Genomic DNA, 57,671 nt, shown 5'->3' on the forward strand with positions numbered 1-57,671 from the left:
TTTACTGTTGTTCACTCTTCAAGACTTTTTATATCGTTAAGATACGGTCTTGTGAGTGCCCACACAGATTGTCTGATTATATTGTTAAAGAGCAGTGCCACTTCATCGGTGGCGCGGGCTGCATATATTATGCTAATCCGCTTTAAAGTCAAGTCATTACTGACCGCCTTTGTTGAATCTTTTTCCTGTCACCGCAACTGCGTGTCGCTGTTGCCGTGTCAGTGGAGGCGCATTATAGGGACTTCTCCGCCGCTGACAAGCGCTAAATGCAAAATAATTACCGAGTGGGGATTTTTTCAGCAAAGCGCAGTAAAAGACAGCGTTATGCCGGATTTTTAAGCATTTTCTTAGCGAGAAACTTTACCGGACAGACTGGCGTACCATTAATTCGGGCGTCAGCACCAACACATTAGGTTCAGTGTTAGGGTGTTCCAGACGATATAACAGCGTATCAACCGCCAATTCGCCGAGCTCATCCTTCGGTTGATGAACCGTAGTAAGAGGTGGTGACATGTAGCGAGCCAGTTCAATGTCATCGTAACCAATAACTGCCATATCTTGAGGGATTGAAAGTCCAGCCTGATAAAGTGCGTGATAAACGCCGACAGCCATTGCATCGTTACTGGTGAACACAGCTTCGGGTTTATCTTCCAGCGCTAATAGCTGCTGCATAGCGCGATAGCCAGTTTCAAATTCAAAATCACCGAAAATTTCATAGTCAGCAGGAACGGATAGCCCAGCAAGTTGCATCGCCTGTCGATAACCTTCCAGTCGATTGTGGGCTGTCGTCTTATCTTTAGGACCCGCAATGCAGGCTATCTTTTTATAGCCACGAGAGATGAGATAATTGGTGGCGATCTCTCCACCGAGCAAAGAGTTATCTTTAATAACATCGATAACGCCTTCAAAAGGTGCCCAATCCATCATGACCATAGGAATAGAAGGATAGCGGCTCATCATTTCAGGCAAGGGGCGATGGCTTTCGGTGCACATCAGCAATACGCCATCGACCCGCTTTTGTAACAACGTTTCAAGACTATGACTCATTCTGTCGCGATCGCCTTCGGTGTTGCACAGAATCAGGCTATAGCCCCTCTCATAACAGCAGCGTTCAACGCCACGCACCACTTCGGCATAAAACGGGTTATTACTGGCAGTGAGCAACATACCGATGGTACGGGTCTGGTTTATCTTCAGACTTCTGGCTAGCGCAGACGGCGCATAGTTGAGATCATCAACGGCCTTCATAACCTTTTCGCGAATGGCATCGCTGACAAAACGATTGTTATTAATGACGTGAGATACAGTGGAAGTAGAAACGCCCGCCAACCGGGCGACATCTTTCATGGTGGCCAAAGATCACTCCTGAGCTTGCAAAAATGCGTCGATCTCTTCACGCCATGGGACAGAAGGTTGAGCGCCCCGGCGAGTTACCGCAATCGCTGCCGCCGCATGAGCGAATTTCACAGCAGAAGACATTGGTCGGTTTTCCAGTAAGGCGGTAACCAACGCACCATTAAAGGTGTCTCCGGCAGCGATCGTATCCACAGCTTTTACGCGATATCCCGGAATTCTCTGCCCCTGACCATCTTCACTCAACCATACACCGCGGCTACCCAATGTAATCAGAACCGTTTCGATACCTTTACCATGAAGAACCTGTGCTGCGCGAGCCGCATCGTCTTCCGTCTCAACAGTAATACCCGTCAGGAACTGCGCTTCAGTTTCATTCGGCGTGATCATATCAACCAGCGATAACAGTTCATCAGGCAGTTCACGAGCGGGGGCGGGGTTAAGAATCACTTTCGTTTGGTGTTCATGCGCCAGTCTGGCTGCGGCGATAACGGTTTCCAACGGCGACTCAAGCTGCATCAGCAACGCGGAAGCATCAATAATGTGTTGCTGATGACGATGAAGATAATCTGGCGTCACAGCCGCATTCGCGCCTGCGTTAATCGCGATCATGTTCTCAGCTTCAGCGTTAACAAAAATCAGAGCAACGCCAGTCGTTTGCCCGGAGATAGCCTCAACGGCGGAAACATCAATATTGTCCTTGGATAGCTGCTGACAAATACGGGAGCCGATATCATCTTCTCCGACGCAGGCAATAAAGGCGATATCTGCACCACTTCGACCAGCGGCAACGGCCTGATTAGCGCCTTTACCACCGAAAGCGACACTATATTGCTCACCGATCACCGTTTCGCCCGGACGGGGAAATTGCTCAAGATTGAGAATATGGTCAGCATTAATACTGCCCAGCACCACCAGCTTACCCGTTTTCATTATGTTGAATCCCGCTACGTTGATAATGCGCCACCACAAACGGGTGGCGCGAGCCCTGCTTTATACCCGTCATACTTCAAGCTGCTTGTGCGTTGGCTGCCCTTACTCACCCCAGTCACTTACTTGTGTAAGCTCCTGGGGATTCGTGCGGTTACCGCGTTACAAGGCCATAAATGGGCCTTGCCCTAAAGGGTCAACGCAGAGCGTTGTTCAAAACGCTTAACGTTTTGTCATGCAACTCGAATTATTTAGGGTATATTTTTAATTATTTTGCTACCAGCTTCAGGTCAACCGGAATGATGGCCTGCGTTTTTTCACCTTTCAGCACTTTCGCAGCGGTTTCGATACCAATCACGCCGATCTGGTCTGGACGCTGAGCCACTGTTGCTGCCAGTTTGCCTGACTCAACGGCCTTCACGCCATCCTGAGTACCGTCAAAGCCGACAACCAGCACATCCGTTTTGCCTGCGGTTTGCAGTGCGCGCAGTGCGCCTAACGCCATTTCATCGTTCTGAGCAAATACCGCCTGAACGTCAGGGTGTGCGGTCAGCAGGTTCTGCATCACGTTCAGTCCTTTAGTACGGTCGAAGTCAGCAGGCTGGCTGGCCAGCATAGCGAATTTATTTTTCTCAGCAGATTTCATGAAACCCGCCCCACGTTCGCGCGCGGCAGAGGTTCCGGCAATCCCTTCCAACTGAATGACTTTGGCGCCTTCACCCAATTTCTTGGCAATGAAGTCACCGGCAACTTTACCGCCGAAGGCGTTATCAGAAGCAACATGGCTCACCACTTCACCGCTAGTGGCGACGCGATCGAGCGTAATGACCGGGATTTTGGCCTGATTGGCCATTTTGATCGCATTGCCTACTGCATCTGAATCAGTCGGATTGATCAGCAACACTTTGGTGCCACGTACCGTCAAATCCTGAACGTTAGCCAGTTCTTTCGCAGGGTTATTCTGGGAATCCAGCACAATCAGCTCGTAACCCAGCTTGTCGGCTTCTTTCTGTGCACCCTCTTTCATTGAAACAAAGAACGGGTTATTCAGCGTAGATACCACCAGAGCAACCGTATCTTTGGCCAAGGCATTAGCACTGACAGTCGCGCTCAGCGCAACAGCAGAAACCAGAGTAGCCAGCTTTTTCATATTCATAACTCAATTCCTGTGTGAATGAAGGTTATTTACTGCTTTTGTTATCTACCAGAACCGCCAGCAAAATGACGACTGCTTTAACGATCATTTGGTAGTAAGAAGAAACACCTAATAAATTCAGTCCGTTGTTGAGGAAACCAAGGATAAGTGCACCGATCAACGTACCAACGATACGCCCTTTGCCCCCAGCCAGACTGGTGCCGCCCAATACTACAGCCGCGATAGCATCCAGCTCATACCCTGTACCCGCCGTAGGCTGTGCAGAGGACAAACGTGCGACTTCAATAATTCCCGCCAGGGCAGACAGCAGCCCACACAGGGAATAGACAATAATCTTGATTTTATCAACGCTGATACCGGACAAACGGGTTGCGGATTCGTTACCACCCAACGCATAGATATAGCGACCCAGGCGCGTGTGGTGCAGCATGTACCAGGTCGCAGCGAATACGATAGCCATGATCCAGATTGGCGTCGGAATACCCAGCGGGCGACCGATACCGAACCAGCCAAACGCATCTGCCACGTCGGAAAAGCCAGTATTCACCGGGCTACCGTTGGTATAGACCATCGTCACACCACGCAGCAGCAGCATCATGACCAGCGTGGCAATAAACGCCTGCACTTTACCTTTAGAAACGATGATACCCGTGCCTGCACCAATCAGCGCACCCAACGCCAGTGCGCCAAACACAGCCACCAGCGCATTCACTTCAAGCCCAACGATGGAAGCCGCTACGGCACCCGTCAACGCCAGTAGTGAACCCACCGACAAATCAATTCCTGAGGTCAGTATCACCAGCGTCATACCAACGGCCATAATGGCATTCACCGACGTCTGCTGGAGAATATTGAACAAGTTATTCAGCGTGAAAAAATTAGGGCTCATGGCGGAAACAACCGCAATCAGAATCAGGAGCGCGATCAGCGATTTCTGCTCCAGTAACCACGCTTTGCTGAACCAGCGTTTTGCCGCGATAGATTGAGAACTCATGTCTGACTTACTCCTGCTTTGCGCCGTATTGCTTACCAACGGCCGCAGCCATCAGTGCTTCCTGGGTTGCTTGCTCAATCGGGAAATCACCGCTTAAGCGCCCTTCATGCATCACAATGATGCGATCGCTCATTCCCAATACTTCGGGCATTTCGGATGACACCAATATGATGCTCAGCCCCTCTTCTTTGAATTGATTGATTAACTGATAAATTTCTTTTTTCGCGCCGACGTCAACGCCACGCGTCGGTTCATCGAGGATCAAGACGTTAGGACGCGTCATCAGGCCACGGGCAATCGCCACTTTTTGCTGATTGCCACCGGAAAGCAGGCCGATAGGCTGTTCCATCGAAGGCGTTTTAACGTTGAACAGGCGAATAAAGTCGGCGACCGTCAGTTGCTCCTCGGCGTGATTGAGACGACCACCCGCATGGCTGAAATAACGCAGTGCGGTTAACGACATGTTTTCTTTTACCGACATGCCCAGCACCAGACCATCACGCTTACGGTCTTCAGAAATGTAAACGATGCCGTTCGCCAAGCCATCCTGCGGTTTACGTGTCACCACGTCGCGGCCATCAAGCGTTACATTGCCACCCGTTCGTGGCAGCGCGCCGTAGATAATCTTCATCAGTTCGGTACGGCCAGCGCCCATTAGCCCTGCGACGCCCAGAATCTCACCTTTACGTACGGTAAAGCTGACGCTGTCAACACCCGGCCCAGACAGGTTCTGCACGTTAAGACGAACCTCTCCCGGCACTTTATTCGAACGCGGGTACTGATCTTCCAGCTTGCGGCCCACCATCATTTCAATCAGCGTGTCTTCCTCTAAGTCACTCACCGGACGTTCACCGATAAACTGACCATCGCGGAAAACGGTAATGTCATCGCAGATTTCGAAGATTTCTTTCAGACGGTGGGAAATATAGACAATGCCGCATCCCTGAGATTGCAGCTCTTTGATCACGCTGAATAACGAAGCAGTTTCGGTATCCGTCAGAGCATCGGTGGGTTCATCCATGATGATGACTTTGGATTCAAAGCTCAGCACCTTGGCAATTTCCACCATTTGCTGATCGCCAATCGATAAATCACCCACCATACGGCGGCTGTCATAACGCAGATTAAGGCGTTTCAGCAGTTTATCGGCTTCCGCATACATCCTATTCCAATCGATACGACCGAAGCGGTTGGTAAATTCACGACCGAGGAAGATATTCTCAGCAATCGTGAGTTGGGGAATCAGGTTAAGTTCCTGATGAATAATACCGATACCTGCTTCCTGAGACGCTTTCGGCCCGCTGAAATCTACCTCTTGCCCTAAAAAATGGATGCTGCCGGCATCTTTACGATAGATCCCGGTCAGGACTTTCATCATGGTGGACTTGCCCGCACCGTTCTCACCCACCAGCGCCATCACTTTTCCCGGATAAACATTGAGTGCAGCACCAGAAAGCGCTTTAACGCCGGGAAAAGATTTCGTGATGCCTTGCAGTTGCAGTAAAGGTTGCATTGATGCCTCAGAACGTTACGCCAGCACAAAGGATGACATTGGCATACGGAGAGCACTCTCCGCTGCGAATGATGGCCCGGCTTTTGCCGCTTTGGGTTTTAAATTCTTCATGGCTAACATAGTGCAATGCAATTGAGTTTCCCTGATGCTGTTCAAGTTGCTTCAATTGATCGAGTAATGCGTCATGGACGGCGGGGTTCTTTTCAATGATCTCTTCCGCCAGAATAGCGGCCTCAACCTGCATTTCGCTGGTGACAACACTAACCACCTGCAAAAACGTCGGCACATTGTGCGTCAACGCCAGGTCGATACGGGTTGTCGTTTCAGGAATCGGTAAACCAGCATCACCAATAACAAGGCTATCGGTGTGCCCCAGCCGAGCAATCACAGAAGAAATATCTGAATTCAATAATGCTGCTTTTTTCATCTTCCCACCCCACCAGCGAAACGTTTCGCTAACAACATTCTAGAAAAAGAAGAGGGAAAGGCAACGATGAAATAAAAGAAATGTGATCGCCATAGAAACGTTTCGCTAACCAAAAAAGAAAGGTAACGGGGGGCCGTTATAGAAAGTGGATAAATAGAGAAAGGGCGGGCAATCGCCCGCCACGAGAGAATTGAGAATAGCGTATTAGAGTTTACGGATCTGCTTCACATCCAGCTCGACAGAATTGAAGTCTTTATCCAACTCACCCTGAATTTCTACTTTATCCGTGGGCGAAACCATCTGACCATTCCAGCGCTTGTGATCGATTTCGACTTCTATCGTGCCGGTCGAATCGCGGAACAGATAGTTCTCATCACCGATCCGCTTTTCAATATTACCGCTCAGCGTAACCCAACTATCATCACGCAGATCTTTAGCCTTATCTACCGTGGTGAGGGAATTCTGCGGATCGATGAATCCCCCTTTATGGGTGCCAACCGCAGGCGTTTCTGGGTTGACGAAACCACCGCCGCTTTGTGCGGCAAATACGGGTGCAGAAACCAGAGCGGTAATGGCGAGTAACGCAGCTGCTTTTTTCATAGTATGCCTTCCTTATTTTGCCTGTCGTTTCGCAGTCAATCTGCGGGAGTAATCGGTCTTCGGGAAGGATTAAAACAAACCGTTCTTAACAGAATCTTAAGGAGTCTGATTTTACATTTTTATTTTTTTATATTGCCGAAATCGTCCGATTTCAGCGATTTGTCCTGTACACATCGCCCCTCGATTTCGTATAAAACCGGAAAAGTCGCAAACGCGGCAGCGGCACATCCCTTGCGAGGCAGCCATGAGAGTATTGTTAATCGAAGACGATCGCCTGATTGGTGATGGCCTAAAAGCTGGATTGATCAAACTGGGCTTTAATATTGACTGGTTTACGGAAGGGAAAGCGGGCGCCGCCGCGTTGAAGGCCGCCCCTTATGATGCAGTGGTGCTCGATCTCAGCCTACCGGGTATGGACGGCATGGATATCTTGCGTCAGTGGCGTCAGGCTGGACATGACGAACCGGTACTGATTCTGACCGCCCGTGATGCGCTGGAACAGCGAGTGGACGGGTTGCAGCAGGGTGCCGATGATTATTTATGTAAGCCCTTTGCGCTGACAGAAGTTGCCGCTCGCCTACAGGCACTGATTCGCCGCCGTCACGGCCAACTCCAGCCCGCATTAACGCATGGCGCGGTTTCCCTTGAGCCTGGCTCACGGAGCGTCACGCTTAACGGTGAGCCGTTGATACTAAAATCCCGCGAACTGGCGTTACTGGAACTGTTCTTGCTCAATCCAAACCGCGTGCTCACGCGTGCACAGTTGGAAGAAAAGCTCTACGGCTGGGATGATGACGTCTCCAGTAATGCGGTAGAAGTCCATATCCACCACCTGCGCAAAAAGCTGGGCAGCGGGTTTATCCGTACCGTGCATGGCGTTGGCTATATTCTGGGAGATGCACCATGAGCCGGCTCAGTCTGCGTTTACGCCTGATTGCGGGCTTTGCGCTGCTGACATTAATTTGCTGGGGGGTGGCCAGTCTGCTTTCGTGGTATCAGACACGTCATAACATCAATGAGTTGTTTGATACTCAGCAAATGCTGTTTGCCAAGCGTCTTGCCACCATAAATCCCGATGAATTGCGAATCCCATCAGTTTCTCTGCCTAAAACCAAAAATCTGGTACATAAAAACCGAGGCAAGCAAGATGATGATGCGCTGGCCTTCGCCATTTTTACCCGTGACGGGAAAATGGTGTTGAACGATGGCGATAACGGCAAAGATTTCATTTTTGACTCTACACGCAACGGCTTCACCGACGGCAAACTGCGCGATGATAACGACGCGTGGCGTATCGTCTGGCTGACAACGGCAGATGATCGTTACGTGATTGCTGTGGGTCAGGAATGGGAATACCGTCAGGATATGACGCTGGATATTGTAAAAACCAACCTGATGCCCTGGCTGTTTGCGCTGCCTATCATGCTGGCACTACTGTTCTGGCTAGTGACACGCGAACTCTCACCACTAAAACGTATTGCCGCTGAGCTTCAGTTACGTTCCCCCGACGACAGCACACCGCTGGCGACGCAGCACATCCCACAGGAAGTCCGTCCGCTGCTCAACGCGCTGAATCTCCTGTTTTCCCGCATCAGCGATATGTTGATTCGCGAGCGGCGCTTTACCTCCGATGCCGCTCACGAACTGCGTAGCCCGCTGGCGGCATTGAAAGTTCAAACCGAAGTAGCGCAGCTGGCACATGACGATGAGGCCATGCGTCGCCATGCATTAATGAATCTGGATAAAGGTATCGATCGCGCGACCCGACTGGTGGATCAGCTCCTGACGCTGTCGCGACTGGATGCCGAATCGCATCCCGAGGGGATGCAACCCGTTCAGTTCAATGAATTACTACAACAGGCGGTGATCGCGCATTACCCTACGGCACAAACATCAGGTATTGAGCTGACGCTGGACTTACCGGATACCCCAGTTATCCGGCAGGGTCATCCGCTGCTGCTAGCCCTGTTAATACGCAATCTGCTAGATAACGCCATTCGCTACAGCAATGAGGGAGGAACGGTAAGCCTGACGCTGACAGAGCGGGGCTTTCAGGTTGCGGACAACGGACCGGGCGTCAGCGATGAAGCGTTGGCAAGAATCGGTGAACGCTTTTATCGCCCGCCGGGGCAGGAAAAATCCGGCAGCGGTCTGGGAATTTCCATCGTGAACAACATCGCCACGTTGCATCAGATGCGGGTTACGTTCACCAATCAGCCCGAAGGTGGGCTGATTGTGTCGGTTAGCTGGTAGAGGCTGTTGGACGTTACGTTAAGGTGTTGGGATAAGATCGAGATATACGGTCGACCACGGGGCGAGGTATCCCTGCGGGAACCTCATCCCAGTGTTTCCCTAATAACAAACAACGAGTCGCTGCATACGTGTTAATGATAGCGAATATAGAGGGATCACTTAAATCTCGACCTGAATCCCCAATTCAATCAGCCTGTTCGGCGGTATTTCAAACTGATCCGCCGCCCGCAGCGCATTGCGGCTGAGCATCATGAACAGCTTACCGCGCAAGCGCAGATACCAGGGGCGTTCGCCGATAACCAGCGACTCATTGGACATAAAGAAAGACGTTTCCATCATCTGGCAGGTTAATCCGTCCTGCCAACAGCGCTGAAAGACCTCTTCTACATCCGGCGTCTCACGCCAGCCATAGTTGGCGATCACCCGCCAGAACGTCGGAGAAAGCTGTTCAACCGTCACTCGACGGGCATTAAGCACATAAGGCGCATCCTCCGTTCGCATGGTCAACAGCACCACGCGTTCGTGCAGGATCTTATTGTGTTTGAGGTTATGCAGCAGCGCGAACGGGATCACTCGAGTGGCGCGCGAGAAATACACCGCCGTGCCAGGAACGCGAGTCGGCGGCGATTTCTCCAACGATGCAATCATGGCATCCAGTGAATTGCCATGCTCATGCAACCGACGCAGCAGCCTGAAACGTTCGCTTTTCCACGTCGTCATGATAATAAACATCACCATGCCTAGCGCCAGCGGCAGCCAGCCGCCGGACAGAATCTTGACCACGTTTGCCAAAAACATCGGCACGTCGATAATCAGCAGACCCGTCAGTAAAACCCATGCCAGATAGCGATTCCAGAGCCAGTTCTTCACTGCTACCGTACAGAACAGGATGCTGGTAATCACCATCGTGCCCGTTACCGCAATACCATAAGCCGCAGCAAGATTGCTCGAATGCTCAAAGCTGACAATCACGATGACAACCGCGATATAAAGCATCCAGTTAATGGCAGGAATATAAATCTGACCAGATTCCATATCTGACGTGTGTACGATACGCATCGGCGGTAAATAACCCAGCCGCACTGCTTGACGCGTCAGGGAGAAAACGCCGGAAATCACCGCCTGCGAAGCAATGATTGTCGCCAGCGTCGCCAATATCATCAGTGGGATCAGCGCCCAATCTGGTGCCAGCAGGAAGAACGGGTTTTTGATCGCTTCAGGGGTCTTTAACAGCAGCGCGCCTTGTCCGAAGTAATTTAATACCAGCGACGGCAGCACCACCGTAAACCAGGCCAGACGAATCGGGAATTTACCAAAGTGGCCCATATCGGCATACAGCGCTTCGACCCCAGTAATGGCAAGCACCACCGCTCCCAGTGCGAAGAACGACACCGCTTTGTATTCGATAAAGAAATGAACGGCGTACATTGGATTCAACGCCTGTAACACTTCAGGATTAGCGATAATACTGCGCGCACCCAGTATTCCGAGCGTCAAAAACCAAATCAGCATCACGGGCGCAAACAGCTTGCCGACGCTGCCAGTACCGTGTTTTTGAATGATAAACAGTAAAGTCAGAACGACAATCGATAGCGGAACGATATAGCTATCCATCGACGGCGCGGCGATTTCCAGCCCTTCCATCGCTGACATCACCGAGATGGCTGGCGTAATGACCACTTCTCCATAGAAGAAGCTGCCGCCGATTAATCCCATGATAACCAGCACTGACGTCATGCGATCGGAGGTATTACGCCCAGCCAGCGACATTAATGTGAGAATCCCCCCCTCACCGGCGTTGTCGGCACGCATCACATAGGTCAGGTATTTCAGCGAAACAACGAGGACCAATAGCCAAAAAATCAGTGAAAGAAAGCCAAAGACCGAATCAGGCTCGACCCCAAAACCAAACTGCCCCGATAAACATTCCCTTAACGTATAAAGAGGGCTGGTTCCTATATCCCCATAAACCACCCCGATGGCCGCCAGCGTGACCGCCGGAAGCGAACGTTTATGTTCTGAGCTCATAAACCTATCTTCTGTTATTAATCAGTCCGCGAAGTGCGTCATTCACAGCAACTCGTCCAAAAGCGCACAGTATGCACAAATCAGGATGAAAACCCATTTTTATTGTGCGCTCCACCTTCTACCCCTAAATAATTCGGGTTGCAGGACAAAACGTTAACGTTTTGAACAACGCAACGCGTTGGCCCTTTAGGGCGATGCTCAGCCATGAGCATCGTAACGCGGCAAGCGAGAGACACGTAAGTGTGTCGAGTAACGCAGCCAACACACCTGCAATTTGATGTATGACGGGTGTATACGAAACATCCTGTAAAAGGTGGTTTATTGCTTACCTACCCCGTTAAGGTGTAATAATCCGTAAAAGCATTCTAATAAAAATCTGTGATCTGCCGTTTATTATTACTATTGTCTTTCTGAAAGTAGGGTTTTTCTTAGGTACCACTTTCAGTAAAGCAGTCAGGTTCAAAAATAAACAATTTCAGTACATCACATCATGGGACTAACGGATTAATTATGCGTCAAACTGCGGCATTGGCTGAAAGAATTTCTCGTCTCAGCCATGCGCTAGAACATGGGCTCTACGAAAGACAGCACGCTATTCGCCTTTGTCTGCTGGCAGCACTAAGCGGAGAAAGTGTTTTTCTGCTGGGCCCACCAGGTATAGCTAAAAGTATGATCGCCCGGCGTCTTAAATTCGCTTTTCGTCATGCGAATGCATTTGAGTACCTGATGACCCGCTTCTCCACGCCAGAAGAGGTGTTTGGTCCCCTTTCCATTCAGGCACTAAAAGATGAAGGTCGCTACCAGCGCCTCACAGCCGGTTATCTGCCGGAAGCCGAAATCGTGTTTCTGGATGAAATCTGGAAAGCGGGCCCCGCTATTTTGAACACGCTGCTGACGGCCATTAACGAACGACGTTTCCGTAATGGCAACAGCGAAGATACGATCCCCATGCGCCTACTGGTCGCCGCCTCGAATGAATTGCCGGAAGCGGATGGCGGTCTGGAAGCGCTCTACGACCGAATGCTCATCCGTCTATGGCTCGATCGGGTACAGGAAAAACAGAATTTCCGTGCGCTGCTTGTGAATAACAGCAGCGATCGCGATAACCCTGTCCCGCCCGCTCTCAGCGTCAGCGATGAAGAGTACCAACAGTGGCAGAAAGACATTGAGCACGTCGCATTACCGGAAACGGGTTTCGAGCTGATTTATACGCTGCGCCAGCAGTTAGATGCGCTTGAACAAGCGCCCTATATTTCCGATCGACGCTGGAAAAAAGCCCTGCGCCTGCTTCAGGCTAGCGCGTTTTTCTGCGGCCGAGATTCCATCACGCCGATTGATATTATTCTGCTGAAAGACTGCCTCTGGCATGACCAAAGCACGTTGACGCTCATCGAACGCCAGCTTGAACTGTTGATTACCGAGCACGCCTATCAACAAAAAAGCCTGTTGTTCCGTCTTCAGCAGGTGAATACCAAACGTCAGCAATACCAGCGTGAACAAAGTGAATTGCAGGCATTTTCAGTAGAGAAACAGGGACACTTTCTGGGCCGAAAATTCCATTACGCCTTGCCTGACACTATCGTCGCTGAAACATTGGATCTGGTGCTACAACGCCCATTAATCCTGCATGATATTGAAGTCAACCACCTGATCATTGAGAGGAATGCTCTGCAAGGCTGGCTGCAAAAAGGGGGAGAAATCCGGGGTAAACTTAACGGCATTGGCTTTACCCAACGTCTCGACCTGCTGGTGGACGATAGACAGCATCTGGCCATTCGCGATATCAGTCTGCAATCCTCTGTTCTTTCTCTGCCGGAAAAACGCGACTGTGCACTTCCTGCCGACATTATCGATGAGTATGAAAAGCTAAAGATGCAGCTTCGCGAACAGCGTCGCTTATTCAGCCAGCATCAGCCTTGCCTGTTCGTCCCCAGTGAGTGGCTGGCTAAAATAGAAGCCAGCCTGCAACAGGTCGCCGAGCAGATCCAGCAATCAGAGCAACAGGATTAACGCCGATGATCACGCTGGAATCACTGGAAATGCTGCTATCTATCGATGAAAACGAGCTGCTGGACGATCTTGTCATCACGCTTCTGGCGACACCGCAGCTCGCTTTCTTCTTTGAAAAATATCCCAGCCTGAAATCCGCGTTACTCAGCGATCTCCCTCACTGGAAAGAAACCTTAAAGCAGCGCCTGCGGACCACTCAGGTACCGCCAGAGCTGGAAAAAGAATTTAGCTGCTACCAACGTGCACAATCGATCGACAACCAGGCCTTTCAGACACGCCTGCCTGCGATTATGGATACGCTGAACAACGTGGAATCGCCGTTTCTGACGCAGGCGTCCCAGCTCATTACCTCTCCAGAAAAAACGCCAGGGCAGAAGATAACGAGTGGGCTCCACGCGCTCTTTCTTCAGCGCTGGCGGCTAAGCCTGACACTGCAAACCGTTTCACTGCATCAGCAATTGATGGATCAAGAGCGGGAAATTCTGCTGGATGAACTGCAACAGCGCCTGACCTTGAGTGGCAAACTCGAACCGATTTTGGCCGAAAATGAAAACGCGGCTGGTCGGCTATGGGATCTTAGCGCCGCACAGCGTATTCATACCGATCCCCGCCCGTTACTGGATTTCGGCGCTTTCCTGCAACGCCAGCCGGCATTACAGAAGTTGGCGGAACGTTTGGGACGTAGCCGGGAGACCAAATCCATCCTCACGCAGGAAGCACCACAAGAAGCCTTCCGGGTAAGAGTTCGAGAACCCGCCACCGTACCTGAGCAGGTGAGCGGCGTGCATCAGAGCGACGATATCTTGCGTTTGATGCCGACGGAACTGGTGACTCTGGGCATCAGCGAACTGGAATTCGAATTTTATCGTCGCCTGCTGGAACATCGATTGCTGACCTATCGCTTACAGGGTGAGAGCTGGCGCGAGAAAGTCACCGAGCGCCCCGTTGTCCATCAACAAAACGAACAGCAGCCGCGTGGCCCGTTTATTGTCTGCGTTGATACGTCAGGTTCTATGGGAGGCTTTAATGAACGCTGTGCCAAAGCTTTCTGTCTGGCACTGATGCGCATCGCACTCGCTGACAACCGCCGTTGCTACATCATGCTGTTTTCTACCGGTGTGGTTAAGTATGAGCTGACGTCTGAAGACGGATTAGATCAGGCGATACGTTTTCTCAGCCAGTCCTTTCGCGGCGGCACGGATATGGCTGCCTGTCTGTCAGCGTTGTTGGATAAGATGGACGATGCACTCTGGCATGATGCCGATGCCGTGGTGATTTCGGATTTTATCGCCCAGCGGTTGCCGGATGAGGTGGTGAATAAGGTGAAAAGCCGTCAGAAGCAGCTACAGCACCGTTTTCATGCTGTAGCGATGTCCGATCATGGCAAACCCGGTATCATGCACATCTTTGATCATATCTGGCGCTTTGATACCGGGCTAAAAAGCCGTTTAATGCGCCGCTGGCAGAACGGCAAGGCTTATTAAAGCAGGCCTGAAACCGACTCACGCAACGGCTGTGGCCAGACTCCGCACTGAACCTGACCAATGTGCGGCAATTGTAGCAACAACATGACAAGGCGAGACTGACCGATTCCCCCGCCAATCGTTTGTGGCATCTCACCGCGCAGCAGCGCCTGATGCCATTCCAGCTTCAGACGCTCTTCATCCTGCGTCAGTGCCAACTGGCGTGTTAATGCTTCAGCGTCCACGCGGATACCCATAGATGAAATCTCAAACGCATCGTTAAGAACCGGGTTCCACACAATAATATCGCCGTTCAAACCCGCTAATTCCTGCTCGCCCGGCGTCGTCCAATCATCATAATCCGGCGCGCGTACATCGTGAGAGTGTCCGCTGGACAGCTTACCGCCAATTCCAATCAGGAAGACGGCACCCAGTTCTTTAGCGATAGCTCGCTCACGCCCTTTGGCGTCCAGATCGGGATAGCGATTCAGTAGCGTTTCGGTATGCACAAAATGAATCTGCTCTGGTAAGAAAGGCTGAATGCCAAACGCCTGATGTACCGCTGCCTCAGTCGCTTTAATGCCCTGATAAATACGCGTGACTGTCGATTTCAGATACTCGGCATTGCGCTCACCATCTCCCATTACGCGCTCCCAATCCCACTGATCGACATAAACCGAGTGGATCGGGCTCAGACGATCTTCGTCCGGACGTAGTGCCTTCATGTGGGTATAAATGCCTTCGCCGAAGCTAAAATCATACGCGCCCAGCGTTTTACGTTTCCATTTAGCCAGCGAGTGCACCACTTCAAATGTAGCATCCGGTAAGGCTTTAACCTTAACCTGCACCGCTTTTTCTGTACCAGACAAGTTATCCTGCGTGCCATCGCCGATACGGCTGAGAATCGGTGCCTGAACCTCAATCAATCCCAGAAGCTGCTCCAGTTGGCTGGAGAAGAAAGATTTAACGAAGCTGATTTGCTGCTGCTTTTCGATGTACTGCTTTTTCATTGCCGCGTCTCTTATTCATCGTATTTAGTTATTCATTAAGCAATAAAAATCGCCAGTTATTCAATAATCTTATGGATAAATTGCACTTGTGCTTTTAATCCGTCATTTTATAGCGGTATAAAATCATTATTCGCTAAAATAGGAGGCTCAAAGTGGCAGAAATTTATCAGATCGATAATCTCGATCGCGGCATTCTTTCCGCCTTAATGGAAAATGCGCGCACCCCTTATGCCGAACTGGCAAAACAGTTTTCCGTCAGTCCAGGAACAATCCACGTTCGGGTGGAAAAAATGAAACAGGCGGGCATCATTATCGGCACGCGTCTGGACGTTAATCCAAAACAGTTGGGCTATGACGTGTGCTGCTTTATCGGCATCATTCTGAAAAGCGCTAAAGATTATCCCTCAGCGCTGGAAAAGCTAAACAACCTGGAAGAAGTGGTTGAGGCCTACTACACCACTGGGCATTACAGTATCTTTATTAAGGTCATGTGTCGTTCGATCGAGGCGCTGCAACATGTACTTATCAACAAGATCCAAACAATTGATGAAATTCAGTCCACCGAAACACTGATCTCTCTGCAAAACCCCATTATGCGGACGATCGCGCCATAATGCTTTTTTCCTATACCCATATTATCCACAGGTAGATCCCAGCCAGATCACAGCGTACAATGTCCCGTCTTTTATCGGATGGGATCACTATGGCAGACATCACCTTAATCAGTGGCAGTACCCTTGGCAGCGCCGAATATGTGGCAGAGCATTTGGCTGAACTGCTGGAAAAGGATGATTTCTCCACTGAAATTCTGCACGGTCCTACGCTCGATGCACTTCCCGAAAGTGGTATATGGCTAGTGGTGACCTCTACACACGGTGCAGGGGAGTTCCCTGACAACCTGAAAGCGCTGTTTGAACAGTTGGAACAGCAAAAGCCCGGTCTTTCTCAGGTGAATTTTGGTGCGATAGGGATCGGCAGTAAAGAGTACGACACATTCTGTGGCGCGATCCAAACAGCGGATCGAGTACTCACGCAATTAGGGGCTAAACGGATCGGTGAAGTCCTAGAGATCGACATCACGCAGCATCAAATTCCAGAAGATCCAGCAGAAGAATGGTTAGGATCGTGGGTTAATTTACTCAAATAAGATGAAATATTCAGCAGTTGAATGTGGATAACTATGCTTATTTCAGGTGTAAAAGCAGTAGTTATCCCAATAACAACCCAAGTATGTTTTTTGCCCTGTGCATAACTCCGCATTATGATCCCAGCTTATACTGGCTAGGATCACCGATCATTCACAGGTAAGGATCAACGGCATTCTCTTGATCTTTAATATGAATAATCACTTATCCACACAACATGACGATCCTAATAAGAGATCTAATAAAGAGATCTTTAAATAAAAAGATCTTTCTTTAATTAACGAGGATCCAACGGACTTGGTCGTTGGCTCAAAGTTGAGTAGAATCCCCATCCCAAGGCAAATAACGATCGTTCGCCACTCATCATTCGCAATAATGCGAGGAGCAGTTCCATGTTTTATCCAGATCCATTTGACGTCATCGTAATCGGTGGCGGTCATGCCGGAACAGAAGCAGCAATGGCTTCTGCCCGAATGGGCCAACAGACGCTTTTACTTACGCACAATATTGATACGCTGGGACAAATGTCTTGTAACCCGGCGATCGGCGGTATTGGAAAAGGCCATCTGGTTAAAGAGATCGATGCCATGGGAGGGTTGATGGCGCACGCCGTCGATCAGGCAGGTATACAGTTTAGGATACTAAACAGCAGTAAAGGCCCAGCGGTCAGAGCAACTCGTGCACAAGCGGATCGCGTGCTCTATCGTCAGGCTGTTCGCACCGCATTGGAGAATCAGCCAAACCTGACGATCTTCCAGCAAGCTGTTGACGATCTGATTGTGGAAAACGATCGTGTCGTCGGTGCTGTTACCCAGATGGGACTAAAATTTCGTGCGAAAGCCGTGGTATTAACGGTAGGCACTTTCCTTGATGGCAAGATTCACATCGGACTGGATAACTACAGTGGTGGGCGTGCGGGCGATCCGCCTTCCATTCCGCTAGCGCGTCGTCTGCGTGAACTGCCTCTGCGCGTCAACCGCCTGAAAACGGGTACACCACCACGTATTGATGGCAGAACCATTGATTTTAGCGTGCTAGCACAACAGCACGGTGATAATCCAATGCCAGTTTTCTCATTTCTGGGGAACGCGAGCCAGCATCCGGCACAAATGCCGTGCTACATCACGCATACCAATGAGAAAACGCATGATGTGATCCGTAATAATCTGGATCGTAGCCCGATGTATGCCGGGATCATCGAAGGGATCGGGCCACGTTACTGTCCATCGATCGAAGACAAAGTCATGCGTTTTGCCGATCGAAATACGCATCAGATCTTTCTCGAACCTGAAGGGCTGACCAGTAACGAAATTTACCCTAACGGGATCTCGACAAGTTTGCCGTTTGATGTCCAGTGGCAAATTGTTCGCTCAATGGCTGGGATGGAAAATGCACGTATCGTTCGTCCTGGGTATGCGATTGAGTACGATTTCTTCGATCCTCGCGATTTGAAACCTACGCTGGAAAACAAATTTGTTCATGGCCTGTTCTTTGCCGGGCAAATCAACGGGACAACAGGGTATGAGGAAGCGGCGGCACAAGGGATGCTCGCTGGCCTGAATGCGGCTCGCCTGTCTGCCGATAAGGAAGGCTGGTCACCACGTCGCGATCAAGCCTATCTCGGCGTGCTGGTTGACGATCTTTGTACGCTGGGTACGAAAGAACCCTACCGCATGTTTACGTCACGTGCTGAATACCGTCTGATGCTACGAGAAGATAACGCCGATCTACGTTTGACTGAAATGGGCCGTGAGCTGGGGATGGTTGACGATCATCGCTGGGCACGTTTCAACGAGAAGCTCGAGAACATTGAGAAAGAGCGCCAGCGTCTGCGTGACATTCACGTTCACCCGCAATCTGAACAACTGGATCAGGTTAATTCACTGCTGAAAACGCCTTTGTCGCGTGAAGCGAACGGTGAAGAGTTGCTACGTCGCCCAGAAGTGGATTACGTTCAGCTTACTGCGCTACCGCTGTTTGCTCCGGGACTAACCGATGAGCAGGCTGCTGAACAGGTTGAAATTCAGGTTAAATACGAAGGGTATATTGCTCGTCAACAGGATGAGATTGAGAAACAGCTGCGCAATGAAAATGCGCTGCTGCCTGCCGACTTGGATTACAAGCAGGTGAATGGGTTGTCCAACGAGGTTATTGCCAAGCTGAACGATCACAAACCTTCGTCTATCGGTCAGGCCTCGCGTATTTCTGGCATTACGCCTGCGGCGATCTCAATTCTACTGATCTGGCTTAAAAAACAGGGTCTGCTGCGCCGCAGCGCCTGATTTAAGGTAAACTTATTGCCCTAAATAGCCGGTTATCCGGCTATTTTTATTATTAACCTCATATTTTCATCGGGATTTTATTGTGCGCAACACACTCGATAATCTGCTAAACGCGGCTGATATTGTAATTTCAGATAAGCAAAAAAATCTTCTGATACAGTACGTTGAAATGCTTAACAAATGGAACAAAGCTTATAACCTGACGTCTGTACGCGATCCGCAGCAAATGCTTGTCCGTCATATTATGGACAGTATCGTAGTTGAGCCGCATTTACACGGGCAGCGTTTTATCGATGTAGGAACAGGACCTGGATTGCCAGGAATTCCCTTGGCGATTGTCCGTCCTGAGTCGCATTTCACCTTGTTGGATAGTCTGGGTAAACGTGTGCGTTTCCTGCGTCAGGTACAGCATGAACTACAGCTTGAGAACATCACGCCAGTGCAGAGTCGTGTTGAAGCATTTCCGGCAGAGCCGCCTTTTGATGGGGTGATCAGCCGGGCATTTGCCTCGTTGCAGGATATGATTAGCTGGTGCAATCATCTTCCAGCCAGACCAGCAGGGCGCTTTTATGCCCTAAAAGGCGTACTTCCAGACGATGAGTTGTCATCTTTGCCGCAAGGTGTCTTATTAGATCAGGTTGTCCGTTTATCTGTTCCCAATCTGGAAGGTGAACGCCATTTGGTCGTGCTTAAACCAAACTAATTTTGTTTTTTATCAAAAAAATCATAACTAAATATTGCATATCAAGCGGTCGCCTCGTTTATAGATAGCATCGTTCGAGAACAAATCGCGATCACTGAAATTTTACATCTTAGTTTTTTCTGTGCCGTTCTTTTACTTTCGTACTGAATAATAACGAGCGAAAATAAATCATCGTCATCAAAAATTAGTTATTTTTGTGTTAATTGAGTAAAAAAAAGATATCAATAATGTCAATAGGTAGTTGAAACGTTGTTTGTTGCATTTTCCGAATGCGATTTTTATTAACTTGTTGAAGTTAATAAAAATAAATAGCTTATTTTGCTAAAGACAAAAAAAAACACGTTCTGCTATAAATATCGCTAAAGTCTTTTATGTGAGTCGCATCACAGATTAGAGGGCTTTAGAAATTAATTACACCAGACATGAACAGAGATGATTGTTAGCAAAAAGGGGGCTTCAGAAAGAAATTTAAATAATTGTTCACCTTTTCGCTACTTATCGATTGAATTCGCAGGTATGACCCGTATAATTTGCTCGTTTTTTGCTGCTTGACTCAGTGGTGTAAAGGCAGTTTTATACGTCATTCGGTATACCTCTGAAAAGGTATGGAGAGAGCAAACGTCATGCCTGTATCCCTTTACAGCGGAAAAGTGGCTTTAAGGCTGCTGTTGTTACAGTTAGTGACTTTTGCTTTGTTGAGTGCTGTTTTCAGCCTCAATAGCGTCAACGCTGCTGCTTCTGCATTAGGTGGAGGATTAGCAGCCTGGTTACCGAATGTCTTGTTTGTGCTGTTTGCCTTGCGTCATCAGTCACACAAACCTGCTGATGGGCGTGTGGCCTGGTCATTCGCGATTGGCGAGGCGCTTAAGGTATTTATCACCATTGCACTGTTAGTGGTGGCGTTGGGCGTGTTTAAAGCGGCATTCTTTCCGCTTGGCCTGACTTATTTATCGGTGCTGGTTATGCAGATCGTGGCACCGACCGTAATTAATCGTTACCGTAATTAACAACAAAAGGGTAAGAGACATCATGGCTGCTGGAGAAATCTCTACTCCGCAAGAGTATATCAGTCACCACTTGCACCATTTGCAAGTAGGGACGGGTTTTTGGTCGATCAATGTCGATTCGATGTTTTTCTCCATCGCTCTTGGGATCCTCTTTCTGGTTATCTTTCACCGCGTAGCGAAACGTGCGACCAGCGGTGTGCCAGGTAAATTGCAAACGGCTGTCGAACTGGTTATCGGTTTTGTTGATGGCACCGTATGCGATATGTTCCACGGCAAAAGTAAACTGATTGCTCCTCTGGCGCTGACCATTTTCGTCTGGGTTTTCCTGATGAATATGATGGACTTGCTGCCTATCGATCTGTTGCCGCAAGTTTGGGCGGGCGTTTACAGCCTGCTAGGATACGATCCGGCGCATGCTTATTTGCGTGCTGTGCCGACGGCTGACGTGAACATCACGTTGTCGATGGCGTTGGGCGTGTTTATCCTGGTTCTGTTCTACAGCATCAAAATGAAAGGTCTCGGTGGTTTTGTTAAAGAACTGACCATGCAGCCGTTCAACCATCCAGTATTTATTCCTATCAACCTGATTCTTGAAGGTGTCAGCCTGCTGTCCAAACCTATTTCCTTAGGCTTGCGACTGTTTGGCAATATGTATGCGGGTGAGTTGATCTTCATCCTGATTGCCGGTCTGTTGCCGTGGTGGTCACAATGGCTGTTAAATGTGCCTTGGGCTATTTTCCACATTTTGATTATTACGCTTCAGGCTTTTATTTTCATGGTTCTGACGGTTGTTTATCTCTCGATGGCATCTGAAGAGCATTGATTTTCTTTCAACAAATAACGTTTTTAACTGAAACAAACTGGAGACTGTCATGGAAAACCTGAGTGTGGATCTGCTGTACATGGCTGCCGCGTTAATGATGGGTTTGGCGGCGATCGGTGCTGCGATCGGTATCGGCATTCTGGGTGGTAAATTCTTGGAAGGTGCTGCTCGTCAGCCTGACCTGATTCCTTTACTGCGTACACAGTTCTTTATCGTCATGGGTCTGGTTGACGCCATCCCGATGATCGCTGTTGGTCTGGGGCTGTATGTGATGTTTGCGGTGGCCTAAGCAGAATGTTTTCTGCTGAGGTTAAAACATCAACTTATTTAACTTTGAAAGAGGCATTGTGCTGTGAATATTAATGCAACAATCCTCGGCCAGGCCATTGCGTTCGTCCTGTTTGTCTGGTTCTGCATGAAGTATGTATGGCCGCCGATGATGGCAGCCATCGAGAAACGTCAGAAAGAAATTGCTGACGGTCTGGCTTCTGCTGAACGTGCCAAAAAAGATTTGAACTTGGCTCAGGCCAATGCGACAGATCAACTGAAGAAAGCCAAAGCAGATGCTCAGGTTATCATCGAGCAGGCGAACAAACGCCGTGCTCAGATCCTGGATGAGGCGAAAGCTGAAGCGGAAGCTGAACGTAACAAGATTGTGGCGCAGGCGCAGGCTGAAATCGAAGCCGAACGTAAACGTGCTCGTGAAGAGCTGCGTAAGCAAGTTGCCGTATTGGCAATTGCCGGTGCCGAGAAGATTATTGAACGTTCCGTGGATGAAGCTGCTAACAGCGACATCGTTGATAAACTGGTCGCTGAACTGTAAGGAGGGAGGGGCTGATGTCTGAATTTGTCACGGTAGCTCGCCCCTACGCCAAAGCAGCTTTTGACTTTGCGGTTGAGAATCAGGCCTTGGATCGCTGGCAGAATATGCTGGCGTTTTCGGCCGAAGTCGCGCGCAATGAACAAATTGCCGAATTGCTTTCTGGTGCGGTAGCGCCGATTGAGTTGGCGAAAACGTTTATTGCCGTTTGTGGTGATCAACTTGATGAAGCCGGTCAAAACCTGATTAAGGTGATGGCCGAGAACGGACGTTTACCGGTGCTTAGTGAAGTACTGGAACAATTTATTCAACTGCGGGCAGCACTGGAATCGACGGTTGACGTCGATGTGATTTCTGCCAACACGTTGAATGAGCAGCAGCTGTCGAAGATCGCTGCTGCTATGGAAAAACGTCTGTCACGCAAAGTGAAGCTGAATTGCAAAATTGATAAGTCTGTCATGGCCGGTGTGGTTATTCGCGCGGGCGATATGGTGATAGATGGCAGCATTCGCGGTCGTCTGGAACGTCTGGCAGACGTCTTGCAGTCTTAAGGGGACTGGAGCATGCAACTGAATTCCACCGAAATCAGCGAACTGATCAAGCAGCGCATTGCTCAGTTCAATGTGGTGAGCGAAGCTCACAATGAAGGTACTATTGTTTCCGTCAGTGACGGAATCATCCGCGTCCACGGTCTGGCAGACGTGATGCAGGGGGAGATGATCTCTCTGCCGGGTAACCGTTATGCAATCGCACTGAACCTGGAGCGCGACTCCGTTGGTGCGGTAGTAATGGGGCCGTATGCGGATCTGGCTGAAGGCATGAAAGTAAAATGCACCGGTCGTATTCTTGAAGTTCCAGTTGGCCGTGGTTTGCTGGGTCGTGTGGTTAACACGCTGGGCGCACCGATTGACGGTAAAGGCGCACTGGATCACGACGGTTTCTCTGCGGTTGAAGCGATTGCGCCTGGCGTTATCGAACGTCAGTCCGTTGATGAGCCGGTACAGACGGGCTATAAGTCCGTTGATGCCATGATTCCAATCGGTCGTGGTCAGCGTGAGCTGATTATCGGTGACCGTCAGACGGGTAAAACCGCGCTGGCCATCGATGCCATCATCAACCAGCGTGATTCTGGTATCAAATGTGTGTACGTTGCTATTGGCCAGAAAGCCTCCACGATTTCTAACGTGGTGCGTAAACTGGAAGAGCATGGTGCACTGGAAAATACCATTGTCGTCGTCGCTACTGCGTCTGAGTCTGCCGCTCTGCAATATCTGGCACCGTATGCCGGTTGTGCGATGGGTGAGTATTTCCGTGACCGTGGTGAAGATGCACTGATTATTTATGATGACCTGTCCAAACAGGCCGTTGCTTATCGTCAGATTTCTCTGTTGCTTCGTCGTCCGCCAGGTCGTGAAGCCTACCCTGGTGACGTTTTCTATCTTCACTCCCGTTTGCTGGAGCGTGCATCGCGTGTTAACGCCGATTACGTTGAAGCATTCACCAAGGGTGAAGTGAAAGGGAAAACCGGTTCGTTGACGGCTCTGCCAATCATCGAAACGCAAGCAGGTGACGTTTCTGCGTTCGTTCCGACCAACGTAATTTCGATTACCGATGGTCAGATCTTCCTGGAGTCAAACCTGTTTAACGCCGGTATTCGTCCTGCGGTTAACCCAGGGATCTCCGTATCCCGTGTGGGTGGTGCAGCACAGACCAAGATCATGAAGAAACTGTCCGGTGGTATTCGTACCGCTCTGGCGCAGTATCGTGAGTTGGCGGCATTCTCTCAGTTCGCTTCCGATCTTGATGATGCAACCCGTAAGCAGTTGAGCCACGGTCAGAAAGTGACCGAGCTGTTGAAACAGAAACAGTATGCGCCGATGTCTGTCGCACAGCAGTCTCTGGTTCTGTTTGCGGCGGAACGTGGTTATCTGGAAGATGTTGAGCTGTCGAAAGTCGGTAGCTTTGAAGCGGCTCTGCTGGCCTACGCTGACCGTGAGCATGGCGAACTTCTGCAACAAATCGACCAGACTGGCGCTTATAACGATGAGATCGAGGGCAAGTTTAAAAGCATCCTCGATACTTTTAAAGCAACCCAGTCCTGGTAACGCCCGGTGGCCTGCTGTAAAGCAGGCCGCAAGGCTTTGAGGAGAAGCAAAGATGGCCGGCGCAAAAGAGATACGTAGTAAGATCGCAAGCGTCCAAAATACGCAGAAGATCACCAAAGCAATGGAAATGGTCGCCGCTTCCAAAATGCGTAAATCGCAGGATCGTATGGCGGCCAGCCGTCCTTATGCGGAAACCATACGCAATGTGATTGGTCACCTTGCGTTAGGAAATCTGGAATATAAACACCCGTACCTGGAAGAACGCGACGTTAAGCGCGTTGGGTATTTGGTGGTGTCTACTGACCGTGGCCTGTGTGGTGGTTTGAACATTAACTTGTTCAAAAAACTGCTGGCTGATATGAAATCCTGGAGCGACAAAGGCGTTGAAACTGATTTAGCGCTGATTGGTTCCAAAGCGGCTTCTTTCTTCGGTTCGGTAGGCGGAAACATTGTTGCTCAGGTTACCGGTATGGGGGATAACCCTTCCGTATCAGAATTGATCGGCCCGGTTAAAGTTATGCTGCAAGCCTATGACGAAGGTCGTCTGGACAAGCTGTATATCGTAAGCAACAAGTTTATCAATACCATGTCTCAGGAACCGCTTGTTGTTCAAGTGTTACCGTTACCGCCTTCAGATGACAGTGAGTTGAAGAAGAAAGCCTGGGATTACCTGTATGAACCCGATCCTAAGTCGCTGCTGGATACCCTGCTGCGCCGTTATGTAGAATCTCAGGTTTATCAGGGCGTCGTAGAAAATCTGGCTAGTGAACAGGCCGCGCGAATGGTTGCGATGAAAGCCGCGACCGATAACGGCGGTAGCCTGATCAAAGAGCTTCAGTTGGTATACAACAAGGCTCGTCAGGCCAGCATTACCCAGGAACTCACCGAAATCGTCGGGGGAGCCTCCGCGGTTTAAAGCAGGTTTACGAATTACGTATTGTCGAATTACGTAGAGGATTCAAGATGGCTACTGGAAAGATTATCCAGGTAATCGGCGCCGTGGTGGACGTCGAGTTCCCGCAAGATGCCGTACCGAAGGTGTACGATGCGCTTGAGGTAGAGAACGGCGCTGAGAAGCTGGTGCTGGAAGTACAGCAGCAGTTGGGCGGCGGCATTGTTCGTTGTATCGCAATGGGTTCTTCTGACGGCCTGCGTCGCGGGTTGAACGTGAATAACCTGGGCCACCCGATCGAAGTACCGGTAGGTAAAGCAACGCTGGGTCGTATCATGAACGTGTTGGGTGATCCCATCGACATGAAAGGCGACATCGGCGAAGAAGAGCGTTGGGCTATTCACCGTTCAGCTCCGAGCTATGAAGAGCTGTCAAACTCACAGGAACTGCTGGAAACCGGCATCAAGGTTATCGACCTGATGTGTCCGTTTGCCAAGGGCGGTAAAGTGGGTCTGTTCGGTGGTGCGGGCGTAGGTAAAACCGTAAACATGATGGAGCTGATCCGTAACATCGCGATCGAGCACTCCGGTTACTCTGTGTTTGCAGGTGTGGGTGAGCGTACCCGTGAAGGTAACGACTTCTACCACGAAATGACCGATTCCAACGTAATCGATAAAGTATCACTGGTTTATGGCCAGATGAATGAGCCACCAGGTAACCGTCTGCGCGTAGCATTGACCGGTCTGACCATGGCGGAAAAATTCCGTGATGAAGGCCGTGACGTACTGCTGTTCGTCGATAACATCTACCGTTATACCTTGGCCGGTACGGAAGTATCCGCACTGCTGGGTCGTATGCCTTCTGCGGTAGGTTATCAGCCAACGCTGGCGGAAGAGATGGGCGTTCTGCAAGAACGTATCACCTCAACCAAAACCGGTTCTATCACCTCTGTTCAGGCCGTTTACGTTCCTGCGGATGACTTGACTGACCCATCACCAGCCACCACCTTTGCTCACTTGGATGCAACTGTGGTACTGAGCCGTCAGATCGCTTCTCTGGGGATCTACCCGGCCGTTGACCCGCTGGATTCCACCAGCCGTCAGTTGGATCCGCTGGTTGTTGGTCAGGAACACTATGATGTTGCCCGTGGCGTGCAGTCTATTCTGCAACGTTATCAGGAACTGAAAGACATCATCGCGATTCTGGGTATGGACGAGCTGTCTGAAGAAGACAAGCTGGTGGTATCCCGTGCGCGTAAGATTCAGCGCTTCCTGTCACAGCCGTTCTTCGTAGCAGAAGTATTTACCGGTTCTCCAGGCAAATACGTCTCCCTGAAAGACACCATTCGTGGCTTTAAAGGGATTATGGAAGGCGAATACGACCACCTGCCAGAGCAGGCGTTCTACATGGTTGGTTCCATCGACGAAGTCGTGGAAAAAGCCAAGAAACTGTAACGCCTTGTAGGAGGGTGACATGGCTATGACTTACCATCTGGATGTCGTGAGTGCAGAACAGCAAATGTTCTCCGGTCTGGTGCAGAAGATCCAGGTAACGGGGAGCGAAGGCGAACTGGGTATTTATCCGGGACATGCCCCTCTGCTCACTGCCATTAAACCGGGTATGATTCGTATCGTTAAGCAGCACGGTGAAGAAGAGTATATCTACCTTTCTGGTGGCGTCCTTGAGGTGCAGCCAAATATGGTTACCGTACTGTCCGATACTGCTATTCGTGGACAGGACTTGGACGAAGCACGTGCGCTGGAAGCGAAACGCAAAGCCGAAGATCATATCCGCAATTCGCATGGCGATGTGGATTATGCTCAGGCTTCCGCAGAGCTGACTAAAGCGATTGCGAAGCTGCGTGTTATCGAGCTGACCAGAAAAGCGATGTAACAGATAAGCTTGCAATAATTAAAGGCCAGTCAGTTCACACTGACTGGCCTTTTTCATTGCTAACTGAAAACCACGTCCTGTGGGCGTGGTTATAAACAGGTTTTGGCTCTGCCTTATTGTCTAAAGCCGCCTTCTATGAAGGCGGATTTTTACTTGAGCTGATGTTATACGCCGAGATAAAAAATGCTGCGAGAGCAGGCATTTTGGATATGACAACGTGCGTCGAGCGGTAGTAACGGATAGATCGTCGCTGTGAATACGCCCCTATAAGCTCGGATTGCGCAGATAGGAATCTCATCCTTGAGATTCACTCTTTCAGGATCGTCGCAAGCGACGTTCAAAAACGTTCCTGACGTTTTTGTCCATGGCGCAAACGCTTTACTCTTCTATTTCGTTACTACCGTTTCCGTTCGGTAAATAGGTTTCCCACCACCTTAATTGGGATACTTGAAGCCCTTATTTTTTCTTCAGGAAGTCGCCAAGTACCAGATTGCCTTTGGCATCACGCGTAAACGTCTCAGGAATGGCTACTGACACGAAATTATTTACGGTGATTTCCTTACCTTGCGCGTTAACCGAACGATCGCCCTTGATGAAATAGTTGGTGTTATCGATATTGCCGATCACCGCATCATCATATTTGCCCGCTTTGGTTTTCAGCGAAACGTTGTTCTTGAAGATGCCTTGTTTTTCCGGGCCAGAGTAAGGGCTTGGACGGAAAATGAAGTTAAAGCGCTCGTTATCTAACGCGATGTTGTCTTCAACGACCAGTGCACCTGGGTTGAAGTTGTCAGTGAAACCATCAAGTTTGTTGCCCACAGCAATGCTGTTTTTAACCTGATGCGCCACTGGCTGGCCTTCACCACCCATTTTGAAGCCGTTGCTGGTGTTGTTCATGGCAATTGAATTCTCGATCACCACAACGCCGTTTGCGCCGTCTTCAATTTTGTTAAACAGGTCGAAGCCGTCATCAATGTTGTTGTGCGAGAACGCACCACGAATCACGTTGCCTTCACCCACGCGCATTTTCACCGCGAAACCGTCGGCGTTAATTTTGCCAGGGTCCTGATTGCTGTGAGACTCTGAATTCAGAATCAGGTTGTGGCTGGCCCACAGCGGTCTGCCCACATCGGCCGTCGAAGTCACCTGAATACCGGTATCGTCAGCGTGGTGCGCCAGAACGCGTTCGATGGTGTTGTAGCTCCCTTCGATACGGAATGGTTTCTCGGTGATTTCAATACCTTTTACATGCCAATGGCTCGCTTTCAGCTGTAGGCCATGAATCACGGCTTTATTGCCGACAGCAAACAGGTTCTTGGCGGTTTTTTGCTGGCCGCTGGCGCTGACAGGGATTTCAGTTGCGCTGTAATCACCATCGTTGAGCCAGATTGTGCCACCAGTTGGCAGAGCGGCGACGGCGCTGGCTAAATCGATCGGTGCATTTTTACTGCCGTCATTGCTGGCTGAACCTTGTGGCGAGACATACAGATTTTTAGCATCTGCGTAAGCCACTCTTTCAACCTTGAACGAGCTCTCTTTTACTGCTTTATCATCGCCTTCCGTAGGCTGGTAGGCTATCTTGAACTCAGCACCGTTACCGGTAATTTTTGCTGGCAGAGATAACGTTTCTCCCGCTTTTACCTGCTTCGCTTCACCCAGAGGCTGACCGTTTTGCGACACCGCGATCGTGCCAGCATAGTTGGCTCTGGCCTGAACCAGATAGTGTTCGCTGGTGGTTTTAGGTGATGACATCACCTGGAGCAAAGGATCATAGGCCTTAGCCTTGAACTGCGGTGACGCTTTGGTTTGCGCTGGCGTAGTGGTCAACTGTGCATTGCTGACGGTGATCTTGGCGTTACGGGAAGCAAAGAAACCGACGTAGTAGTGGTCTTTATCCAGCTTGGTGATGATGTCCGCGCCTTTGACTTCTTTTGATACCCAGTTATCCGTGCCTTTCGGCGCATAAGAGGTAATAAAGCCGTCGTTGGTGCGTTCTAATTTCAGGCGGAACGTAGGAGTCTGCTCCAGATTGACGTTTTCCTGATAGCTGGTTTTGGTAATTTTCGCGCCCGCGTTGCCCCACGGCTGCGTGACGCCGTTACGCAAAATCGCCTGTAGTTTGATTTCGGTATGTGACTTTTTATCCTGCGTCATGATGGCGTTCATCACCATGTTGGATGCCGCAGGGAATTCTTCATATCCTTCTTTCAATGGTTCCTGACGCGGTATGCCAATAATATCGCGCACCAGAATCCCGGCTCCTTCCTGAGCCGCAGGTTTGGCGCCGTTTTCCGGTCCAAACTGTTCCACGGTAATATCAGACTGAAGCGTAAAATTTACATTGGCAGGCAACTGGGTATAGAAGAACGTTAGCCCGTCGTGGGTGTTAGCGATCTTTCCGCCACGACTCTCAATCGTAATAGGTGCGGACAAATCAGCGTTATCTCCCGGCACTAATTTTTTGCCGTTAATAGTGACGTCGTTAACGCCAATTTTTTCCGGCAGGACATTGGATGAGAAGTTTACGTCGGTTGACTGACCAAAAGCGATACCGTGCCAGACGGGGGTTGATTCTGTCGTGGCGTGTGCGCTGAAGCTGAAAAGTAATGCATTCGTCAACGCGACGGCTGCGAGGCGTGAAGAAAGGTGTTTCTGTAAAGAATCACATTTTTGTGAAGAACAACGTTTCATTGTATCTCCTTCGTTATTGAATTATTTGCCCGCGTATATTGCTATAAATGAAACGCCGTTTCTTTTGTGTGTATCACAAATGGAAATACTTAAAATCAAAGTCTATTTTTTGTGAAATAAAGTGTCATTTCTGTTTTTGGGGATGACATCGCGTTCACCTCCTCTCCTTACAAACATTTGTGATTTTGTGCGAGATTTTCAGAAAAAACTCACCAAAAAATATCAGCGTTATGCATGAGTTTCGGTAAACTCTGGTTATTCATGCCGTAACAGGCTACCCATTTTTATTCTTGCGGGGCTGTGGCTTCGTACTGTCAGGATGCTTATGTCAAATAGTGCTATGAGTGTGGTGATCCTTGCTGCGGGTAAAGGAACCCGTATGTATTCCGACCTTCCCAAGGTGTTACACAAACTGGCGGGTAAGCCAATGGTTCAACACGTCATTGACGCGGCAATGACGACAGGGGCACAACATGTTCATCTGGTATACGGCCACGGCGGTGATTTGCTAAAGCATGAATTGACCGACCCCGCGTTGAATTGGGTGTTACAGGCGGAGCAGTTAGGAACCGGACATGCGATGCAGCAAGCCGCACCTCATTTTGCTGATGAGGAAGATATCTTGATGTTGTATGGCGATGTGCCGCTGATTTCATCGCAAACGCTAATGCGTTTACGTGAGGCTAAGCCGCAGGGTGGTATCGGCCTGTTAACGGTAAAGCTGGACGATCCGACGGGCTATGGACGCATTGTGCGTGAGAAGGGGGCCGTAGTTGGGATTGTCGAACATAAAGATGCCAGCGAAGAACAGCGTCAGATTAACGAGATCAATACCGGTATTTTGATTGCCAACGGCAAGGATTTGAAACGTTGGCTGAGCCAGTTGAACAACAACAACGCACAGGGTGAGTTTTACATCACCGATATTATTGCGATGGCGGCGGAAGAAGGTCGGCGTGTTGAAGCGGTCCATCCTGAACGACTGAGTGAAGTTGAGGGCGTCAATAATCGCCTGCAACTGTCGGCGCTGGAGCGGGTTTATCAACGTGAACAGGCAGATAAGCTGCTGCTGGCTGGCGTGATGCTGCTTGACCCGGCACGATTTGATCTGCGTGGCGAGCTAACTCATGGTCGCGATGTAGTGATTGATGTCAATGTGGTCGTGGAAGGGAATGTTAAGCTAGGTAACCGAGTGAAAATCGGGGCTGGCTGTGTGATCAAAAACAGCATCATTGGTGATGACTGTGAAATCAGCCCTTACTCTGTGTTGGAAGACGCGGTGTTAGAAGCAGAGTGTACCGTTGGCCCATTTGCCCGCCTGCGTCCTGGCTCGGAACTGGCTGAGGGCGCGCATGTCGGCAACTTTGTCGAACTGAAAAAGGCGCGTCTGGGTAAAGGATCAAAAGCGGGTCACCTTAGCTATTTGGGGGATGCGGATATCGGTTCCGGTGTTAATATTGGCGCGGGAACGATCACCTGTAACTATGACGGTGCGAATAAACACAAAACGGTTATTGGTGACGATGTGTTTGTCGGTTCGGATACGCAACTTGTGGCACCTGTTAACATTGCCAGAGGCGTGACTATTGGCGCTGGCACGACGGTCACAAGCGATGTGGCAGAGAATGAGCTGGTGATCAGCCGCGTGAAACAACGGCACATTTCCGGCTGGCAGCGTCCGGTGAAGAAGAAATAGCATTCTATGCCTCCGCACACAGCGGAGGCGGTTTTGTCCTGTGCTTTGACCGATCTCAGAGCACAAAACAAAACATAATAATCCCCAACTCTCTACAAGGCTCGGGGAACCCGGAAAAACCGGAACAATCAGGTCTAAGACATCCCAGGTGACACAATATGTCACTTTTATAGGAATACCATCGATGTGTGGAATTGTAGGCGCAGTTGCGCAACGTGATGTTGCTGAAATTTTGTTGGAAGGTTTACGCCGTCTTGAGTACCGCGGTTATGACTCTGCGGGTCTGGCGGTTGTTGACAGCGAAGGACATGTCGCTCGTTTACGCCGTTTGGGGAAAGTGCAGATGCTGTCTCAGGCCGCTGATGAGCATGAACTGCACGGCGGTACTGGCATCGCCCATACCCGTTGGGCAACGCACGGTGAACCTTCTGAAGAGAACGCACACCCGCATATTTCTGAACATATCACTATCGTCCATAACGGCATTATCGAAAACCACGAACCGCTGCGCGAACTGATGATCGGTCGTGGCTATCGTTTTGTTTCTGAAACCGATACGGAAGTGGTCGCTCATCTGGTTCATTTTGAACAGCAGCAGAATGGCGGAACGCTGGTTGAAGTTGTTAAGCGCGTGATCCCACAACTGCGCGGTGCCTATGGTATGGTCGTGCTGGATAACCGCGACCCAAGCGTACTGGTTGCTGCACGCTCCGGTAGTCCACTGGTGATTGGTCGCGGTGTGGGTGAGAACTTCATTGCCTCCGATCAGTTGGCGTTACTGCCTGTGACTCGTCGCTTCATGTTCCTCGAAGAAGGCGACGTGGCGGAAATCACCCGTCGTGACGTGCGCGTGTTTGATAAATCAGGCCAGCTTGCCACACGCGAAGAAATTGAATCAAAAGTGAATTACGATGCAGGTGACAAAGGCGCGTATCGTCACTACATGCAGAAAGAGATCTACGAACAGCCGATGGCGATCAAGAACACCCTTGAAGGGCGTTTCAGCCACGGCGAGATCAATCTTTCTGAGCTTGGCTCGAAAGCGGATGAGCTGCTAGCGAAGGTTGAGCACGTTCAGATTATCGCCTGCGGTACGTCCTATAACTCCGGTATGGTTTCCCGCTACTGGTTTGAAGCACTGGCTGGTATTCCGTGCGACGTGGAAATCGCTTCTGAATTCCGCTATCGCAAGCCTGCCGTGCGTAAAAATAGCCTGATGATTACCCTGTCTCAGTCCGGTGAAACGGCGGATACGCTGGCGGCGCTGCGTTTGTCCAAAGAGCTGGGCTATCTGGGTTCTCTGGCTATCTGTAACGTTGCGGGCTCTTCGCTGGTGCGTGAATCCGATATGGCGCTGATGACCAAAGCGGGCGTAGAGATTGGTGTGGCGTCGACCAAAGCTTTCACCACTCAGCTCACCGTTTTGCTGATGCTGGTGGCGCGTGTTGGTCGCCTGCGCGGTATGGATGCGCAGATTGAGCATGACATCGTTCATGGTTTGCAGGCACTGCCTGCACGTATTGAGCAGATGCTATCTCAGGACAAGCTCATCGAATCTCTGGCAGAAGGTTTCTCTGACAAGCATCATGCGCTGTTCCTCGGCCGTGGCGATCAGTACCCGATCGCGATGGAAGGCGCGCTGAAGCTGAAAGAGATCTCTTATATTCACGCTGAAGCCTATGCAGCGGGCGAGCTGAAACATGGTCCGCTGGCACTGATCGATGCAGATATGCCAGTTGTCGTGGTGGCACCGAACAACGAACTGTTGGAGAAGCTTAAATCCAACATCGAAGAAGTTCGGGCGCGCGGCGGTGAGCTGTATGTCTTCGCTGACGAAGATGCCGGTTTCACTAGCAGTGAAAATATGAAGATTATTCCGCTGCCGCATATCGAAGAAGTGATTGCGCCAATCTTCTATACGGTGCCGTTGCAACTGCTGTCTTATCACGTTGCACTGATTAAAGGCACGGATGTTGACCAACCGCGTAATCTGGCGAAATCCGTTACCGTAGAGTAACTCTCCGGTATTTTATTCGTGATGATTGTCCGCCTTATGTCGATAAACATAAGGCGGATTTTTTATGTGTTTGATTTATTGGTTTTTTTTAAGCTGAATTCTTTTCTTCAAAAAACGTATTTTGTGTAATAAGTCACAATTCCTTGGTTTATGGTTTTTTTGTTAAGTTATATCTATTTTGTGTAAAATAGTTTTAATGGTGCATTAGTTTTACATCTTGCATTAGAAACGAATTCTTTTTAGCTGTGATGTTTTTGTTTGATAGGGTTTTTATGAAAAAACAGATTATTTTCGCCGCTTTAGTCTCTGTTCTTATACTGACTGGTTGTGCTGAGCGTACGGTTCCGGTAGCGAATGTGACACAGTCCATTACTGGGCAACACACCACCGAACAGGTAAAAAATGCCATTATTGAAGCAGGGCAAAAAAGTAAGTGGGCCATGTCTCAGGCCTATGCGGGGGCGATCGATGGTCGTTTAGTTCAGCGCAGCCATGTGGCAAATGTTCGCATTACCTATTCGCAAACCCGTTATTCTATCAATTATGTTGGGAGTGAGAATTTGTTGGCGGGAGGTGGGAAGATTCACCGAAATTATAATAATTGGATAAAAAAACTGGATCATGAAATTCAATTAACACTCGCGGGCCAGCAGATTAAATAATTTATTAGGCCCGGTTACCCCAGGTAATTCGGTCATTTTTATCTTTGTTCGTTTTAAGGGAAAACACCGTGTGCTCATCTTTTAAAAGCAATAATGAATGCTCGAAATATCCATTATCGCTTTGATATCACAGCGCTATACTCCAAATAATTCGAGTTTCAGGACAAAAACGACAAGGCGTTTTTGAACAGCGCTTGCGCTGATCCCGAAGGGATGAGGCCTAAGGCCGAATAACGCGGCAAGAGAGGGCGTTCCGATGAGCTTACTCAGGTAAGTGATTCGGGTGACTGACAAATCTGCCTCTGGCAGATTTGAACGCTGCTTGCAGCGACCCCGCGGGGCGAGAGACACGTAAGTGTGTCGAGTAACGTAGCCAACGCACATGCAACTTGAAGTATTACAAGTATATACGGCACCGGGAAGAAGTCAGTATGAGATTAGCATTTTCAATCCTTGATTGGCAGGCCAGCGCGCCGGGCCTCAGCAGCGCGGACGACTGGTTAACCTGGTCGCGGATGCCTGCTGCTATCAATGCCGGGCAACCTTTGGATAAATGTCGACATTTACCCATGATGGTGGCTCGTCGCCTCAATCAAGGGAGCCGTTTGGCGGTCGATAGTGGATTAGCGTTACTGCATCGCCAATCGGTTGATGCCATTGTCTTCACCTCTCGCCACGGCGAACTGGAACGCAACCTGAGTATCCTGAAAGCGCTTTCAGAAAATGAGAATGTTTCTCCTACTGATTTTGCGATGTCAGTACACAACGCGGCAGTAGGAAGCCTGACTATTACGGCGAAAGCGCCGCTGGTTTCCACATCAATTGCCGCAGGGATGGACTCTTTCCAGCAAGGCCTTATCGAAGCGAAGGCATTACAGGCTGCGGGATACAGTAATATTCTCTTAGTTGATTTTGATGGTGCGATCCCTGATTTCTACCACCCACATGTCCCGGCAGACATGCCTCGTTATCCCTACGCCGTTGCCCTATTGCTAGGGGATGGCGATGAAATGGTTTGTGAGTCTCGACCTCCGGTGGCATCTCACCGCGTTGGTTCACCACAAAGTCTGTTGTTTTTGCATGCTTTTCTTGCCAGAAAATCGAATTTTTCCGTATCAGGCGAGCGCCTTGACTGGATATGGGAGAGAGGTGATGTCTGAGTCATCGCTGGCTCTTCGTCCTTCTACCCGTCTGAATCGTTTATGGCGATTGACGATGACTGGCGTGTGTTTTGCTATGTTTGGCGTTGGCGGTTTACTGCTTTCTCTGGTGTGGTTCAATCTGTTGCTGATTCAGCGGGATACTGCTCGCCGCCGTCAGTTGGCTCGTCGCAGCATTTCCGCCAGCTTCCGATTTTTTTTATGCAGTGCCCGCAGACTCGGGGTGCTGGATTACCGTATTGATGGTATCGAAACCTTACAGCGCGATCGCGGCTGTTTGATTGTTGCCAATCACCCGACGCTAATTGACTATGTTTTGCTGGCATCCGTCATGCCAGATGCCGACTGTCTGGTTAAGGCTGATTTACAGAAAAACCTCTTTTTCCGCGGCGTTATTCGTGCCGCAGATTATCTGCTCAACAGCCAGTCTGATGCGCTATTACCGGACTGTCAGCAACGGATCGATAACGGTGATGCGATCATTATCTTCCCCGAAGGCACACGCACGCGTTATGGAGAACCTCTTGTTCTGCAACGCGGTGCTGCAAATATTGCGGTGCGTTGCGGCTGTGATTTACGGGTTGTGCATATTCGCTGTAGCCAGAAAACATTGGGAAAACAAAGTCGTTGGTATCACATTCCGTCTGAAAAACCGTATTTTACGGTGAGCGTGCGCGAACGTATCAGCAGCGACATTTTTATGGCGCCTGGAGAGGCGCGATCCTTGGCGGCTCGCCGTTTGAATCGCCTTTTGCAGCAATCTTTAACACCAGAAAGCTAAACACCATTTGGAAATGCATATGGAAAGTCTATTTATTGAAATCAAAGAGATGATTATTGATTCTCTTAATCTTGAAGATATCAGTGTTGATGAAATAGAAACGGACGCTCCGCTTTTTGGCGAGGGTCTTGGTCTGGATTCTATCGATGCACTTGAACTGGGATTAGCGGTTAAAAACCGTTACGGCGTCGTACTTTCTGCTGAAAGTGAAGAGGTGCGTCAACACTTCTTTTCTGTTGCCACCCTTGCTGCTTTTATTAACACTCAGCGCGCTGTGAGTGCCTGATAGTAAAAATGAGTTGATGATGGATAAAAACGAAATTTATCAGGAGATTATAGGCTTACTGGTCAAGTTATTTGAACTGGATGCTGATGATATCAAACCTGAATCCCGCCTCTATGAAGATCTTGAGTTAGATAGCATCGATGCGGTGGATATGGTAGTTCACCTGCAAAAACGCATCGGGCGTAAAATATCGCCGGAAATTTTTAAATCCGTGCGTACCGTGCAGGATGTGGCGGATGCGGTAGAAAATCTGCTCCGTGAAGGCTGATGAGTTCGCCAGGTGATGCGTGTTCTTATCAGTAGTCTGAACATCTTAGTGACGCTCGCCTGGCCTTTTCTGGCCTGGTTTAGCATCACGCACCCTGAACATCGCTGGCTACTTGCGGTATTGGCGCTGATGTTTGTTCTGCGTTTCGCTACGTTGCGTGATGAGAGCACTTTATTTGCAAACAACGTGTTTAAAGGGACTGCTCTGTGGCTGGCTGCGATGGGGGGTGCACTTTCCGTTGCCAGTTTATTACTGCGCGATGGTGGCTGGCTGCTGTGGTATCCCGTTGCGGTAAATGGCGTCATGTTGATGCTTTTTGGTGGCTCGCTTTATAGCGGCATGCCGCTTGTAGAGCGTCTTGCCCGACTTCGGGAACCTGAACTCCCCGAGCAGGCGATTTCCTATACGCGTCGTGTGACGAAAGTCTGGTGTTGGTTTTTTATTTTTAACGGCAGTATCGCTGTGCTGACCTGTCTTGTCGGCAATCTTCATTGGTGGACGTTATGGAACGGCGCGATCAGCTATGTGCTTATGGGATTGTTGATGGGGGGAGAGTGGTTGATACGCCAGCGTCTGAGGAAGCGCGTATGAACGGGTTCACTGTCCGCGCCGTTAATGACTGGCTGTCGGGGAATGATGCTCCTCAGCGCATTGTTGCCAGTAATGGTGCCAGTACGTTCACGCTGAGTATGCTGAAAGCGCAGGTGATTGCGCTTTGTCAGCAGCTAAGCCTGCGGAATGAAACGCGCTGGGCGCTGTGTTTTGAAGACAGCTACCGCTTCACGATCGGGCTTCTTGCGGCTCTGCATGCAGGAAAAATCCCTGTCATCCCGGGTCACTGCCGCCAATCAGTATTAGAAGAACAGGCGGATGAATTTGATGGGTTATTGACCGATGTATCGCTGCATTTGAACTGCCCGATATTTACCCTGACGGCTGAGACGGTGAGCGTCACTGATGCTGTGTTGCCCTCCATACCCGATGATGCCTGTGTTGTCTTATTCACGTCAGGATCTACCGGGAAGCCACGTCAGATTGTTAAACCTGTTCGCTGTCTTGATGAAGAGTCGCGTTGGCTGGCGGATCGCTGGGGCGCGTATTTACAAGGCTGTGATGTGATCGCTTCCGTCACCCACCAGCATTTATATGGTCTGACGTTTCGCATCTGGTTACCGATGGCGCTGGGGTTGCGCTTTGATAGCCGCCAACTGCTTTATACCGAACAGCTTACTTCACAAAACCGCCACCAGCGTCATGTGTTTATCAGTAGCCCGGCATTCTTACGCCGCATCGATCGTGCGCTTCCTGCTCCTTTATGTTCGTTGATTGTCTCCGCGGGAGGAACATTACCCTGGCTGCATGCCGAAGCGGCAGCGGAGTGGTTTATGCGCCCCATCAATGAGATATACGGCAGTACAGAAACGGGGGTTTTGGCCTGGCGCACGCGCGCGACGGATGCCGTGCCGTGGCAGTTGTTTCCCGGCGTGTCACTACGGCATGATGAACATGATAGCTGGTGGGCGCAGTCGGCGCTGATTCCCAATGCTCAGGGACACAAGCTGGATGACCGGCTGGTGTTTGATGGCGACGGTCATTTTCAACTGTGCGGCAGACACGATCGAGTAGTGAAGATCGAAGACAAACGCATCTCGCTAAGCGAGATAGAACGGCGTTTACTCGATCTACCCGACATTGCTGATGCGGTTGCGCTCCAGGTCACGCGCCCGGAGCGTAGCGGGATTGGTGTAGTGTTAGTGTTGAATACTCCCGACAAGCTCGCTGACTTACCGAATTTGAAACGCCAATGGCGGCATGAATTGCAAAAATGGCTGGAGCCGTTAGCGATGCCGCGTTTCTGGCGCATCGTCGACGTTATTCCCCACAACAGCCAGAGTAAACGTGCCTGGCCGCAGATACAGGAATTGTTTCATGTTGCCCGTTGAGCTTGCCCGGCACGATGTAAAAAAGACGGATGAAACGTCTCAGGTTGAATTGATGCTACAGGTTGAGCCTGATCTTTTCTGGTTCAATGGTCACTTTACCGGACAGCCGCTGCTGCCCGGTGTGGCACAGTTGGATTGGGTCATGCATTACGCGACGACGATGCTGGCGCAAGGGTGGACGTTTTTATCTATTGAAAACATTAAATTCCAGCAGCCGATTTTGCCCGGAAAAACGCTGCGTCTGGTGCTGACATGGCACGCGGGAAAGCAATGGTTAACCTTTAGCTACACCATTCTCGATGGTGATACTGAGCGCACAGCCAGCAGCGGAAAAATAAAGCTCACGCCGATTATGGAAGACAGACCATGTCAGTAAATGGCGCATTCTCGCCCTGCGTGGTGATCCCCTGTTATAACCACGGTGTCATGATGGCGTCGGTGCTTGCACGCCTGGAACCGCTAGCGTTACCTATTTTTATTGTTGATGATGGCAGCGATGCGGCTACACAGCACGTCCTCAATCTGCTGGCAGCGGAAATTGACGATGTGACGTTGATTCGCTTGGCGCACAACAGTGGGAAAGGTGCAGCGGTGATGCGTGGTATTGAAGCCGCTGCGCAGGCTGGGTTTAGCCATGCCTTACAGGTTGATGCCGACGGGCAGCATCAGATTGAAGATGCGCCGCTTTTGTTGGATGAGGCAAAAACGCACCCAGATTGCCTGATTTCCGGTCGACCTCGTTACGATGCCTCGGTACCTAAATCACGCCTTTACGGGCGCTATGTCACCCACGTTTGGGTCTGGATTGAAACGCTATCTCTCTCCATCAAGGACAGCATGTGTGGTTTCCGTATCTATCCGGTTGCGGCCACGGTATCTCTTCTCTCCCGAAAGTCTCTTGGTCGTCGTATGGATTTCGATACGGAAATTATGGTGCGACTGTACTGGGCGGGAACGCCCAGTCGCTTTATTGAAACGGCAGTCACGTATCCAGAAAACGGTCTATCTCATTTCGATGCGTTGCACGACAACCTGCGGATTTCCTGGATGCATACCCGCCTGTTTTTCGGCATGCTTCCGCGTATTCCCGTGTTACTAAGACGGCAGCATCAGCAGCACTGGGCGGGTACATCGGAGCGTAAGGGCTTACTCGGTATGCGGTTCATGCTGGCGGTCTATCAGCGGTTAGGGCGTGGAGTATTTACACTGTTTCTCTGGCCTGTTATCGCGTTTTACTGGCTGACCGGCCGCACTGCGCGTCAGGCGTCTCAGTCATGGCTGCGGCAAATTGGGGAGTATGCGCGCCAGCACGATATCCTGCTGCCCAAACCGCTCAACAGCTATCACCATTTTCTCCGTTTTGGTCAGGCGATGCTGGATAAAATTGCCAGTTGGCGTGGCGATCTACTCTGGGGGCGCGATATTGATTTTGCTCCCGGTGCACAAGAAGCCATTGAGCACGGCAGGCAAAAAGGGCAGTTGATTCTGGCCTCGCACCTTGGCGATATCGAGGTATGCCGTGCACTGGCACCGCAGGTGAGTGGGCTGGTGATTAACGCACTGGTGTTTACTGAAAACTCCCAGCGTTTTAAGCAGGTACTGGAAGAGATCGCTCCGCAGGCCGGTGTGAATCTTATCCCTGTTAGCAACATTGGACCGGATACCGCGATTATGCTGCAACAAAAGCTGGATGCCGGTGAATGGGTTGCGATTGTCGGCGATCGCACGGCGGTCAATCGTCAGCGCGGCGGAGTGCGACGCGTGGTGTGGAGCCGGTTTTTGGGAAAAGAAGCGCCTTTCCCTCAGGGGCCTTTTATTTTGGCCGCGGCGCTACGTTGCCCCGTATTACTGATGTTTGTTATCCGCGAGCAGAAAAAGCTGCGTGTCTACTGCGAACCCTTTGCCGATAGCATTGCGTTGCCGCGTCCAACCCGACAGCAGGCTTTACAGCAGGTTGTCGATCGCTATGCCGAACGGCTGGCGCACTATGCGCTGAAATCCCCACTCGACTGGTTTAATTTTTTTGATTTCTGGAGTCTGCCTGATGATGACGGCCGAACTGTTGGGAAAAAGGAGTCATAGTGCTAAACGATCCCCGCTTAAGCCATGAGGTTGAACTAACCGTGTCTTTCCATGACTGCGATCCGATGGGCGTAGTGTGGCACGGTAACTATTTCCGTTTTTTTGAAGTGGCGCGCGAGGCGCTGCTCAGCAAATTTAACTATGGCTATCGCGAAATGCAGGCATCTGGCTATGTGTGGCCTGTGGTTGATACGCGGGTGAAATACCGGACGGCGCTGACTTACGAACAGCGTATACGCATTCGTGCCACTATCGAAGAAGTCGAGAATCGTTTGCGCATCGCTTACCTGATTTTCGATGCCGAAAGCGGCCAGCGCGCGACGACCGGCTATACGATTCAGGTCGCGGTACAGGAAGGGTGTCGTGAACTGAGTTTTGTTTCTCCCTCTATTTTATTTGAGCGCCTTGGAGTGACACCATGATACGACTGATTGTCGCGGTTCTTGTGCTGTTGAGCGGTGTGGCGCAGGCCGTTACGCTGGATGATTTACAACAGCGGTTCAGTAGCCAGCCTGTTGTGCGGGCTGATTTCACCCAACTGCGTGAAATAAAAGGCATGGCAAAGCCGCTGAAATCCGGCGGACAACTGCTGATCGCGCAGGATAAAGGGTTGTGGTGGCATCAGGCCACGCCGTTTCCGTTGACGATGGTATTAGATGAAACGCGTATGGTTCAGGTAATGAACGGGCAAGCGCCGCAGATCGTTACGGCGGAAAGCAATCCGCAGATGTTTCAGTTTAACCACCTGTTACGTGCCTTGTTTCAGGCCGATCGCCTCGTATTAGAGCAGAATTTTTCTATCAATTTTACCGATCTCGGTAAGCAGCAGTGGCGGCTGGTGCTGACGCCAAAAACGTCGCCGTTAGATAAACTGTTCAACACGATTACGCTGAACGGCGGTGCGTTTCTTGACGGCATTGCGCTGGATGACCGCCAGGGCGACATGACCAGAATTACGCTGAGCAATCAGCGGATCGAACCCCGGATGCTAAGCGATGATGAGCTACAGCGTTTCGTTTTCTGACGGTATCCGTCGCGCGGCGCTGTTTTGGGTTGGCTGCTGTATCGTGCTGATCGCGGCTCTGGCACTGCTGCTGCCGAAGTCTCAGATCAACAGTAGCGTATTAGCACTGTTACCCAAGCAATCGATGGGCGCACTTCCTCCTGAGCTACAGCAAGGCTTTATGCAGCGCTTAGATCGACAGATGGTGTGGCTGGTGACGCCGGGCAAACAGGCAGAGCCCGCCGTGGCGGACTGGTGGCTAAAACACCTGCGTGCGCTTCCCGATCTACAACAGATCAACGGCCCAATTGATGCTGAGCAGCAGCAGCGGTGGGGAAAATTCGTTTTTGAACATCGCAACGGTTTGGTCGATTCCGCCACGCGGGCGCGGCTGGAGAATGGCGGATCGGCGCAGGCTGATTGGGTACTGGCACAGCTTTATTCCGCGTTTGCGGGCGTGAGCGGCAAGGAGTTGAATCACGATCCCTTAATGCTGGTGCGTGGATCACAACTGGCGTTGCAGCAAAATGCCAGCCAACTGGGGCTGTCACAAGGCTGGTTAACGGCAAAAGATGCGCAAGGCCGTACCTGGTATTTTCTGCACGGTGAGCTTAGCGGTGGTTCTTTCGACATGGCGCGTAACCAACAACTGGTTGATAAGCTGGGTATCCTTGAGCACGATCTCAAGGCCGCATACCCCGACGCCGAGGTATTAACACGCGGGACGGTATTGTTCAGTAACTATGCCAGCCAACAGGCTAAAAAGGATGTCTCTACCCTTGGTGTCGCCACCGTGGCTGGCGTGCTGCTGCTGATCTTCTTTGTGTTTCGTTCACCGCGGCCGCTGCTGTTATGTGGATTATCGGTGGGTATCGGTGCGCTAGCCGGTACCGTCTTTACCCTGCTGCTATTCGGTGAGCTGCATTTGATGACGCTGGTGATGAGCCTCAGCATCGTCGGTATTTCAGCGGATTATACGCTCTATTATTTGACCGAAAGGATGGTTCACGGCGGTCATGTTTCTGCAATGGAAAGCCTGAAAAAGGTGCTGCCAGCTCTTTTGCTTGCGTTGGGCACTGCCGTAGTGGCCTATCTGATCATGGCGCTGGCACCGTTCCCCGGTTTACAGCAACTGGCGGTGTTCGCTGCAACAGGGCTGACTGCTTCCTGTTTGACCGTGGTGTGCTGGTATCCTTTTCTGGTTAAAGGGCTACCCGTTAGACCCGTTCCCGCGATGGTATTGATGGGGCGCTGGCTGGCTGCATGGCGGCGTCAGCACGCCGTGCGTTTGGGGATCCCGCTGGCGCTACTGGTGCTTTCTGTCGTGGGGCTGCTGCGGCTGGAGGTTAATGATGATATTTCCCAGTTACAGGCGCTGCCGCAGGATTTAATGCAACAAGAGCGGCAACTGACGGCACTAACAGGTCAGAGCGCCGATCAAACCTGGTTCGTCGTCTACGGTGACAGCGAGGAGGAGACATTGCTGCGTCTGGAACGGCTCGCCCCGAAACTGCGTGACGCGCAGCAACAGACGTGGTTAAAGCAGTATCGGTTACTGCCGCTTTCCTCTCTGGCTCAGCAACAGCGAGATAGTCAGCTTATTGCTTCGGCAGCAGCAACGGTGATCGGGCGTCTTAATGACACGGGCGTTGATGTTGCCATGCCGGATATACAGCCCATGCTGGTTACGCCAGAGCGCTGGCTTGGTAGTCCGATAAGTGAAGGATGGCGGTTGCTGTGGCTGACGTTACCTAATGGGAAAAGCGGTGTTCTGGTTCCTGTAAGCGGCGTGAGCAATAGCGCTGCGCTGGGACAGATGGCCAAAGCACTGCCGGGTGTGGAGTGGATCGACAGAAAAGCAACCTTCGACGCGCTGTTCGGTTTCTATCGCGCCATGCTGGGATGGCTGCTGACCGCAGCACTGGCGGTGATTGCGCTGAGCTACGTTATTCGTCTTGGGCTACGTCGTGGAGTCGTCAATGTGGTGCCGTCGGTGCTGTCGCTAGGCAGCGGTTTGGCGGTTCTGGCGCTGAGTGGTCATTCGCTGAACCTATTTTCATTACTCGCGTTGGTTCTGGTTCTGGGGATTGGCATCAATTACACGCTATTTTTCAGCAATCCGCGCGGTACGCCGATGACCTCGCTGCTGGCGGTGACGCTGGCGATGTGTGTCGCGTTGTTGACGCTGGGTATGTTGGTTTTCAGCAGTACCCAGGCCATCAGCAGCTTCGGAATTGTGCTTTGTAGCGGTATTTTTACCGCCTTTTTGCTGGCGCCTCTGGCGTTGCCTGATTCAAAAGGGAAACGAAAATGACATTATTGCGACGCGGGCTTCTGCTCATCGGCGTGCTGGTATTGAGCAGTTGTGCCAGTAAGCAGCATGATGACAACCGTCCGCAGGCGTGGCTCAAGCCAGGTGTGAAAGTGACGCTACCCGCACCCGCGATTACCCCGCCGGTCAATGAACAGCAGCTGTTGACGGGAACCTTTGACGGTAAGCAGCAATCGCTGCTGGTGATGCTGAATGCCGATGATAAGCAACTGTCGCTCGTCGGGCTTTCCTCTATCGGGATTCGCTTGTTTAAGGTCACCTATGATGCACAGGGTGTTCATACTGAACAGTCCATCGTCCTGCCACAGTTGCCGCCAGCCAGTCAGGTACTGGCGGATATCATGTTAAGTCACTGGCCGATCGCGGTGTGGCAGACGCAGCTGCCAGTTGGCTGGACGCTGAAAGATAGCGATGATAAAAGACAGCTGCGCGACAATCGTGGCACGCTGATTACAGAAATTCGCTATATGACGCGGAATAACCAGCGTGTGCCGATCAGCGTTCAGCAATTTGTTTTTGGTTATCACATCGTGATTCAACATCTGGATAGCTAGCATGATTTACATTAACGCTGTTGGGGCACTGAATGCGCTGGGCAATAATCTGGATGAGATTGCTGACAACCTTGCCAGCGGCCATGCGCCGGGCATGCGTCCTGATACCGGGTGGCTGCTGCATGATAAGCCTTGTTGGACAGGGAATGTAGATGCGGATTTACCCGCTATTCCGGTGGAGTTAGCGGCGCATAACAGCCGTAATAATCAGCTATTGTTGGCCGCACTGGAACAAATCCGGCCTCAGGTGGACGCGGCTATCGCGCAATTTGGTTCTGACCGCGTGGCTGTGGTTCTGGGAACCAGTACTTCAGGGTTGGATGAAGCCGATCGGTATGTCAGCGAAAACATTTCCACTTATCACTATCCGCAGCAGGAACTTGGCGATCCCTCTCGGTTTCTGTCGGCCTATCTGGCGTTAAATGGGCCTGCTTACACCATTTCAACTGCCTGTTCTTCCAGCGCCAGAGCGCTGATCAGCGGTAAACGATTGATCGATGCCGGCCTGGTGGATGTGGCTATCGTTGGCGGCGCGGATACGCTGAGTCGTATGCCGCTAAATGGCTTCGATAGCCTTGAATCGCTCTCTTCAACGCGTTGCCAGCCGTTTAGCGAAGAACGCAATGGGATCACTATCGGTGAAGGCGTTACGCTGATGCTGATTGGGCCGCAGCCCGATCGTGTGGCGATATTGGGCTTCGGGGAGTCATCTGATGCTTATCATATGTCGGCACCGCACCCGGAAGGTGAAGGGGCGATTCGCGCGATAAATATGGCGTTGGCGCAGGCTGAGTTGCAGCCTGAAGATGTGGGTTATATCAATTTACACGGAACGGCCACGCGCCTGAATGATCAGATTGAGGCTAATGTGGTTCACACCGCTTTTGGCGAGCGCGTGCCTTGTAGCTCAACCAAACACCTCACCGGCCATACGCTGGGGGCGGCGGGGATTTGTGAGGCCGCGCTATGCTGGCTACTTCTGACGCGGGATCTGCCCTTGCCAGCGCAGGATTTCTCACACTGTCGCCCCGATGCGTCACTGCCATCATGCGGCTTGCTCCATGAGCCTGCGCCGCTTGCTCGTTCGGTCGTTCTGTCTAATTCCTTTGCGTTTGGCGGTAATAATACGTGTCTGATTTTGGGAAAGAATCATGAGTGAGTATCTGGCTGCGGCAGACTATCTGCCCCATTCAGCCCCGATGGTGCTGGTGGGCGAGGTGATCCATGTTGATGATGAACACGCGCACTGTCGTGTGGCGGTCAGCCGCGATGGGGTTTTGGCACCGTTTCTGAATGCTCAGGGGCATCTGCCAGCCTGGTTCGGTATCGAGATTATTGCTCAAACGATCGGGGTCTGGTCTGGCTGGCATCGACGTCAGAGCAGCGAACGGCACGAGAAGCCACGCCCCGGTATGCTGCTCGGGGGACGGGGTTATCACTGTAAACAGGCTATTTTTCCTGCCGGATCCCTGCTTGATGTGACCGTTACGCTGCTGATGCGTGACGATAAAATTGGTAGCTTTGAGGGTGAGATAACGATTGATAGGGAGAAGTATGCCTCTGGTCGGTTGAATACCTATCAACCCGATGACAGTGAGTTAAAAACACTTTTAGAACAGGGAAAGCGATGATGACAACCGGAAAAACTATTATTAAAACCGGAAAAACAAGTATGACGCGTTCTGTGTTAGTGACCGGAGCCAGCAAAGGGATCGGTCGAGCCATTGCACGGCGTCTGGCGGCGGATGGTTTTACCGTAGTCGTGCATTATCACCGTGATGAGAACGGGGCAAAGGAAACCTTAAGCCAGATTACGGAGCAAAACGGTGCTGGTCGTATTGTCAGCTTCGATATTGCCGATCGGGAAACGTGTCGCACCGTGATTGAACAGGATATTGAGGTACACGGTGCTTACTATGGCGTGGTCAGCAATGCCGGTATCACCTGTGACGGCGCCTTTCCCGCCCTCGACGAGCAGGCTTGGGATAGCGTGATTCACACCAATCTCGATAGCTTTTATAACGTGATCCATCCCTGCGTGATGCCGATGATCGGCCTGCGTAAAGGCGGGCGAATTATCACGTTGTCTTCTGTTTCTGGGATTATGGGGAATCGGGGGCAGGTCAACTACAGTGCAGCAAAAGCAGGCATTATCGGTGCAACGAAAGCGCTGGCTATTGAATTGGCAAAGCGAAAAATCACCGTAAACTGCATCGCACCCGGCTTGATTGATACTGGCATGATTCAAATGGAGCCGGTTGCTGTTGAAGAAGCCATGAAGATGATCCCGATGAAACGCATGGGGCAGGCGGAGGAAGTCGCAGGGCTGGCGAGTTATCTTATGTCCGATATCGCGAGTTATGTGACGCGTCAGGTCATTTCTATTAATGGAGGGATGCTGTGATGCGTCGTGTCGTGGTAACGGGAATGGGTGGGGTTAGCGCATTCGGTGAATCCTGGGAAAGCGTTTCTGATGGTTTGCGATCAGGGCATAATGCCATACGTAAGATGCCAGAATGGCAGGTGTATGACGGCCTGAATACGCAGTTAGGGGCGCCGATTGATAACTTCAGTCTGCCAGAACACTACACGCGTAAACGCATCCGCTCGATGGGGCGCGTGTCCCTGATGGCAACTCGAGCCACCGAATTGGCGCTGGAACAGGCGGGGTTGATTGGCCATCCGGTGCTAACGAATGGAGAAACCGGCATTGCTTACGGTTCTTCAACGGGGAGCACGGGGCCGGTGAGCGAATTCGCCACCATGCTGACAGAGAAGCACACCAATAATATTACCGGTACGACCTATGTGCAGATGATGCCGCATACTACGGCGGTGAATGCCTGTCTGTTTTTTGGGCTGCGCGGCCGTGTGATTCCGACGTCCAGTGCCTGTACATCGGGGAGTCAGGCGATTGGCTATGCTTGGGAAGCAATACGCCATGGCTATCAGACGGTAATGGTTGCTGGCGGTGCGGAAGAGCTGTGCCCATCGGAAGCTGCCGTATTTGATACGCTGTTTGCCACCAGCCAACGCAATGATGCGCCGGAAACCACGCCGTCTCCTTTTGACGCCAGCCGCGACGGTTTGGTTATCGGAGAAGGAGCGGGTACGTTAGTGCTGGAAGAGCTTGAGCATGCATTGGCGCGTGGGGCGACGATTTATGCTGAACTGGTTGGGTTTTACACCAACTGTGATGCGGCACATATCACGCAGCCCCAGCGTGAAACTATGCAGATTTGTATTGAAGGATCGCTGCGCTGCGCCGGTTTGCAACCTCGCGATGTGGGCTATATCAGCGCCCACGGAACAGCAACCGATCGGGGGGATGTCGCGGAAAGTCAGGCTACTGCCGCCGTGTTCGGTAAATCCACACCGATTTCGTCGCTGAAAAGCTATTTCGGTCATACGCTGGGTGCCTGTGGTGCGCTTGAGGCATGGATGAGTATTGAGATGATGCGTGAAGGTTGGTTTGTGCCGACGCTTAATCTACGACAACCTGCGCAAGACTGTGGCGAATTGGATTACATCATGGGTGAGCCACGCCATATTGAGACGGATTACATTCAGTCGAATAACTTCGCTTTTGGCGGCATTAATACGTCGCTGATCTTCCGTCGTTGGAAATAATGGATTGAGACGTTAGCGTTTAGTCCTGTAACTCGAATTATTTAGGGTATAAATAACCCACAGCCAGATCCACTAGCCCACTTTACCCTCCAGTCAGAACGCATGTTCTGGCTGAGTGTGGCTGAACTTTCCTTCTTGCTGCTCTGTTGTCATAAAACTGTCATATTACGTACATTTTACTGTCACCAAATTGTCCTATTTTTCCTCCTGCGAACTACACTCTGATTTGATAACTCTGATTGATAACGACTCTACGTCGACACGTCGAGTATCCCACAGGAGGGATTATGAAACTGATGCGTACCACTCTTGCCAGTGTTGTTGCGGCAACCTTTTCTCTAACGGCATTTTCTGCTTTTGCTGCTGCTAACCTCACCGGTGCCGGTGCGACATTCCCAGCCCCTGTGTATGCTAAATGGGCTGACTCCTATCAAAAAGAAACCGGCAATAAAGTTAACTATCAAGGGATCGGTTCTTCTGGCGGTGTAAAACAGATTATCGCGAAAACGGTAGACTTCGGGGCTTCTGATGCGCCGCTGGCTGACGACAAATTAGCACAGGATGGTTTATTCCAGTTCCCAACCGTTATCGGTGGCGTGGTACTGGCAGTGAACGTTCCCGGTATCAAATCTGGCGAATTGACGCTGGATGGTAAAACACTGGGTGATATCTACCTGGGCAAAATCAAAAAATGGAACGACCCGGCGATTACCAAGCTGAACCCGAATGCCAAGCTGCCGGATCAGGATATCGCAGTGGTTCGTCGTGCAGACGGTTCTGGTACGTCTTTCGTGTTTACCAGCTATCTGGCGAAAGTGAACCCTGAGTGGAAAGAGAAGATCGGTGCAGGTTCTACTGTGAACTGGCCGACCGGTCTGGGCGGTAAGGGTAACGATGGTATAGCAGCGTTTGTACAGCGTCTGCCTGGTTCTATCGGTTACGTAGAATATGCCTATGCCAAGCAGAACAACCTGGCTTACACCAAACTGATTTCTGCTGATGGTAAGCCAGTTAGCCCGACTGAGCAGAGCTTCAGCAACGCGGCTAAAGAGATCGACTGGAGTAAATCTTTCGCTCAGGATCTGACCAACCAGAAAGGCGCGGACGCGTGGCCAATCACGTCAACCACCTTCATTCTGGTTCACACTAAGCAAGATAAACCTGAGCAGGGCGCTGAAGTGTTGAAATTCTTCGACTGGGCGTTCAAGAAAGGCGGCGAGCAGGCTACTGCGCTGGATTACGCTACCCTCCCGAATGAAGTGGTTGAGCAAATCCGTGCAGCCTGGAAAACTCAGGTAAAAGACAGTAGCGGTAAAGCACTGTACTAATGATTGTATCGACAACCGTCGTGTTGATAACCAGAGCGTGATGAGATTGTCAGGTTCTGGGAATACGGTAGTGGAATAACACGTCGTATCGGGGCGGAGAGGTGATAGCAACCTCTCTGCCTTCAATAGCTTATCAAATGTAGTTAAAACGAGAAGAGAGACGTATGGCGGAGTACAAGCCAACTATCAAAGCCCCGGGAAAGTATGGCGATATCCTCTTCAGCACGCTGGTAAAACTGGCGGCGCTGGTCACGCTACTGCTATTGGGTGGCATTATTGTTTCCCTGATTGTGGCGTCCTGGCCCAGCATCGAGAAATTCGGTTTTTCCTTCTTGTGGACGAAAGAGTGGGATGCGCCCGCAGAGCAGTTTGGTGCACTGGTTCCGATTTACGGTACCGTCGTTACTTCACTGATTGCACTGATTATTGCGATCCCGATTAGCTTCGGGATTGCGCTATTTCTGACAGAACTGGCACCAGCATGGCTGAAACGTCCGCTTGGCGTGGCGATTGAGTTGCTGGCGGCCATTCCGAGTATTGTTTACGGCATGTGGGGCCTGTTTATTTTCGCCCCGCTGTTTGCCAAATACTTCCAGCAGCCGATAGGCAACGTCCTGTCTGGTATTCCTATTGTTGGTGCGCTGTTCTCTGGCCCGGCGTTTGGGATTGGTATTCTGGCGGCTGGCGTGATTCTGGCCATCATGATTATCCCCTACATTGCGGCGGTCATGCGTGATGTGTTTGAGCAAACGCCTGTGATGATGAAAGAGTCTGCCTACGGCATCGGCTGTACGACGTGGGAAGTGATCTGGCGCATTGTGCTGCCTTACACCAAGAACGGCGTGATTGGCGGGGTGATGTTGGGATTGGGGCGTGCCTTGGGGGAAACCATGGCGGTCACCTTTATCATCGGTAACACCTACCAGCTCGACAGCGCTTCACTGTATATGCCGGGGAACAGTATTACCTCTGCGCTGGCAAATGAATTCGCCGAAGCCGAATCCGGTGTGCATACCGCGGCGCTGATGGAGTTGGGGCTAATCCTGTTTGTGATTACCTTTATTGTTTTGGCGTGTTCGAAGCTGATGGTTATGCGTCTGGCAAAAAATGAGGGGGCGCGCTAATGGCGACATTAGGCATAGAACAAGAAGCCGCACTGGAACGCTCACGGCGTAAAATGCAGGCCTGGCGCCGCCAGAAAAACCGTATTGCACTGTTTTTATCCATGTCTACGATGGCTTTCGGTCTCTTCTGGTTGGTATGGATCCTGTTTTCGACCGTTACCCGAGGCGTGGATGGCATGTCTCTGGCGTTATTTACCGAAATGACACCGCCGCCCAATACCGCGGGTGGTGGTTTGGCGAACGCCATCGTCGGTAGCGGATTGCTGATCCTATGGGCAACGCTGCTGGGTACGCCGCTGGGCATTATGGCAGGCATCTATCTGGCGGAATACGGTCGTAAATCCTGGATTGCCGAAGTGATTCGTTTCATCAACGACATTCTGCTGTCAGCACCGTCGATTGTGGTGGGTCTGTTTGTCTACACGTTGGTGGTGGCAAAGATGCAGCACTTCTCCGGTTGGGCGGGCGTGATTGCGCTGGCGCTGTTGCAGGTGCCGATTGTGATTCGTACCACTGAGAATATGCTCAAGCTTGTGCCGGATAGCCTGCGTGAAGCGGCTTATGCGCTGGGTACGCCGAAATGGAAAATGATTTCTGCGATTACCCTGAAGGCATCGGTATCAGGCATCATCACCGGGGTGTTACTGGCTATCGCACGTATTGCCGGAGAAACGGCGCCACTGCTGTTTACGTCGCTGTCTAATCAGTTCTGGAGCACGGATATGATGCATCCGATTGCTAACCTGCCAGTCACCATCTTCAAGTTTGCTATGAGCCCATTTGTAGAATGGCAACAATTGGCCTGGGCGGGTGTACTGCTGATTACGCTGTGCGTTCTGCTGCTGAATATTCTGGCGCGTGTTATTTTCTCCGCTAAGAAATATTAGTTTGCTAAGAAAAATCAGTTCGCTAAAAACATTAGCTTTCTGAGAAACATTAAATAAATTCAAGGCGTTGAAATTCGGCGCCAGGAAAAAGAGAGAAGTCTTGATGAGTATGACTACTGAGACATCCAACAAAATCCAGGTGCGCGATCTGAATTTCTATTACGGAAAATTCCACGCGCTGAAAAACATTACGCTGGATATTGCCGCGAATCAGGTTACTGCGTTTATCGGCCCGTCTGGTTGTGGTAAATCCACGCTGTTGCGTACGTTGAACAAAATGTATCAGCTCTATCCTGAGCAGCGCGCCGAAGGCGATATCCTGCTGGATGGCAATAACATCTTGACGGATAAGCAAGACATCGCGCTGCTGCGTGCCAAGGTGGGTATGGTTTTCCAGAAGCCGACGCCGTTCCCGATGTCCATTTACGATAACATCGCGTTTGGGGTTCGCCTGTTTGAGAAGCTGTCCCGCGCTGATATGGATGAGCGTGTCCAGTGGGCATTGACCAAAGCGGCGCTGTGGCAAGAAACGAAAGATAAGCTGCACCAGAGCGGCTATAGCCTGTCCGGTGGGCAACAGCAGCGTTTATGTATTGCACGCGGTATTGCGATTCGCCCAGATGTGCTGCTGCTGGATGAACCTTGTTCTGCACTCGACCCTATTTCTACCGGCCGCATTGAAGAGCTGATCTCCGAGCTGAAAAAAGATTACACCGTGGTCATTGTGACTCACAACATGCAGCAGGCGGCGCGATGTTCAGATCATACGGCGTTCATGTATTTGGGTGAGCTGATTGAGTTCAGCGATACTGATACCCTGTTTACTGCTCCACGGCAGAAACAGACTGAAGATTACATCACCGGTCGTTACGGTTGATTAGGAAAGCATCATGGATAATCTGAATCTGAACAAACACATTTCCGGTCAGTTTAACGCCGAACTGGAACATATCCGCACTCAGGTCCTGACTATGGGCGGGCTGGTGGAGCAGCAACTGAGTGACGCGATTACCGCAATGCACAATCAGGATGCGGAGCTGGCTCAGCAGGTGATTGAAGGCGACGCCAAAGTTAACATGATGGAAGTGGCGATCGATGAAGCCTGCGTGCGCATTATTGCGAAACGTCAGCCCACTGCCAGCGATCTGCGTTTGGTGATGGCGATCATCAAAACCATCTCCGAACTGGAACGTATTGGTGACGTGGCGGATAAAATCTGCCGTACCGCGCTGGAGAAATTCTCCCATCAGCATCAGCCGCTGTTGGTCAGCCTGGAATCATTGGGCCGCCACACCGTGCAGATGCTGCATGACGTGCTGGATGCGTTTGCCCGAATGGATCTGGACGAAGCGATCCGTATTTATCGTGAAGATAAGAAAGTGGATAAAGAGTACGAAGGGATTGTGCGTCAGTTGATGACTCACATGATGGAAGATCCTCGTACTATCCCGAGTGTACTGACTGCGTTGTTCTGCGCCCGTTCTATCGAGCGTATCGGCGATCGTTGTCAGAATATCTGCGAATTTATCTTCTACTTCGTCAAAGGTCAGGATTTCCGTCACCTTGGTGGCGATGCGCTGGAGAAACTGTTGGCGCAGAAAGAGAAGAAAGAAGAAGAAGAGTAAGCTCTGCCACGGCTTACCATAACAACGCCCTGCTTGCAGGGCGTTAATTTTTATAGCGATTTAGTTTTTAAGGATAGTGAATTAGATCGTGGAAGCGCACAGTGGTATCGGTAGGGTTGTGATAGCGATGTTCTCTGTCGGCGGCAAAGCGCAGGGCGTCACCAGCGGACAATAAATGCGTCTGCCCATCAACGGTTATCTCCAACTGGCCTTCCAGCACAATAATATGCTCGATCACCCCTGTTTCATGAGGTGATGAGGTGCTGTTGGCACCGGGAGCCAGTTCAATAACTAACATCTCGAAACGCAGCTTTTTATCGAAAGGGAAGAGTGGCACAACGTGCATTCCCGCCTCGTTTTCCCTGAATGCTGAACCCGTCACTGAGCGATATGTCACGTCTTCATCCGCGAGCGTCGGTTCAATAAAGGTAGAGAACGCGACATTCATACCAGTCGCAATTTTCCACAGAGTAGCAATCGTCGGGCTGGATTCTCCACGCTCGATCTGGCCCAGCATCGCTTTGCTCACCCCTGTTTCTTCTGCTGCTCGCGTGAGGCTCCAGCCTTTTTCTTGCCTTAACGTTTTCAATGTATCGCCAATGCGGCTGGTTAGTTCATCAGATATCAATGCTGGCTCCCGCTTGTGCGTTATAGCGCACGCTGTTATGTTAACGCTTCCTGTGCGTTATAGCGCACGATAAGAGTGGATGCTATACCATGCCAGCGTCATTTGCGCTAAAAGATGTCACCTTTTCGACCCTCATCGCCGGTTTTGTTGCGGTGTTGGTGGGCTACACCAGCTCGGCCGCCATCATTTTTCAGGCGGCGGAAGCGGCGGGTGCCAGTGCGGTACAAATCGGCGGCTGGTTAACCATGTTAGGGATTGCTCAAGGGTTGGCTTCCATTAGCCTATCGCTGTATTACCGTGCGCCGATATTGGCGGCGTGGTCAACGCCGGGGGCGGCGCTGCTGGTCACCAGCCTGCCGGGTACGTCGCTCAATGAGGCGATTGGGGTGTTCCTGTTTGCCTCTGCGTTGATCTTTATCTGTGGGATCACGGGTCTGTTTGCCCGCTTGATGAATGTGATTCCGCAGGCCATTTCTGCCGCGATGCTGGCGGGGATTTTGCTGCGTTTTGGCGCGGATGCCTTTCTCTCTCTGCAACAGGATTTCTGGCTCGCTTTCGCGATGTGTATGACCTACTTGCTCAGCCGTCGGCTTATTCCTCGCTTTGCCATCGTATTAACGCTGATCGCTGGGCTGTTGCTGGCGTTATTACGTGGGCAAATTGTGGTTTCTGATTCGCCGCTGGTGTTTGCCGTCCCGGAATTTATTGCGCCGCATTTTTCGTGGGCGTCTCTGCTGGGCGTTGGTATTCCGTTTTTCATCGTCACTATGGCGTCGCAGAATGCGCCGGGCGTTGCCACACTGAAAGCGTCGGGCTATCAGGTTCCCGTGTCTCCGCTGATTACCATCACGGCATTAATTGCGTTGATATTGACGCCGTTTGGCGGTTTTTCCGTGTGTATCGCCGCGATTACCGCCGCTATCTGTATGGGATCGGATGTACATCCCGATCCGAAGAAACGTTATCTTGCTGCCGTCGCGGCGGGTGGGTTTTATCTGCTGGCGGGCGTTTTTGGTGGATCTATTGGGCAGCTTTTTACGGCACTGCCGCTGCCGTTGATTCATGCTATCGCCGGTCTGGCCTTGCTCAGCACGATTTCAGGCAGCCTGTATCGCGCGCTGCTGGATGAAAAACAGCGTGATGCTGCGGTCGTGACTTTCCTAATCACCGCCTCTGGGCTGACGTTGTGGGGAATCGGCGCGGCATTTTGGGGGCTAATCGGGGGGATGATGACCTGGTTTATTCTGTCAGCATACGCTGACAAGGCTCGCTGAATCGTCAGGATAATCTGCCAGAATACCGAAGTAACATAAGGTTATATTATAGCTTTTTATGTTATTTCCCGCGTTTTCACCCTGCTGATAGCCTGCGGTTAATACAGCAATAATTAAGGGGCAGGGAATGAAAAAGCAGATTTTGACAGTGACTTTGTTGGCTGGATTGGCTTCCGTTTCTGGTGCTGCACAGGCAGATAAACTGGATGATATTCAGAAGGCGGGTGTGGTAAAAATTGCCGTCTTCGACAGCAATCCGCCGTTTGGCTATGTCGATCCACAGAGTAAAAAGCTGGTGGGTTATGACGTAGATATCGCCGAGGCGATTGGTAAGGCGCTGGGCGTGAAGGTTGAATTGCGTGCGACCAACCCCGCGAACCGTATTCCTTTGTTAAGCTCGAAGAAGGTCGATCTGATTGCCGCGAACTTCACCATTACCGATGAGCGTGCCAAGCAGGTTAACTTTAGTCTTCCTTATTTCGCGACCGGACAAAAATTCATCGCCCGCAAAGGCGTGCTGAAAACGCCGGATGATATCAAAACGCTGCGCATCGGCGCGGATAAAGGCACCGTGCAGGAAATTACCTTGCGCGAGCATTACCCAACCGCCAAAGTAATTTCCTACGACGATACGCCGCTGGCTTTTGCCGCGCTACGTAACGGCAATGTTCAGGCCATCACGCAGGATGACGCCAAGCTGGTCGGTTTGCTGGCAAACGTACCTGATGCACAGAAGGCCGAATTTGAAATCTCGCCGTTCAGCATTACCAAAGAGTATCAGGGCGTTGGCATTCCGAAGGGCGAAGAGCGCCTGACCGCGAAAATTAACGACACGCTGATTAACCTGGAAAAGCAGGGCGAAGCGAAAACGATCTACGATCGCTGGTTTGGGCCGAGCACGAAATCATCCCAGCCGCGCGGCGACTTCACCTTTGCCCCGCTGGATCAGCAACCTAAATCCTGATAGCTGACGCCTTCGGTGCTATGATCCCAGCCCTCTGCATTGCAGGGGGCATTTTTATTTAGGGTATATATTATTTATGACAAAGAGAGATAAAACGCATGGATACGGCGCTGCAATCGCTTGAGTCGTGGCTGTTGGCTCCTCAATATCTCATTTGGCTGTGGCACGGTTTCCTGATCACGCTAGGCATTTCCCTCGGTACGGTTGTTCTGTCTACGGTGCTGGGTTTTCTGCTGGCGGCGGCCCGAGACAGCCAGATTCATGTGCTGCGTGGCGTTGTTGTGGCCTATAGCTCACTATTTCGTAATACGCCGTTGCTGGTGCAGCTTTTTTTCTGGTATTTCGGGGCAGGGCAACTGTTCCCTTCAGAGATGATGCAATGGCTGAACACTCCTCATTCCATTTCGCTGCTGGGGGCAACGCTAGCATGGCCTTCTTTTGAGTTTTTGGCGGGCCTGGCAGGGTTGACACTTTATTCCAGCGCGTTTATTGCGGAAGAGATCCGCTCCGGTATTCGCGGCGTGGCGCGTGGACAAAAGTATGCCGCGCAGGCTTTGGGGTTAACAGGTTTTCAATCCATGCGCTATGTGGTGCTGCCGCAGGCGTTAAAAATTGCTTTGCCGCCACTGCTTGGACAGTACATGAATATCGTCAAGAACTCGTCGTTAACGATGGCAATCGGTGTTGCTGAATTATCTTACGCTTCGCGTCAGGTAGAAACGGAAACCCTGCGTACATTTCAGGCATTTGGCGTGGCGACGGTGTTATACATCGTGATTATTGCCGTGATGGAAGGCTGGGGCATGTGGCGTCAGCAGCGCGGTCTGGCGGAGAGGCATTGAGATGGATTTTACCGTTATTACCGATAACATCGGTTATTTGATGTGGGGCACGTTTCCGGATGGTCCTCTGGGTGGCGCGGCGTTGACACTGGTGATGAGTCTGCTGGCCGGTGTTGTGTCAGCCCTATTGGGTACGATTTTGGGCGTGGCGCTCGCGATGTCTCGGGGCATGTGGAGTGCACTGTTGGCGATGGTGTTGGGGTTCTTCCGAGCGATTCCCGTCATCATGTTGATTTTCTGGACGTACTTCCTGCTACCGATCGTTTTTGGCGTCGATATTCCTGAAATTACCACCGTGGTGTGTGCGCTGGCGCTGATCGCCTCGGCGTATCTGGCGCATGGCGTAAAGGCTGGCATTGTCGCCATCGGGCGCGGCCAGTGGCAGGCTGGTCTATCGCTGGGGTTAAGCCGCTGGCAGGTGCTATGGCAGATCGTGCTGCCGCAGGCGCTGCGGATGATGGTGCCCTCCTTTATTAACCAATGGATT

General features: G+C 51.0%; 57 protein-coding genes (1 of these 57 running past the window's edge). 46 read left to right on the forward strand and 11 right to left on the reverse strand.

The window, feature by feature from the left end; translation table 11 throughout:
- A partial coding sequence (locus KP22_RS22645; protein WP_209428714.1) for a hypothetical protein occupies positions 1-339 on the forward strand: 339 nt, incomplete at its 5' end.
- A gap of 21 nt (positions 340-360) precedes the next feature.
- Here the strand turns inward: KP22_RS22645 and rbsR are convergent.
- The 7 genes from rbsR to KP22_RS18235 all read right to left on the reverse strand — a co-directional run bounded on the left by rbsR (position 361) and on the right by KP22_RS18235 (position 6,973).
- Positions 361-1,356: a ribose operon transcriptional repressor RbsR gene (gene rbsR / locus KP22_RS18205; protein ID WP_167333809.1), complete on the reverse strand. Its 996-nt coding sequence runs from the start codon at positions 1,354-1,356 to the stop codon at positions 361-363.
- A gap of 3 nt (positions 1,357-1,359) precedes the next feature.
- On the reverse strand, positions 1,360-2,286 hold the full coding sequence (gene rbsK / locus KP22_RS18210; RefSeq protein WP_039307724.1) for a ribokinase: 927 nt from the start codon (positions 2,284-2,286) through the stop codon (positions 1,360-1,362).
- Between the two features lie 265 nt (positions 2,287-2,551).
- Positions 2,552-3,439: a ribose ABC transporter substrate-binding protein RbsB gene (rbsB, locus tag KP22_RS18215; protein WP_039307723.1), complete on the reverse strand. Its 888-nt coding sequence runs from the start codon at positions 3,437-3,439 to the stop codon at positions 2,552-2,554.
- 25 nt (positions 3,440-3,464) lie between these two features.
- A complete protein-coding gene (gene rbsC, locus KP22_RS18220) occupies positions 3,465-4,433 on the reverse strand; it encodes a ribose ABC transporter permease (protein WP_039307720.1) in 969 nt (322 codons plus the stop codon).
- 7 nt (positions 4,434-4,440) lie between these two features.
- Complete coding sequence (gene rbsA, locus KP22_RS18225) at positions 4,441-5,946, reverse strand: ribose ABC transporter ATP-binding protein RbsA (RefSeq protein ID WP_039307718.1); 1,506 nt, start codon at positions 5,944-5,946, stop codon at positions 4,441-4,443.
- A gap of 7 nt (positions 5,947-5,953) precedes the next feature.
- Positions 5,954-6,373, reverse strand: a complete 420-nt coding sequence (gene rbsD, locus KP22_RS18230) for a D-ribose pyranase (RefSeq protein WP_039325667.1) — start codon at positions 6,371-6,373, stop codon at positions 5,954-5,956.
- A gap of 204 nt (positions 6,374-6,577) precedes the next feature.
- Positions 6,578-6,973: a YgiW/YdeI family stress tolerance OB fold protein gene (locus KP22_RS18235; protein WP_039307713.1), complete on the reverse strand. Its 396-nt coding sequence runs from the start codon at positions 6,971-6,973 to the stop codon at positions 6,578-6,580.
- 244 nt (positions 6,974-7,217) lie between these two features.
- Here KP22_RS18235 and qseB point away from each other — a divergent pair, with 244 nt between their 5' ends.
- Both qseB and qseC read left to right on the forward strand, forming a co-directional pair.
- Positions 7,218-7,880, forward strand: coding sequence for a quorum sensing response regulator transcription factor QseB (gene qseB / locus KP22_RS18240; protein WP_039325669.1), 663 nt, complete (start codon positions 7,218-7,220; stop codon positions 7,878-7,880).
- A complete protein-coding gene (gene qseC, locus KP22_RS18245) occupies positions 7,877-9,226 on the forward strand; it encodes a quorum sensing histidine kinase QseC (RefSeq protein ID WP_039325671.1) in 1,350 nt (449 codons plus the stop codon). Before qseB ends, qseC begins: the two co-directional genes overlap by 4 nt.
- A 159-nt stretch (positions 9,227-9,385) precedes the next feature.
- Here the strand turns inward: qseC and kup are convergent, their stop codons facing one another.
- Positions 9,386-11,254, reverse strand: coding sequence for a low affinity potassium transporter Kup (gene kup, locus KP22_RS18250; protein WP_039325673.1), 1,869 nt, complete (start codon positions 11,252-11,254; stop codon positions 9,386-9,388).
- A gap of 510 nt (positions 11,255-11,764) precedes the next feature.
- On the opposite strand from kup, the gene ravA reads away from it, so the two are divergent.
- Together ravA and viaA are read left to right on the forward strand one after the other, a co-directional pair.
- On the forward strand, positions 11,765-13,264 hold the full coding sequence (ravA, locus tag KP22_RS18255) for an ATPase RavA (protein ID WP_039325677.1): 1,500 nt from the start codon (positions 11,765-11,767) through the stop codon (positions 13,262-13,264).
- Between the two features lie 5 nt (positions 13,265-13,269).
- Positions 13,270-14,748 carry an ATPase RavA stimulator ViaA gene (gene viaA / locus KP22_RS18260; protein ID WP_039307696.1) on the forward strand — a complete coding sequence of 493 codons (1,479 nt, stop codon included), beginning with the start codon at positions 13,270-13,272 and terminating at the stop codon, positions 14,746-14,748.
- Here viaA and asnA read toward each other — a convergent pair.
- The gene (gene asnA, locus KP22_RS18265; RefSeq protein ID WP_039307693.1) at positions 14,745-15,737 is read right to left on the reverse strand and encodes an aspartate--ammonia ligase; all 993 of its coding nucleotides are present in this window, start codon (positions 15,735-15,737) and stop codon (positions 14,745-14,747) included. The two genes, viaA and asnA, sit on opposite strands and share 4 nt — an antisense overlap.
- 152 nt (positions 15,738-15,889) lie before the next feature.
- On the opposite strand from asnA, the gene asnC reads away from it, so the two are divergent.
- The 13 genes from asnC (at position 15,890) to KP22_RS18330 (ending at position 27,407) form a co-directional block, all read left to right on the forward strand.
- Positions 15,890-16,351 carry a transcriptional regulator AsnC gene (asnC, locus tag KP22_RS18270; protein WP_011091651.1) on the forward strand — a complete coding sequence of 154 codons (462 nt, stop codon included), beginning with the start codon at positions 15,890-15,892 and terminating at the stop codon, positions 16,349-16,351.
- 89 nt (positions 16,352-16,440) lie between these two features.
- On the forward strand, positions 16,441-16,884 hold the full coding sequence (gene mioC, locus KP22_RS18275) for an FMN-binding protein MioC (RefSeq protein ID WP_039325680.1): 444 nt from the start codon (positions 16,441-16,443) through the stop codon (positions 16,882-16,884).
- A 390-nt stretch (positions 16,885-17,274) separates the two neighbouring features.
- Positions 17,275-19,164 carry a tRNA uridine-5-carboxymethylaminomethyl(34) synthesis enzyme MnmG gene (mnmG, locus tag KP22_RS18280; protein WP_039325681.1) on the forward strand — a complete coding sequence of 630 codons (1,890 nt, stop codon included), beginning with the start codon at positions 17,275-17,277 and terminating at the stop codon, positions 19,162-19,164.
- A gap of 82 nt (positions 19,165-19,246) precedes the next feature.
- On the forward strand, positions 19,247-19,867 hold the full coding sequence (rsmG, locus tag KP22_RS18285) for a 16S rRNA (guanine(527)-N(7))-methyltransferase RsmG (protein WP_039307685.1): 621 nt from the start codon (positions 19,247-19,249) through the stop codon (positions 19,865-19,867).
- A 623-nt stretch (positions 19,868-20,490) separates the two neighbouring features.
- On the forward strand, positions 20,491-20,874 hold the full coding sequence (atpI, locus tag KP22_RS18290) for a F0F1 ATP synthase subunit I (RefSeq protein WP_039325683.1): 384 nt from the start codon (positions 20,491-20,493) through the stop codon (positions 20,872-20,874).
- A 22-nt stretch (positions 20,875-20,896) separates the two neighbouring features.
- Positions 20,897-21,697 carry a F0F1 ATP synthase subunit A gene (gene atpB / locus KP22_RS18295; protein WP_039325685.1) on the forward strand — a complete coding sequence of 267 codons (801 nt, stop codon included), beginning with the start codon at positions 20,897-20,899 and terminating at the stop codon, positions 21,695-21,697.
- A 49-nt stretch (positions 21,698-21,746) separates the two neighbouring features.
- Complete coding sequence (gene atpE / locus KP22_RS18300; protein WP_005976545.1) at positions 21,747-21,986, forward strand: F0F1 ATP synthase subunit C; 240 nt, start codon at positions 21,747-21,749, stop codon at positions 21,984-21,986.
- A gap of 63 nt (positions 21,987-22,049) precedes the next feature.
- Positions 22,050-22,520 carry a F0F1 ATP synthase subunit B gene (atpF, locus tag KP22_RS18305; protein WP_010681466.1) on the forward strand — a complete coding sequence of 157 codons (471 nt, stop codon included), beginning with the start codon at positions 22,050-22,052 and terminating at the stop codon, positions 22,518-22,520.
- A gap of 14 nt (positions 22,521-22,534) precedes the next feature.
- Positions 22,535-23,068: a F0F1 ATP synthase subunit delta gene (gene atpH, locus KP22_RS18310; RefSeq protein WP_039307677.1), complete on the forward strand. Its 534-nt coding sequence runs from the start codon at positions 22,535-22,537 to the stop codon at positions 23,066-23,068.
- A 12-nt stretch (positions 23,069-23,080) separates the two neighbouring features.
- A complete protein-coding gene (atpA, locus tag KP22_RS18315) occupies positions 23,081-24,622 on the forward strand; it encodes a F0F1 ATP synthase subunit alpha (protein WP_039307674.1) in 1,542 nt (513 codons plus the stop codon).
- A gap of 52 nt (positions 24,623-24,674) precedes the next feature.
- Positions 24,675-25,538 carry a F0F1 ATP synthase subunit gamma gene (gene atpG / locus KP22_RS18320; protein ID WP_039307671.1) on the forward strand — a complete coding sequence of 288 codons (864 nt, stop codon included), beginning with the start codon at positions 24,675-24,677 and terminating at the stop codon, positions 25,536-25,538.
- Positions 25,539-25,585: 47 nt separating this feature from the next.
- Positions 25,586-26,968, forward strand: coding sequence for a F0F1 ATP synthase subunit beta (atpD, locus tag KP22_RS18325; protein WP_011095966.1), 1,383 nt, complete (start codon positions 25,586-25,588; stop codon positions 26,966-26,968).
- A 19-nt stretch (positions 26,969-26,987) separates the two neighbouring features.
- On the forward strand, positions 26,988-27,407 hold the full coding sequence (locus tag KP22_RS18330; RefSeq protein WP_005976558.1) for a F0F1 ATP synthase subunit epsilon: 420 nt from the start codon (positions 26,988-26,990) through the stop codon (positions 27,405-27,407).
- 456 nt (positions 27,408-27,863) lie between these two features.
- Here KP22_RS18330 and pelX read toward each other — a convergent pair whose 3' ends face one another.
- On the reverse strand, positions 27,864-30,098 hold the full coding sequence (pelX, locus tag KP22_RS18335) for a pectate disaccharide-lyase PelX (RefSeq protein ID WP_039325687.1): 2,235 nt from the start codon (positions 30,096-30,098) through the stop codon (positions 27,864-27,866).
- Between the two features lie 325 nt (positions 30,099-30,423).
- Between pelX and glmU the strand changes: the two genes are divergently transcribed.
- The 24 genes from glmU (at position 30,424) to phoU (ending at position 53,476) form a co-directional block, all read left to right on the forward strand.
- Entirely contained in the window at positions 30,424-31,794 is a 1,371-nt protein-coding gene (gene glmU / locus KP22_RS18340) for a bifunctional UDP-N-acetylglucosamine diphosphorylase/glucosamine-1-phosphate N-acetyltransferase GlmU (RefSeq protein WP_039307666.1), read from the forward strand.
- A gap of 184 nt (positions 31,795-31,978) precedes the next feature.
- Complete coding sequence (gene glmS, locus KP22_RS18345; protein WP_039307663.1) at positions 31,979-33,811, forward strand: glutamine--fructose-6-phosphate transaminase (isomerizing); 1,833 nt, start codon at positions 31,979-31,981, stop codon at positions 33,809-33,811.
- A gap of 272 nt (positions 33,812-34,083) precedes the next feature.
- Positions 34,084-34,473 (forward strand): hypothetical protein, encoded by a 390-nt coding sequence (locus KP22_RS18350; protein ID WP_039307661.1) that lies wholly within the window; start codon positions 34,084-34,086, stop codon positions 34,471-34,473.
- Between the two features lie 431 nt (positions 34,474-34,904).
- Positions 34,905-35,633, forward strand: coding sequence for a beta-ketoacyl synthase chain length factor (locus KP22_RS18355; protein WP_039307659.1), 729 nt, complete (start codon positions 34,905-34,907; stop codon positions 35,631-35,633).
- Positions 35,626-36,414 carry a lysophospholipid acyltransferase family protein gene (locus KP22_RS18360; protein WP_039307657.1) on the forward strand — a complete coding sequence of 263 codons (789 nt, stop codon included), beginning with the start codon at positions 35,626-35,628 and terminating at the stop codon, positions 36,412-36,414. The genes KP22_RS18355 and KP22_RS18360 overlap by 8 nt, the downstream gene beginning before the upstream one ends.
- Before the next feature lie 13 nt (positions 36,415-36,427).
- Entirely contained in the window at positions 36,428-36,700 is a 273-nt protein-coding gene (locus KP22_RS18365) for a phosphopantetheine-binding protein (protein ID WP_081503830.1), read from the forward strand.
- 19 nt (positions 36,701-36,719) lie between these two features.
- Positions 36,720-36,968 carry an acyl carrier protein gene (locus KP22_RS18370; protein WP_039325689.1) on the forward strand — a complete coding sequence of 83 codons (249 nt, stop codon included), beginning with the start codon at positions 36,720-36,722 and terminating at the stop codon, positions 36,966-36,968.
- Between the two features lie 15 nt (positions 36,969-36,983).
- Positions 36,984-37,559: a COG4648 family protein gene (locus KP22_RS18375; protein WP_209428715.1), complete on the forward strand. Its 576-nt coding sequence runs from the start codon at positions 36,984-36,986 to the stop codon at positions 37,557-37,559.
- Complete coding sequence (locus KP22_RS18380; protein WP_039325694.1) at positions 37,556-38,911, forward strand: AMP-binding protein; 1,356 nt, start codon at positions 37,556-37,558, stop codon at positions 38,909-38,911. Before KP22_RS18375 ends, KP22_RS18380 begins: the two co-directional genes overlap by 4 nt.
- Positions 38,898-39,287: an ApeI family dehydratase gene (locus tag KP22_RS18385; protein ID WP_039325697.1), complete on the forward strand. Its 390-nt coding sequence runs from the start codon at positions 38,898-38,900 to the stop codon at positions 39,285-39,287. Before KP22_RS18380 ends, KP22_RS18385 begins: the two co-directional genes overlap by 14 nt.
- Positions 39,278-40,993, forward strand: a complete 1,716-nt coding sequence (locus KP22_RS18390) for a glycosyltransferase family 2 protein (protein ID WP_039325698.1) — start codon at positions 39,278-39,280, stop codon at positions 40,991-40,993. Before KP22_RS18385 ends, KP22_RS18390 begins: the two co-directional genes overlap by 10 nt.
- Complete coding sequence (locus KP22_RS18395) at positions 40,993-41,415, forward strand: acyl-CoA thioesterase (protein ID WP_039307644.1); 423 nt, start codon at positions 40,993-40,995, stop codon at positions 41,413-41,415. The genes KP22_RS18390 and KP22_RS18395 overlap by 1 nt, the downstream gene beginning before the upstream one ends.
- Positions 41,412-42,017 (forward strand): LolA family protein, encoded by a 606-nt coding sequence (locus KP22_RS18400; protein ID WP_039325700.1) that lies wholly within the window; start codon positions 41,412-41,414, stop codon positions 42,015-42,017. The genes KP22_RS18395 and KP22_RS18400 overlap by 4 nt, the downstream gene beginning before the upstream one ends.
- A complete protein-coding gene (locus KP22_RS18405) occupies positions 41,989-44,310 on the forward strand; it encodes an MMPL family transporter (protein ID WP_039325702.1) in 2,322 nt (773 codons plus the stop codon). The genes KP22_RS18400 and KP22_RS18405 overlap by 29 nt, the downstream gene beginning before the upstream one ends.
- Positions 44,307-44,882: a DUF3261 domain-containing protein gene (locus KP22_RS18410; RefSeq protein ID WP_039325704.1), complete on the forward strand. Its 576-nt coding sequence runs from the start codon at positions 44,307-44,309 to the stop codon at positions 44,880-44,882. The genes KP22_RS18405 and KP22_RS18410 overlap by 4 nt, the downstream gene beginning before the upstream one ends.
- Before the next feature lies 1 nt (position 44,883).
- Complete coding sequence (locus tag KP22_RS18415) at positions 44,884-46,041, forward strand: beta-ketoacyl-[acyl-carrier-protein] synthase family protein (protein ID WP_039325706.1); 1,158 nt, start codon at positions 44,884-44,886, stop codon at positions 46,039-46,041.
- A complete protein-coding gene (locus KP22_RS18420) occupies positions 46,034-46,513 on the forward strand; it encodes a hotdog family protein (RefSeq protein ID WP_039325711.1) in 480 nt (159 codons plus the stop codon). The genes KP22_RS18415 and KP22_RS18420 overlap by 8 nt, the downstream gene beginning before the upstream one ends.
- Before the next feature lie 41 nt (positions 46,514-46,554).
- A complete protein-coding gene (locus KP22_RS18425) occupies positions 46,555-47,286 on the forward strand; it encodes a 3-ketoacyl-ACP reductase FabG2 (protein WP_039325726.1) in 732 nt (243 codons plus the stop codon).
- Positions 47,286-48,512, forward strand: coding sequence for a beta-ketoacyl-ACP synthase (locus KP22_RS18430; RefSeq protein ID WP_039325713.1), 1,227 nt, complete (start codon positions 47,286-47,288; stop codon positions 48,510-48,512). Before KP22_RS18425 ends, KP22_RS18430 begins: the two co-directional genes overlap by 1 nt.
- 287 nt (positions 48,513-48,799) lie before the next feature.
- Positions 48,800-49,840, forward strand: a complete 1,041-nt coding sequence (gene pstS, locus KP22_RS18435) for a phosphate ABC transporter substrate-binding protein PstS (protein WP_039307624.1) — start codon at positions 48,800-48,802, stop codon at positions 49,838-49,840.
- 164 nt (positions 49,841-50,004) lie between these two features.
- A complete protein-coding gene (gene pstC / locus KP22_RS18440) occupies positions 50,005-50,964 on the forward strand; it encodes a phosphate ABC transporter permease PstC (RefSeq protein ID WP_039307622.1) in 960 nt (319 codons plus the stop codon).
- Positions 50,964-51,851, forward strand: coding sequence for a phosphate ABC transporter permease PstA (gene pstA, locus KP22_RS18445; protein WP_039307618.1), 888 nt, complete (start codon positions 50,964-50,966; stop codon positions 51,849-51,851). The genes pstC and pstA overlap by 1 nt, the downstream gene beginning before the upstream one ends.
- 103 nt (positions 51,852-51,954) lie before the next feature.
- Positions 51,955-52,728, forward strand: a complete 774-nt coding sequence (gene pstB / locus KP22_RS18450) for a phosphate ABC transporter ATP-binding protein PstB (RefSeq protein WP_005976611.1) — start codon at positions 51,955-51,957, stop codon at positions 52,726-52,728.
- A gap of 13 nt (positions 52,729-52,741) precedes the next feature.
- On the forward strand, positions 52,742-53,476 hold the full coding sequence (phoU, locus tag KP22_RS18455) for a phosphate signaling complex protein PhoU (protein ID WP_039307614.1): 735 nt from the start codon (positions 52,742-52,744) through the stop codon (positions 53,474-53,476).
- Positions 53,477-53,543: 67 nt separating this feature from the next.
- Here phoU and KP22_RS18460 read toward each other — a convergent pair whose 3' ends face one another.
- Complete coding sequence (locus tag KP22_RS18460) at positions 53,544-54,101, reverse strand: helix-turn-helix domain-containing protein (protein WP_039307727.1); 558 nt, start codon at positions 54,099-54,101, stop codon at positions 53,544-53,546.
- Positions 54,102-54,193: 92 nt separating this feature from the next.
- Between KP22_RS18460 and KP22_RS18465 the strand changes: the two genes are divergently transcribed.
- The 4 genes from KP22_RS18465 to KP22_RS18480 form a co-directional block, all read left to right on the forward strand.
- The gene (locus KP22_RS18465) at positions 54,194-55,378 is read left to right on the forward strand and encodes a benzoate/H(+) symporter BenE family transporter (protein ID WP_039307612.1); all 1,185 of its coding nucleotides are present in this window, start codon (positions 54,194-54,196) and stop codon (positions 55,376-55,378) included.
- A gap of 127 nt (positions 55,379-55,505) precedes the next feature.
- Positions 55,506-56,342: an ABC transporter substrate-binding protein gene (locus KP22_RS18470; RefSeq protein ID WP_039307610.1), complete on the forward strand. Its 837-nt coding sequence runs from the start codon at positions 55,506-55,508 to the stop codon at positions 56,340-56,342.
- A gap of 98 nt (positions 56,343-56,440) precedes the next feature.
- Complete coding sequence (locus KP22_RS18475; protein WP_039307606.1) at positions 56,441-57,184, forward strand: amino acid ABC transporter permease; 744 nt, start codon at positions 56,441-56,443, stop codon at positions 57,182-57,184.
- Between the two features lies 1 nt (position 57,185).
- Positions 57,186-57,671 carry the 5' portion of an amino acid ABC transporter permease gene (locus KP22_RS18480; protein WP_039307604.1) on the forward strand. Its footprint extends 243 nt past the window's final position, so only the first 486 of its 729 coding nucleotides appear in the window; the start codon lies at positions 57,186-57,188; its stop codon lies off the right edge, out of view.

It is taken from the genome of Pectobacterium betavasculorum, from assembly GCF_000749845.1.
In the GTDB taxonomy this organism is placed as follows: domain Bacteria; phylum Pseudomonadota; class Gammaproteobacteria; order Enterobacterales; family Enterobacteriaceae; genus Pectobacterium; species Pectobacterium betavasculorum.

Coding starts and splice junctions, on each gene's coding strand:
- rbsK (WP_039307724.1), bottom strand. CDS start 2,286: ATGAAAACGGGTAAGCTGGTGGTGCTGGGCAGTATTAATGCTGACCAT.
- rbsB (WP_039307723.1), bottom strand. CDS start 3,439: ATGAATATGAAAAAGCTGGCTACTCTGGTTTCTGCTGTTGCGCTGAGC.
- rbsC (WP_039307720.1), bottom strand. CDS start 4,433: ATGAGTTCTCAATCTATCGCGGCAAAACGCTGGTTCAGCAAAGCGTGG.
- rbsA (WP_039307718.1), bottom strand. CDS start 5,946: ATGCAACCTTTACTGCAACTGCAAGGCATCACGAAATCTTTTCCCGGC.
- rbsD (WP_039325667.1), bottom strand. CDS start 6,373: ATGAAAAAAGCAGCATTATTGAATTCAGATATTTCTTCTGTGATTGCT.
- KP22_RS18235 (WP_039307713.1), bottom strand. CDS start 6,973: ATGAAAAAAGCAGCTGCGTTACTCGCCATTACCGCTCTGGTTTCTGCA.
- qseB (WP_039325669.1), top strand. CDS start 7,218: ATGAGAGTATTGTTAATCGAAGACGATCGCCTGATTGGTGATGGCCTA.
- qseC (WP_039325671.1), top strand. CDS start 7,877: ATGAGCCGGCTCAGTCTGCGTTTACGCCTGATTGCGGGCTTTGCGCTG.
- kup (WP_039325673.1), bottom strand. CDS start 11,254: ATGAGCTCAGAACATAAACGTTCGCTTCCGGCGGTCACGCTGGCGGCC.
- ravA (WP_039325677.1), top strand. CDS start 11,765: ATGCGTCAAACTGCGGCATTGGCTGAAAGAATTTCTCGTCTCAGCCAT.
- viaA (WP_039307696.1), top strand. CDS start 13,270: ATGATCACGCTGGAATCACTGGAAATGCTGCTATCTATCGATGAAAAC.
- asnA (WP_039307693.1), bottom strand. CDS start 15,737: ATGAAAAAGCAGTACATCGAAAAGCAGCAGCAAATCAGCTTCGTTAAA.
- mioC (WP_039325680.1), top strand. CDS start 16,441: ATGGCAGACATCACCTTAATCAGTGGCAGTACCCTTGGCAGCGCCGAA.
- mnmG (WP_039325681.1), top strand. CDS start 17,275: ATGTTTTATCCAGATCCATTTGACGTCATCGTAATCGGTGGCGGTCAT.
- atpI (WP_039325683.1), top strand. CDS start 20,491: ATGCCTGTATCCCTTTACAGCGGAAAAGTGGCTTTAAGGCTGCTGTTG.
- atpB (WP_039325685.1), top strand. CDS start 20,897: ATGGCTGCTGGAGAAATCTCTACTCCGCAAGAGTATATCAGTCACCAC.
- atpE (WP_005976545.1), top strand. CDS start 21,747: ATGGAAAACCTGAGTGTGGATCTGCTGTACATGGCTGCCGCGTTAATG.
- atpH (WP_039307677.1), top strand. CDS start 22,535: ATGTCTGAATTTGTCACGGTAGCTCGCCCCTACGCCAAAGCAGCTTTT.
- atpA (WP_039307674.1), top strand. CDS start 23,081: ATGCAACTGAATTCCACCGAAATCAGCGAACTGATCAAGCAGCGCATT.
- atpG (WP_039307671.1), top strand. CDS start 24,675: ATGGCCGGCGCAAAAGAGATACGTAGTAAGATCGCAAGCGTCCAAAAT.
- atpD (WP_011095966.1), top strand. CDS start 25,586: ATGGCTACTGGAAAGATTATCCAGGTAATCGGCGCCGTGGTGGACGTC.
- KP22_RS18330 (WP_005976558.1), top strand. CDS start 26,988: ATGGCTATGACTTACCATCTGGATGTCGTGAGTGCAGAACAGCAAATG.
- pelX (WP_039325687.1), bottom strand. CDS start 30,098: ATGAAACGTTGTTCTTCACAAAAATGTGATTCTTTACAGAAACACCTT.
- glmU (WP_039307666.1), top strand. CDS start 30,424: ATGTCAAATAGTGCTATGAGTGTGGTGATCCTTGCTGCGGGTAAAGGA.
- glmS (WP_039307663.1), top strand. CDS start 31,979: ATGTGTGGAATTGTAGGCGCAGTTGCGCAACGTGATGTTGCTGAAATT.
- KP22_RS18350 (WP_039307661.1), top strand. CDS start 34,084: ATGAAAAAACAGATTATTTTCGCCGCTTTAGTCTCTGTTCTTATACTG.
- KP22_RS18355 (WP_039307659.1), top strand. CDS start 34,905: ATGAGATTAGCATTTTCAATCCTTGATTGGCAGGCCAGCGCGCCGGGC.
- KP22_RS18360 (WP_039307657.1), top strand. CDS start 35,626: ATGTCTGAGTCATCGCTGGCTCTTCGTCCTTCTACCCGTCTGAATCGT.
- KP22_RS18365 (WP_081503830.1), top strand. CDS start 36,428: ATGCATATGGAAAGTCTATTTATTGAAATCAAAGAGATGATTATTGAT.
- KP22_RS18370 (WP_039325689.1), top strand. CDS start 36,720: ATGGATAAAAACGAAATTTATCAGGAGATTATAGGCTTACTGGTCAAG.
- KP22_RS18375 (WP_209428715.1), top strand. CDS start 36,984: ATGCGTGTTCTTATCAGTAGTCTGAACATCTTAGTGACGCTCGCCTGG.
- KP22_RS18380 (WP_039325694.1), top strand. CDS start 37,556: ATGAACGGGTTCACTGTCCGCGCCGTTAATGACTGGCTGTCGGGGAAT.
- KP22_RS18385 (WP_039325697.1), top strand. CDS start 38,898: ATGTTGCCCGTTGAGCTTGCCCGGCACGATGTAAAAAAGACGGATGAA.
- KP22_RS18390 (WP_039325698.1), top strand. CDS start 39,278: ATGTCAGTAAATGGCGCATTCTCGCCCTGCGTGGTGATCCCCTGTTAT.
- KP22_RS18400 (WP_039325700.1), top strand. CDS start 41,412: ATGATACGACTGATTGTCGCGGTTCTTGTGCTGTTGAGCGGTGTGGCG.
- KP22_RS18405 (WP_039325702.1), top strand. CDS start 41,989: ATGATGAGCTACAGCGTTTCGTTTTCTGACGGTATCCGTCGCGCGGCG.
- KP22_RS18410 (WP_039325704.1), top strand. CDS start 44,307: ATGACATTATTGCGACGCGGGCTTCTGCTCATCGGCGTGCTGGTATTG.
- KP22_RS18415 (WP_039325706.1), top strand. CDS start 44,884: ATGATTTACATTAACGCTGTTGGGGCACTGAATGCGCTGGGCAATAAT.
- KP22_RS18420 (WP_039325711.1), top strand. CDS start 46,034: ATGAGTGAGTATCTGGCTGCGGCAGACTATCTGCCCCATTCAGCCCCG.
- KP22_RS18425 (WP_039325726.1), top strand. CDS start 46,555: ATGACGCGTTCTGTGTTAGTGACCGGAGCCAGCAAAGGGATCGGTCGA.
- KP22_RS18430 (WP_039325713.1), top strand. CDS start 47,286: ATGCGTCGTGTCGTGGTAACGGGAATGGGTGGGGTTAGCGCATTCGGT.
- pstS (WP_039307624.1), top strand. CDS start 48,800: ATGAAACTGATGCGTACCACTCTTGCCAGTGTTGTTGCGGCAACCTTT.
- pstC (WP_039307622.1), top strand. CDS start 50,005: ATGGCGGAGTACAAGCCAACTATCAAAGCCCCGGGAAAGTATGGCGAT.
- pstA (WP_039307618.1), top strand. CDS start 50,964: ATGGCGACATTAGGCATAGAACAAGAAGCCGCACTGGAACGCTCACGG.
- pstB (WP_005976611.1), top strand. CDS start 51,955: ATGAGTATGACTACTGAGACATCCAACAAAATCCAGGTGCGCGATCTG.
- phoU (WP_039307614.1), top strand. CDS start 52,742: ATGGATAATCTGAATCTGAACAAACACATTTCCGGTCAGTTTAACGCC.
- KP22_RS18465 (WP_039307612.1), top strand. CDS start 54,194: ATGCCAGCGTCATTTGCGCTAAAAGATGTCACCTTTTCGACCCTCATC.
- KP22_RS18470 (WP_039307610.1), top strand. CDS start 55,506: ATGAAAAAGCAGATTTTGACAGTGACTTTGTTGGCTGGATTGGCTTCC.
- KP22_RS18475 (WP_039307606.1), top strand. CDS start 56,441: ATGGATACGGCGCTGCAATCGCTTGAGTCGTGGCTGTTGGCTCCTCAA.